The organism is Streptomyces sp. NPDC020875 (assembly GCF_040641415.1).
In the GTDB taxonomy this organism is placed as follows: Bacteria; Actinomycetota; Actinomycetes; order Streptomycetales; family Streptomycetaceae; genus Streptomyces.
Genome location: NZ_JBFADP010000024.1, coordinates 56,726 through 111,420 on the forward strand (window position 1 = coordinate 56,726; position 54,695 = coordinate 111,420).

A 54,695-nucleotide genomic window follows, 5' to 3' on the forward strand; every position below is an offset into this window, starting at 1 on the left:
CTGACCACCGGCGACCGGCTCGACGACGCCACGCTCAAGGAGCAGCTGGCGATCGCCTACCGGGACGCCACCGCCGCCGGAGAACGCGAGACGAGCCTGGTGTACGGGGTCTTCCTGCACACCCACCGGCAGTACCGGATGACGGCCGATCACCTGGCCGCCCATTTCGACCGCTGGCCCGCCGACGAGACGGCCGGGCTGATGCTGGACGCCTTCCCCTCCTGCGAGGACGCCGCCTACCGGGCGCACGGCGAGGCCCTGGTGGAGCAGCACGCCGCGCTCGCCGGACCGGACAACTGGGCCTGGACCAGCTGGCTGGCCGCGACCCGGGCCGAACAGGGCCGGGTACGGGAGGCGTACGACCTGGCCGAACACGCCCTCGGCCGGTACCCCCGCTCGGGCGTCGCCGCCCACGCCCTCGCCCACGCCGGACACGAACTGGGCACAGGCACCCGGGGCATCGACTTCATCGACCAGTGGCTCGCCGAGGACCCGCAGGCCATCCAGCTACGGCATCTGAACTGGCACGCGGCCCTGCACTCCATCGCCTGCGGCGACTTCGCGGCGGCCCGCCGACGCGCGGACGCAGCCCTGCCGCCGTCGGACGTCGGCATGCGCGCCGCCACGAACTGGCGGCTGCTGCTGGCCGGGCAGACCCCCGCGGGCCGCAGCGACCCGGCCCACGTACGGGAACTGCTCGCCGCGCCCGGCGGCACGGCGGAGATCTTCCACACCTTCAATCTGGCGCTCGCCCTGGCCGTCGAGGCCGCCACCGACGATCTGAACGCCCTGGCCCGCCGGGCCGCCGCCGACGACCGCCCCGACTACCGCGATGTCCTCGCCCCCGTCGTCCGGGCCCTCGCCCACCTCACCGCGGGCCGCCCCCGCCAGGCCGCCGAACTGCTGACCGCCCTGGGCGAACGGGCCGAACGGATCGGCGGCGTACGAGTCGAACGCGAGATCATCCAGGACACCCTCGCCCGCGCCCTGGCCGACGCGGGCGAACCCGAACGCGCCGCCGCCCTGCTCCACCACCGCACCACCACCCGACACCACCACACCTACGAGCGGCATCTGCTCGCCGCCGGTCCACCCGCCGTATGACTTGGGGCCGATGGGCCCGACGGGAAGCGCCGTGAGCCGCCGTTGACGCCCCTCGCGCTCGCGCCCCGACCGGGTGCCGTCCGAGGACGGGCCGCCGGTCGGGGCGCCGAGGGAGCGGGGTCAGCCGGCGAGGCTGAACTCGCCGCCGCCCGCGATCACGGAGACGCTGCTGAGGCTGTTCACCGGTGTGGTGAGGGCGGTGCGGTTGGTGGCCGTACCATCGCCGAGCTGGCCGTTGTTGTTGTAGCCGACGGCGCTGACCTTGCCGTCCCGGTTGAGGACCAGGGTGTGGTAACCGCCCGCCGAGACGGCCCGGATGCCGGTGGCGCCGTCGAGGACGATGGGGGCGGGGCGGTTGGTCGTGGTGCCGTCGCCGAGCTGACCCTGGGCGTTGTAGCCCCAGTTGCTCACCGTGCCGTCGGCGAGCCGGGTGACGCTGTGGTAGATCCCGGCGCTGATCTCCCGGGCGGTGGTGATGGTGTCGGTCTTCACCGCGACGAGCCGCTGGGTGGTGGTGTTGTCGCCGAGTTGACCCTCGGAGTTACGGCCCCAGGCCCAGACGGTGCCGTCGGCGAGCCGGGCCAGGCTGTGCGCGTACCCACCGGCGACACCGCGGACGTTGGCGAGTCCGGTCGCCGTGACGGGCGTGGTGCGGTTGGTGACGGTGTTGTCACCCAGCTGACCGTTGCCGTTGGAGCCCCAGGTCTTCACCGTGCCGTCCGCCAGCACGGCGATGCTGTGGTACGAACCCGCGGCGATGGCCTCGACGTTGGTGAGCCCGGCGACGGTGACCGGGGTGGTGCGGTTGGTGACGGTGTTGTCACCGAGCTGACCCGAGGTGTTGAGCCCCCAGGCCCGTACGGTGCCGTCCGCCAGCAGCGCCAGGCTGTGGTAGTAGCCGGCCGCCACCGCGACCACGCCCCGGAGCCCGGTCACCGTGGACGCCTGGTCCTGCGGCGACGCGTTGCCGATCCCCAGCTGGCCTTCCGCGTTGCGGCCCCAGCTCTCCACGGTGCCGTTGGAGAGCAGTGAGAGGCTGTGGTTGTACCCGGCGGCCAGCGCGTCGATATCGCTGCCGGTGGCGCCTGGAATGGTCACCGGCTTGTACTTGGCGCTGGTGAGGGTACCGCCGAGCTGGTAGTTGTCATTGGCACCCCAGCCCTTGAGACGCCCTTCCTGAGCGGCGGCGGTCCCCGCGGGGAGCGCCGCCCAGGACCCCAGGAGCATCAGCAGACTCAACAGGACGGCGGTAAGACGCCCACCGGACCTCTGGCCTTGACGACGTACGTACAAGGTCGTTCCTTACTGATCACGCGGCACAAGCGCATACCCGTACCGCAGTCGTTACAGTGCGCACCTTGTCTATCACTTTGCGTAACGCCTTGGGGGTCGCGCCACCGCGGCAGGGGGGCAGGGGGTGCTTCCTCGGGGATAACCGCCCACCCACGCGCGGGCGTTCACAGTCGGCACAGGAGGCGCGGGCCGTGGCGCCGTCACCATGGCGGGAAAGCGGCCTGTTGACACCGGTCCCGTGGTGGGACGGCGGGTACGGTACGAGAACCCCGCCCGGTGTGCCCGTACCGGCGCCCCGCGCGGCGCACGCCCCTCGGCACATCCGGTCCGCGCGTTTCCCGCGCGCCGCCCGTCAGGCGGGGACGGGTTCAGGACCGCCGCCGGGCCGTGCGCCTTCGGGTTCAACGTCCGCATCGGCACCGGCTGGTACGTGATCGCGGCCGGGCACTGCATCGACATCAGCCAGTACGTCTGCGACCGCCGGAGTCCCTGGCCGCCCGATCCGCCGTTCGGCCGGGCCGTACGGACGCCTTGGCGGCGCCGCTGAACATCCGCCGGTCCCCCACCGTGACGGCATGCGCCCTCACCGACTCGGGCACCGAGGTACTGCTGGTGGACGACGCCTACGCCGATGAGCCGCGCGGCCATGTCAAAGGACTGATCGCCGGATACAAGGCACCCCGCCCCTTCGCCTTCGCCGAATCCCTGCCCCTGACCGCCACCGGCAAGATCCTCAAGCGCTCCCCGCGCCGGACGCGCGGCGGGGAATGAACGAGGCGGCGGCGGGCGCGCCTTCGGCCTCCCCGGCGGGCCCGCCGCCGCACTCGGCGGAGACCGGGCGACCGCTCGCACCGTACGCGCGGGCGGTCGTCCGTCTTGACCCGGCGGCCCGCGACCGGTAGTCAATGCTGGCGGCTTTGGTATAGACCAAAGCCTCGTATCGACCGGTACGGTTCGCGCTCATTCCCCCTTCTCGGGAGGCAGCAATGCGAAGACCACTGGCGTCGTTGATCGCCGCCGTCCTCGGACTACTCACCCTGTTAAGTGCCCCGACCGCCGCCGCCACCAGCCCCTTGGCGCTGGTGACGGCGGAGTTCCGCAAGACCTCGTCCTGGGAGAGCGGCTACCAGGGCACGTACACGATCAAGAATCACAGCCGTACGGCGCTGGACGGCTGGACCGTCAACTTCTCCCTGCCCGCGGACACCACCGTCTCCACCCACTGGGACGCCCGGCTCACCCGCGACGGGGACCGGTACAGCTTCCGCGACGCCGGCTACAACGGCTCGCTCGCCCCCGGGTCCTCCACCACCTTCGGATGGGTGGCCCAGGGCAGCGGGATACCCGGGCGGTGCGTGGTCAACAAGGGCGGGCCCTGCGAAGAGGACTCGGACATCACGCCCCCGACGGTGCCCTACGGCGTCCATGTCGCCGCGGTCGAGGGCGGAACGCTCACGCTCGCCTGGACGGCGTCGGTCGACGACCGCAGCCCGGTGGTGGACTACGAGATCTTCGTCGACGGCGTCCGGCACTCCACCCTGACCGGTGTCACCTCCCACCGGATGACCGGGCTCCGGCCCAACACCACCTATATGTTCCAACTGCTCGCGAGAGACCTGGCGGGCAACCGGTCGGCCCTGAGCAACCCGGTAAGGGGCACCACCGGGGACCTGAGTCCGCCGCGGACCCTGCCCACCGCGCCGTATGTGGACATGGGCGCCTGGCCCACTCCGAGTCTGGCCACCCTGGCCTCGGACAGCGGGCTCAAGAACTTCAGCCTGGGCGCGATCACCGCACCGACCTGCAAGGCGATGTGGTTCAACACCTACGACCCACGCACCGGATGGGCCAAGGACGACATCGACGCCCTCCGGGCCGCCGGCGGGGAGGTCAAGGTCACCTTCGGCGGTGCGGGCGGCCGGGAGCTGGCCCAGAACTGCGCGTCGGTGGACGCCCTGTTCACCGAGTACGACGCGGTGGTCAGGCAGTACGGCCTGCGGTACGTCGACTTCGACATCGAGGGCCCGGCCGTCGGCGATCCCGTCTCGATCGCCCGCCGCTCGGCCGCGCTCGCCCGGCTCCAGCAGGCGCACCCCGGGCTCCGGATCTCGCTCACCCTGCCCGTCACCCCCTCGGGACTGACGCCGACGGGTCTTTCCGTGGTGGCGTCGGCCCGTGACGCGGGCGTCGCGCTGGACGTGGTCAATGTGATGACGATGGACTACTTCCTGGTCATCGACTACGGCGACGCGGCCGTCCAGGCCGCCCAGGCCACCGTCGCCCAGTTGAGGTCGCTCTATCCGAACCGGACCGACGCCCAGCTCTGGGGCATGCTCGGGGTCACCCCGATGATCGGCGAGAACGACGACCACCAGATCTACGACCAGGCCGACGCACGGCAGCTGGTGGCGTTCGCCCGGAGCAGGAACCTCGGCATGATCGCCTTCTGGGACGTCACCCGCGACCGCAACGCGTGCACCGGACACCTCTCCCTGTGCACCAACGTCCCGCAGTCGCCGTACGAGTTCTCCCGGATCGTCGGCGCCTACCAGGGCTGACGGGGGAGACGCCGGACCACGCCGTCCCCGTCAGCGGTCACCGCGGCGGCACGGCCGTCGTGCCGGACGGGTCCGCCGATACCGACCGGCGGACCCGTGTGGTGTCGGCCGTACGGCGCCGGTACGCCCGCGCCCGGTCAACGGTCCGGCCCGGCGGCCCGGGTGACCGCGTCCGGGAGGCCGTCGCGGACCGAGGCGATCAGGGCCCGGCTGGCGTCGCGCGCGGCGGCGCTGCCCTCGACGGGCGCGCGGCCCGCGCGCTGGCCCAGAACGACTCCGATGACGAGCCGGGGGGTGCCCGCGATGTTCTGGGTGGCGGCCCAGACGAGATTGCCGCCCGCCGGGGTGGAGGAACCGGTCTTCAGCCCGATGACACCGTCACGGCCCAGCAGCTTGTTGGTATTGGGGATCCGTACGCCGCCGGGCGGGGTCACGGCGGGCATGGCCACGATCGCCCGGAAGGCCGGGTCCTTCATGGCGGCGCGGGCCAGTTTCATCTGGTCGTCGGCGGTGCTGCGGGTGTCGGACTCGATACCGCTGACCCCGGTGTAGGTGGTGTCCGCCATTCCGAGTTCGGCGGCGGTCCGGTTCATCTTGTCGACGAACGCCTCCTGGCCGCCCGCGTCCCAGCGGGCCAGCAGCCGGGCCACGTTGTTGGCGGAGGACACCATCATGATCTCCAGCAGTTCCCGCTGGGTGTAGGTGTGTCCGGCCAGGACGGGCGCGGCCGATTCGACGGCGGAGAACGCCTCGTCGGCCGCCTGCTGGTCGGCGACGATGCCGGGCCCCGTACTGCCGCCCTTCAGCGGGTGCTCCTTGAGGAGTACATAGGCGGTCATGACCTTCGTGACGCTGGCGATCGGGACGGGGGTCTGCCGCCCCTTGGTGCCGAGGCTGCCGATGCCCTCGACGGCCACGCTGGCCTGGCCCTCGTCCGGCCAGGCCAGTGCCACCGCACCGGCGGCACCGGAGCGGGACGCCCCGTCGTCGGCGGCGGGCCGCGCGCACGCTCCGGTGAGCAGCGCGCCGACGACGAGGGGGACGAGGAGCAGACGGCGGCGGCCGGGGAGCGCGGCGGGACGGGCTCCGCGGCCCGGCGGAGTGTGGCGGCGAACGGTGGACATGGGGGACACCTCCGGTGATTCCGGGTGCCGGCGGGCACCTGGAATCACCTTCGGGGAGTCGTTCTTCGGTACCGGTGCGGCGCTGTTTCCACCGCCGCGTAGCTGTGTTGCCGTTGCGTTTCACCCCGCGCCGACGGCCGTGCGGTCGTACCGGCGAGCAGTCGTACCGGCGTGCGGCCCGTAGCGGTTCCGTACCGGCATGCGGTCGCGCGGTCGTACCGGGGTGCGGTCATACAAACGTGTGCGGTCGTACGGGGACCCGGCCGTGTGCGGTCGTACGGCCGTACGGGACCCGGCCGCGCGGCTCCGGGCCGCGACGGGCTACAGGTCGAGGGTGGCCACGGCGCCGCCGTCCGGGGCATTGGCGAAGGTCAGCCGGGCGCCGAGGACCCCGGCCTGCCCCTGGGCGACGGTCAGTCCGAGCCCGTGCCCGCTCCCCCGATCGCTCGTGCCGGTACGGAACCGCTGCGGGCCCTCGGCGAGCAGTACGGCGGGGAATCCGGGGCCGTGGTCCCGTACCGTGATCCGGTTCCCGGTGACGGTGACCTCGACGGGCTCGGCACCGTGCCGCCGGGCGTTGGCGACGAGGTTGACCACGATGCGCTCCACCCGGCGCGGATCGGTCTCGACCGGGACGGCGTCTCCGGCGGGGACCGTGACCACGACCCCGGGGCCCGCCTCCAGACGCCGTACGACATCGGTGACGAACTCGCCGAGCGGCACGGTGTCGAGATCGGCCCGTTCGATGCCCGCGTCGAGCCGGGAGATCTCCAGCAGATCCTCGACCAGCGCGTTCAGCGCCCGGACCCGGTCGCGGAGCAGAAGGGCCACCTCGTCGTCGTCGGGCAGCAGTCCGGCGGTGGTGACCAGGCCCATCAGCGGGGTGCGCAGTTCGTGCGCGACATCGGCGGTGAACCGCCGCTCGTTCTCCAGTCTGCGCTGGAGGGCCGCGGCCATCTCGTCGACGGCGGCCGACATCTCCGTGACCTCGTCGCGGGCGCGGCCGGGGCTGCCGATCCGGGCGTCGAGATCGCCGTCGGCGATCGCCCGGGCGGTACGGGCGCCGTGGCTCAGCCGCCGGATGATCGGTTCCGTGGCCAGCGCGGCGAGCGGGACGACGACGGCGAGGGCGACGAGGACGGCGGTGACGATGGACCGGTCCTGGAGTTGGAGGCTGCGCTCCTCCAGATACATATCGGTCCTGACGATCAGGATCTTGCCGTCGTCGACGGTGGTCGCCGCCCACATCCAGTGCCGGTTGGGCTTGTCGACCTCGTACCAGATACCGATGCTGCCGCCCGCGCGCCGCTGTTCGGCCAGATCGCGCAGCAGCGGCGCGGGGGTCTCGTCCGGGGTGCGGAGATCGACTGCCGGCCGTCGGCTCCCCGACCGCTCGTACTGCTCCGCCGAAGTCTCCAGCTCGGCGGTGACCCGCTCGCGTCCCACTCTGATCAGCCGGTCCCGGTTGTCGTCCCGGACCAGGAACGCGATCACGGCGGCGACGGAACAGCAGGCGAGGGCGGTCAGCGCGGCGATCTTCCAGCGCAGGGCGCGGGGGTTGAAGAGGCGCACGGCGTTCAGCCGCGGACGAGTTTGTAGCCGAAGCCGCGGACGGTCTCGATCCGGCCGCCGCCGATCTTCTTCCGCAGCCGCAGGACGCAGAGGTCCACGACGCGGGTGTCGCCCTCCCAGCCGTAGTCCCAGACGTCGCGCAGCAGCTTGCGGCGGTCCAGGACCACCCCGGGGGAGGCGGCGAACTCCAGCAGCAGGCGGAGTTCCGTGGGGGTCAGGGGTACGAGCTCACCGGCCCGGCGCACCTCCATGCCCCGGGTGTCGACACTGAGGTCGCCGAAGACCAGGGGCCCGTCGCCGTGCTCCGGGGACCGGGCGGGCGCGGTGGTGGTCGCGTTGGTCGCGGCGGCCGGTCCGGGCGGCCGGAAGGTGGCGCGGCGGAGCAGGGCCCGGATCCGGGCGACCATGACCGCGGTGTCGACGGGCTTGACCACATAGTCGTCGGCGCCCGCCTCCAGACCGGCGACCACGTCGAGGGCGTCGCCGCGGGCGGACATCATCAGGACCGGTACCTGGCTCTGCTCGCGGATCCGGCAGCAGAGGCCGATCCCGTCCAGCTCCGGCATCATGACGTCGAGGATCAGCAGGTCGTGACCGCCGGTCCGGAAGGCTTCGAGACCGCCGAGTCCGTCGGAGGCCACGGCGACCCGGTAGCCGTAGCGCTCCAGGGCGAGCTGGACGGAGCGCCGGATGGCGTCGTCGTCCTCGACGAGAAGTACGTTGAGGGGGTCCGGGACCCGGACTTCTGACACACCGCTCACCTGGCCGTCTTCGTTCATTCGACCCTCGTATCGTAAGTCAGTCGTGCCACCCGTCCCGGCGCCGGGACGGGTCGCGGCGGCCGGGACGAAATGTCACAGGGCCAGGGACGCGGCGACGGGCAGATGGTCGCTGCCGGTGGAGGGCAGGGTCCGGGACGACCTCGGGGTGATCCCCTTCACCTGGATGTCGTCGATCCGGACCATCGGGAACGCTGCGGGCCAGGTGAAGCCGAACCCGTTCCCGGCCTCCCCCTGGGCCGAGCGGAGCCCCGAGAAGAGGGGGGCGAGGGCCGCGTCCCGGGTGGTGCCGTTGAAGTCGCCCAACAGGACGACTCGGGGCAGGGGCTCCGCGCGGAGCGCCGAGGCCAGGGCCCGGGCGGCGTCGTTTCGGCTCCCGGTGGTGAAACCGGCGGCGGGATGGACCCGTACCGACGCGAGATGGGCGGCGTAGATGGCGACGGGGCCCTTCGGGGTGTCGGCCGTGGCCCGGATCGCCCGGGTCCACGGCATGATCGGCACCGCCGCCACGTCCTTGAGCGGATGGCGGCTCCACAGGCCGACCCCGCCGATGACCGCGTGGTGCGGGTAGGCGGCGGCCAGCGCGCGTTCGTATACCTCGACGGAGTCCGTGGGCAGTTCCTCCAGCGCCAGGACGTCCGCGTCGACGGCGGCCAGGGCGCGTGCGGTGCGCTCCGGGTCGGGGTTGCCCTCGTCCACGTTGTGGCTGACCACGGTCAGATCGCCGCCGCCCGCGCTCTTGTCGGTGAGGGTGCCGCCGAACAGCACCACCCAGACCACGGCGGGTACGAGGGCCGCGACGGCCGCGAGGCGGGAGCGGCGTACGGCGGCCAGCCCGAGCAGTACGGGTACGGCGAGACCCGTCCAGGGCAGCAGCGTCTGGAAGAGGCTGCCGAGGTTGCCGAACCCGTTGGGGATCCAGCCGTGCGACGCCATCAGCGCCGCCCAGAGCGGCCCGGCGGCGGTAAGCACCCGCCCCCGGGGCCGGGCGGTGCCGCTCGACCGCTCGGGCGCCGGATCGGTGGCGGTTTCAAGGACTGTCGGAGCGCTCGGCACGTACGGTCTCTCTCCTTCTCGCGGCACCCGGGACCGGGTACGCGGCCAGTCTCGGAGAGCTGGACTTCCGGCTGGTCTACGCCGTGCTTCAGCGGTCACGCGGCTCTGTATCAACCGGGTATCGGCGGGTCCGCGCCCGGGGCGGGGCCGGGTCCGGGCGGACGGCCCCGTCCCGGGCGGCACCGCGATGATGCCGACCGGGACGGGGCCTTTACGGGCGTCTTCGCCGGGACGGAGGACCGTCGAGCGCCGTCACGGGGTCCGCCGCTTCAGGAAGGAGGCGACACCGTAGGCGAGCAGCAATCCGGCGACCATGGCCACGGCGTAGGTCAGGGTCATCAGCGCGGGAGGCTGCTTGGCGGGGTCGTCCTGGGGGATCAGTCCGGCGAACGACCTCCAGGCGCCCCAGCAGCCGACGGCTCCCGAGCCCGCCCAGGCGGCGGCGAGCGGCACCTTCACCGGGAGCCGGGCGAACGCCGCGGCGCGGGGAGCGAAGACGAGCAGCAGCAGACCCGCGGCGGCGACGGCCGCGGTGACGGCGTTGAGGGACTCGAGCGCGTAGAAGGAACCGGTGCGTTCGTCGATCCGCTGCCGCGGCAGTCCGGTCGTGGAGCCCGCCGCCCACATCAGGTGCACCGTGACGGGTACCAGTGCCAGCAGGGCGCCCGCGACGGAGGCCGTACGCGCCGCACGGCCGCAGGTGTCGCGCGGCAGACCGCCTATACGCCCCTGCCAGACATGGCCCCAGCGGTCCCGTGCGTACCACACGAACAGAATGCCCAGGCTGAGGCCCTGGGCGATGAAGCCGCCGTAGACGATGCCGTAGACCCAGTCGTCGAGGAAGGGGGCGCTGTTCGACGCCGACTTCTCGTCCGGCCCAGTGAAGAGGCCGACCGCCAGCTGGACCGGGAAGCCCGCCATGATCGGTGTCAGCAGCCCGGTCGCCGCCCACATGGGAAACACGAGCAGCGGGGCGGGCACGCGGCGGCCCCGCGGCCGGGTGAGCACCAGGGCGAGCACGATGACGGCCGCGTCCATCAGCACGGTCACCGCGTTGACGCCCATCAGCAGGGCCCGCGTGTCCTCGTCGAGGAGCGAACTACCGCTCGGGATCCCGATACGGCTGCCCGCGATCCAGGCCACCTTGAGCACGAGATACGGGAGACAGGAAGCGATGGCGACGGCCCGCAGCACCCGCGACACCCGGCCGGGACCGGGGAGCCTGGCGGGAGCGGGAGGGGCAGCGGAGTGGGAGATCCGGGTCATGTCCCCAGACTGGCGAGTACGCGATCTCGACACATCCTGCGCTGCGCCGACGTGCCTCCGCCGCGCGGCGGAGGCGACCCTCGTCCCTCAGTGCCCCGGGATGATCTCGATCAGCCGAGGAAGCTCAGCCGCACCTGGCGGTTGGTATTGGAGACGTTGGTGTCCACCAAACTCCGTCAAAACAACCCCAGGCTATCGGGTCGCCCAATGTGTCCCCGGCCAGTGCTGTGCCCTCCCGAGCTGACCAGTTGTTGGCCTCAGGAAACCTAGACCACACCCACATGCCGTTGCGTGAGCGCCTCACCGAGCTCTGTCGCTCACACCTTCTGCGTGTCCGGCCGCGGAATGTTGATCACCATGGGGCGAACGTGAACTCCGCCCGCTTGCGAGAGGCTCGCCGCCTGGTCCAGCAGATGGACGAGGAGTGTGTCCGGCTGGAGCTTCTTCGCCTGGGTCTTACGGTTGTCACCCGTGGCATTCCACAGTTCGATCGGATACCAGCCGACGATGTAGATGCCTACATCCGTTCCTGCTTCCGGCAGATATCGGCCTGCCAACTGTTCCGCTTGAGACGTCAGAACTTCGTCGTTCCAGGAGCCCTTGACCTCAATGACCAGTTTGACTGACCCGCTCGCAGTGAGGTTGGGGTCGTCACCCGGTGAGGGCATCGCCTCGACGAGGAGGTCAGTGCGGTTGCCCGCGCCGTATGGATCGGTGGGGTGAATCAGCACCTCCCGGTTGACCGCGACACGACGGCCGGCCAGCCTCATCAGCAGCTCGTGTGCGAGGTAAGCGCAGAGAGCCGCTTCAGGCTTGGGGCGCCAAACGTCCGGGATGAATGGGTTTTCTACTGACGGCCTTCGGGGTCTCTTGCCCGGTGTACGATCCCAGAGCAACTCGCAGTGCGAGGGAAGTTCCCGGCCCACCTCCTCAAGGACCTCGTGCACCACATCCAAGAGATCTGTGCCGGTTCGAATGATGCGCAGCGCTGGATCCTGCAGGAGCCGCACCACGTCTTCCGTACGCACCTGGCTCCAACTCGCAACAGCATATTGCTTGGTCGCCTCGACGAGTGCCGCGGCAATGGACAGCCGGGAAGGGTACAGAGTCGCAAGTTGACGCAGTTGACGAATCGCCTCGGCGGTGCCTCGTCGGCTCAGCTCAGCTAGTAGGTGGTCTCTCCAACTGCGGGCCTGTTGCTCATCCGTGATCCAGCCGACCCCGCGAAGAGGCTCGTCCTCCGCAGGGTCGTACAACCCACTGAGCCACGAATACAATTCGGAAACGAGAGCTTCGTTGAGAGAAACTTGGATGCGCTCCTCCTCTCTCCTGGCACATGCTTCTGCCAACCTGCGGCCGAGTTCGGGGTCATTAGCCGCGAAAGCCTTGGCTCGTGGCCAGTGCGCCTCGGCATCCGCGGTCAACAGGGCATGGACAGCGAGGACAGCAGCTCGTGCGGCAAGCGGAGTTTCTCTCGGTCCGTCGATACTGGCATCAATGATCTCGTGCGCGACTCGGCTGTCGGTGGTGAGCAGAGCGGCCAGGGTTCTCTGCCAGGCCCACAGCGCGGCCTCACGCGCCTCATCATTGTTGGGCAAGCGTGCCAGGTGGTCTGCGTTTCCTGGGGAGCCGGCCAGGGTCCTTTCGGCAGCCTCGGACCCGAGCCCGAGACAGGTGGAAAGTTCAATGGCGAGGTCTTCCAAGCACGTACGGAGTTCAGGAGCCCAGCGCGGATCAATCGCATTGAGCTCGATGGGCTGTCGGCCTGCCGTCAGCGCCGCTCGGGCAACCTGGCCAACGCGCAGGGAAACCGACTCAGGTGCGTGACGGGCTGCCAAGCGAAGCAAGTCCACCCGCACGGGTTCCATGTAGCTCGTCGACATGCCCACGTACTCAGTGAGAATCGCGGCTGCCCACGAGCTCCAGACCCCTGCAGGAAATTCGAGCAGGGAGTTCATTCTGTGCAGCTCGGCGAGGAGGGCATAGCCCGCCCAGGAGGACTTGTTGCGACGGGCGTGCGGGAGCCAGGAATCCGCACGGTCATGCTCGGTGGTGAGGTAGCGGCGAGCAAGCTCAGCCAAATCCGACAGATCGTCACCGAGAGCAACGGCAGCTGGCCAGTTCGAGAGGGCGCCCAGTACGTTCTTTGCAAAATCCCCCGTCTGCGGGTCAAAGCGCAGACCCCACAGGAACTGCCACAGGCTGTCGTTGTCGCCCGCCCTGGCTTCAGCGAGGAGCCGCGTTTGCTGGGCCATGAACGCTGCGAATTCCGGCCAATGCACGCTGCCAGCGCTGTAGTTGTGGCGCAACGACTGAGCTAGCGGACTATCGACACGGATGGCAGCGTAGAAGGAGCGCAGATATGGCCAGGCCGGGTGCATTTCGTCATAGGCCAGTTCGAACACATGGGGGTCGTCCGTAGGGAACGTCCAGGAAGCGAGTTCGCCGTACACCTGGGTAGTCGCGCCATCGCCGTCCCCCGCCGCCTCGACAGTCTGCTCCAAGAGCCAGAGGAAGTCCTCCCGATCGACAAGCTGATGACGCGTTGCCGACTCGGGCTCCGAGGCTGCGTCGAGCCGTAGCGACGGGCGTCGTTCCCAGTCGTACACGATCTGGTAGGCCGCCGTGTGCGGGTCGAAGTTTGCTCGGACAGCCTCTCTGACAAGGGCTTGGGTCAGAAGCCTGCGTCGTGAGCGAGTCTCCTGCGTCTCGTCCCCGTGCTCATCGGGTTGCAGACAATCCGGCAGCTGGGCCTTGTGGTGGTTATGGAGGAGACTGAAAATGATCTTCGCCAAATTGCCCGCGTGCTGCGTCGCTTCCGACGTCTTCATCGCGCGGTCGATCACCCCATTGATCAGCGAGATCTCGAAGCGATCGCCCGAGAAGACATAGCCACTGTCCGGCCGGCAAACTGCGTCGGATGCCCAAGCCAGAAGACTTGGCAGATCCTCGTCCCTGCACTCACCCGGCATGGTCCTCAGGAAGTGGGCGTAGTTGCCGTACAAGTCTGGAGACGGAGGCCGAAGGGCGCCGAGCATCGTCGCTGCGTCCAAATGGTGCGGCCACAGCAGGCTCAGTAGAGTGCCCCGGAGCTCATGGTCGGGGTCCACCCGCTCGGCGTCAGGCGGGTCGGACAGCGTAGCGAGCACCTCGACGAAGACTGGCACGGCACGACCTGGGTCGCAGGCGAACGCGGCGCGCGCCGCCAAACGACGCTCCGTTTGATGCCAGGTGTCGTTCTGCACCAACTTCAGCAGGGCGTCGGCCAACCTGGGGTCGGTACCGGCTTCCTGAGCCAGTTGGATCGCGAGGCGGATTCGCGCTGTGGACTGCCAGTTGGCCGCACCTTCGGCAGGGGCAAGCTCCAAGTTGTCGGCGAGCTGGTGAGCGAGTGAGGGATGGCGCAGGTCCCAGCGGGAGAGCTGCCATCTCGTGTCTCCCAGTTCGATCTGCGCCGCAAGTTCCAGCAGCCTGCTTACCGTGAGCCGACGGACCTCGTCGGAACGCACGAGCGCGCTGTGCACCGCGATGCTCTCGGGATCGGCGCTGGCCAGCCAGTCGCCGCCAGAGGGATTCATGGCCACCAGCCAGGCCGCTGTCTCCCGCAGCGGTGCTGGGATGGTCGTTGTCTCTCCGTCTGGTGCGCAGATCAGGAAGAGATTCTCCAGCTGCGGTTGCGTGATCTTTCGATTGGTCAGGTAACGGGCTGCGAGGTAGGCCGCTACGGAGGAATGGCGGAATGCCACCCTGCCGTCATCCGGCGTTGTGAACAGGGCGGTTGCCAAACATTCTTCGACCACTTGGGGAGAGATCTCGAACAATCCAGCGTCGGTCCGCTCTGTTCCCCCCGCCAGTACATCGCCCTGCAGATCGTAGGTGCCGGCCCCAAACGAGGCGCCACGCCATACCGTCCGGTGGCCGGACAACAGCATCCACGCAGCGATGCGTCCCGCCACCGTCAAGCGCTGATGAGCCGTGGTGATCAGCGGTTTCTTAAGTCGGCGAGGGTCGGGGTCTTCAGCAAGCCGTGCTACTCCGCGAGCGAACAACTCTTCTGGGCGCCCGGGCAGCTGGCCATCAGCCTGATAGGTCAGTACCAGCAATTCCAAGGTCAGTGGTACTCCGGCAAGAACAGCGGCGCCGGCCGACTCGGCAGCCACCACCAGATCTTCTCCCGGGACGCCGGCGCTGTCAGCCAATGCCACTGCCTCCGCGCGACTCAACGGAGCCAGATCGACGCATCTGCACGCACCGAAAGCCTGGGTCAACGCAGACGTCAGCGCCGCCCGATAGTCGGCTGTGCGGCAGGCCATCAGAAACCGAACCCTGTCAATGTCCCGGCCGCTCAGTGACCTTCTCAGCGACCTGGGCAGACGTGGCAGAAGTGGACTCTCGTCGGCCTGATCCAGGACTACCGTCAGCACTCCAGCACCTCCGGCAGTGTCTCCTTCCGAAGGCAAGGAGAGAAGGTGGGACCCTAGCTCCTCCTGATAGGAGTGCTCGGTGAGATCCCCACCTGTCACCCAAAGACACGCGTCGGAGTCTCGGCTCCAAGCGTCGAGGACATGAGGCAACCCATTGGTGAGCTGCTTCAGGACGGAAGTCTTACCCGCTCCGGGTTCTCCCAGCACGACCATGGCCCCTGCCGCTGCGACAACAGCGGGAATCGCCAAGGCCCCTTGACAAAGATGCTCTGCATCCAGGACCACGTTTTCATCGTCCGCCCGGAACGCATCGGCGGCCTGCACAATCACATCTTCAGCGGCAAGCTGCTCACCCCGCACCCTGCACACCCGAGAAGCATGAAAGCCAAACACACTATCTGTCACACCCACATTCTCCCAACACCCACTGACAGACGACGGCGTCACCTCTCGCGGAGCAAGCGCGAACCAAGCTCAGGGGCAGCAAACTCACCTTGCACGCTGACCGGGACGAAACGCCGAGGGTGACCTGCTCGACCAGCGAGGAGTACAAGGCCCTCGCACCGCTCGACGGCTGCGACCGGCGCGTGTGGGGTGGGCTGCCACCACCGCCTGGACCTTGACCGAGGTACACCCGAGTCTCCGAGCTCGCTCGCCAGATCGACACCAGCAGCAGCGGCTCGATGCTAGACCTCACCGACTTCCACTTTCAGCTCGTGGATGCTCGTCGGCTCCTCGGGTGACAACTACTCCACACAGCTTTGGGCCACCTTGGCGTGACCCGCGGCCGTGAACGACGTTCTCGACGGCATCCGGTCTGTGTCGGTCGCGCTCAACTCCGGCCTGCTGCGCATCCTCCGCTCGCGCCTCGAGCTGCTCGCCGGACCGCCCAACTACGTGTGGCCAGAAGAAGCCATCGCCCGCGGCGAAGACGAACCCGTCAAGAAGGACGATCACTCGGTCGACGCCCTGCACTACGTGATCCATTCGACTGCATACGAGTGGCATCACCTCCTGACTACATACGCCTCCCGTTCATCCGCCTCGCTTCTACCTAGGTCCCAGCCCAGGACGAGCACTCCAAGGGTAATGAGGCTGCCAGTCATCACTATCTGGCGCGCGTTGAACAGGACCCCCAACCCCGCGATAGCGAATCCAAGGAGGAGCAGAGCGAGCAGAGCGCGGCTCTCCTGCATTCTCATGCGCTCACCGTGTTCTTGCTGATCCTGTAGTTTCTTCTCTTCCTCTCGGCGGACCTGACGCAGGGCCGCGGCCATCTGCTCTTGAAAGCGGTCCGCCTCGGCGCAGTCAAATTGATGTCCCAGCGGACATCTCGCGCCTGAATCAACGGCCCGTTGAAATGGCCGCCGGTGACCTCGTTGAAGGTGTCGTTGCCCCGGTTCATACGTCGACTATAGTGCGCAACTCGGGAATTGGTGGGCCGGATCGCAGCATTGGTCAACGGCCTTCTCGCCCCCCACCGCGCTTCTCGCTGATGGCCCACAAGGGTCGTCGACGAAGCGGCGTGCTGGCAGCAACAGTGGGCCAGTCGGCGGATCGCGCGTGAGCCGCAGACGTAAAGCGCTTACAACGGCTCCTTGGGGTCGAAATCGTGGATTCGGAAGGTCTGACGGCTCCACGATTTCAACCCCAGTAATGACGTTCGGCGGTCAGGCCGCTCCCACCGCACCAGCGCCACAAGGTGAAGGTTCCAGAGTGCAGAAGAAAACTTCACGCATGGCCAGCCAGTTGCAGTCATGTCCACCAGGTGCCCCGAAGAGATCCTCACCAGCACGCTCCATGTGATGCGTCATCGAAACTATGCCACGCAAACGGCAGTCGACATCACCGCAGGTCAGCGCCGACCTACGACTCTCAATCGCCTGGAGCGTTACGAATAGCCGGAGGGGTGCTGTTGGCGAGCCGCAGCAGCGAGATCTTCCAACAGCACATCGGCTCCCAGCTCCTCGACCACGGCGATGTCGTGCTCCGCCATGGCTTCGGCCAACTCGGGATCCCACGGTGCTCCGGTGATGCGCCCCGGTCGAGGACCGTCCGCGTTGCGGACGATCGCGGATCGGTAGTCTGCCTCGGTCATGCGCCAGGGGTGCGCCCCTGTCTTCTCCAGAACGTATGCGGCAATGCGGATGCCTTCGCCGTCGAAGTCACCGTGGTAACGGAGAACAGCGCCTTGGTCCGCGAGTAGACGCAAGAGCTGGATAGCTGCGCTGTTGGGCCAGCCGGACGTGCAGACAAGCGGCGGGCAGTTGGAGCCGAAGCGGCGGAGGGCGAGAGCCAAGATACTGGGGTTCTCCACTACGTGGACGAGGAGTGGGGCAGGGGTGGCTGGCAGGGTGAGCTCGCCCGGGTTCCTGACGTGGGCGAGGGTCAGGCTGGCTGCCTGGCCGGCCTCGGTGCACAGGCGGGCCACACGGGCGAGAAGGCCGTCGCCGACAGGGCGCAGGCCGGCGGCGATGACGGTGGCGGACAGCTCGTCGTCCGCGACGCCGGCGCGGGACCACAGGGCACGCCGTTCCACTGCGGACTGCGGCGGTGCAATGTCGTACAGAGTTGCCAGGGCACGCAGGACGAGGGTCGAGACGGGTGTGCCGTCGTCGAGAGCGTGCGCGTGGCCGTTCAGGACTCGGGCGGCGAAGGCTGGCAGGGGTTCGGCCTGGCCAGGTAGCTCGGCGAGTACTTTGAGCGCGTCGATGAGCAGCGCACGGGTGCGTTCCGTAGAACCACCGACCAGTCCTGCGGCTCGACAGGATGCGGCCCAGTCGGCGAGCACCGGCTGCGCCCGTACCGTGTCGTGACCAGCCAGCCAGGCCCACAGGCAGGCGCGTTCGTCCTCCTGGCGGCGGCGTTCACCGGCTCTGTCGCCGAGTGGGCCGACGAGTTCGGCGACGACTTCTCGTACGGTGCGGCCGGAGAGCTCGGTGACGGCCTCCTCCAGACGGGCCAGGGCGACGGAGGGCCGGGGGTCCGGCAGACGGTCCAGGCCGAGGAGGTCTGCGAGGGCTTCGCGCTGGATCTCGTCCAGCGGTCCGAGGCGTACACGTGTGACGGGGCGGCCGGAGGAGAGACGGTCGTGGACCGTCTGCCAAACAGGATGGAGTTCGGGGCGGCGAAGGGTCGCGTCGCGCGACGCGAGATGCTCCCGAGAAGTCGTCCCGCCGGACACGTGGTGGTCTCGCAAGGTCATCCTTCCTCCATTCCGGTGCCGTTCCAGACGAAGCGCGCGCTGGTGACGGCGTCGTCTCCGTCGGTCAGGAGTTGGTGGACGGCGATGCCGGGCAGTTCCCTGTAGTTACCCCACTCGTGGTCGGAGGTGATCATGAGGTCCAGGTCGAGTGCGGTGAGCAGCGCGAAGACCTGTCCGCGGTTGACGGTGTCGACGCCGACGAAGACCTCGTCGAGGAGGATCGGGCGGGGGGCCAGGGGCACGTCCTCGTAGTGGGCGGCGACGGCGGCGAACAGGGGCAGGTGCAGTGCGATGGCTTTCTCCCCGCCGGAGAGTGCGCCGTGCAGCCGCTTGGTAAGGGGCTGCCAGCCGCTCCCGTCCGCCCGGTCGAGGCGGACGGTGAAGGTGTGCCAGGCGGTGTAGTCGAGCACCTCGCCGAGGTGCTCCTCCCAGCTGGCGGCCGTGTCGCTGCCCTTGGCCTCCTCGATGCGGGCACGGAAGAAGGCGTGCAGGGCCTCCCGGTCGGACTCGGTGACCCGGCCGGGGTCCTTCAGGAGAAGTTGGCGGGCGGTACGGGTGCTGTCGGGGAGGTCCGGGCGGACGTCCCAGACGAGTTGGACGGCGACGTTGGAGGCAGTACGAACCCGCTCCAGGTGCCCGTTCATGTGCGCGACGAGTTCGCCGGCCCGGCGGATGCGGGCGGCGAGGTGGCGGCGGATGTCACCGGTGAGGATCTGGTCGAAGAGGCGCCGTTCGGCGATGCTGATGTCGTCGCGGCTGCGGTCGCGCTCCTGGGTGAGCGCGGCGAACAGACCGGTCGCCCCAACGCGGACGCCCTCCAGGGTGGCAGTGAAGAGCTGGACGTCGTCGTCGGGCTCCAGCTCCAGGTCGGCGCGGACGCCGAGGTGGCTGCGGGCCTCGTGGACGGCTTCGGAGAGGCGGGTAGCGGCGTCGCCGAGATGGCGCGGAGCGTGCGGGATCCGGGGCCACCGCGCCGCCATGGCGCGCGCGGCCTCCAGAGTGGCCTTGGTACCGTCCCTGGCGTCGAGTTCGGGTACGACTCCCGCGTCCTCGGCCAGACCCACCAGGCACAGGTGCCGGAACCGCCGTGCCGCGCCGTCGCGGGCCTCGACTGCCTTCTCCTGCCGGTCGGCGTCCTGGCCACTGGTGGCCCGCAGCTCTCCGATGCGGCCTTCCAGGCCCAGGAGGAGCTCGGCTGCCTGGCGGGCTTCCTTGCGGCAGCGGACCCGTTCGGCACGGGTCTCCGCAACTCGCGCGACGATCTGCCGGTAGTCCGCACCGACCGTCTCCTCCACGGCCTTCAAGCGTGCCGTCATCCCAGCCGCCTTCGCTTCGGCGGCGGCCGCGTCGGCGGACTGCTTCTCGGCGAGAAGGTGTGACCGGTCCGCCCGTGCGGCCATCTCCCTAGCCCTTTCAGCGGCCGCGATCGCGTCGATGCGGGCGTCCGTCCAGGTATCGGCGAGGTCGCGGAACCTCTCCATGTCGCGGCCGAGTTCGCGCAGCCGGTCGCGGTCCGTAGGCAGTCCGTGTTCGGCTGCCCTGCGGCTCAGCGTGCGCAGTGCGCGAGCCACGTCACCCTCGCGTGCGGCCAGATGCTCGGTCGCGTCGCGCACGGCGTCGTCCCGCGCGGCCACCTTCTCCTCGGCCTGGTCCCAGTCTCGTCGGCAGGCGTCGAGTTCCCGGTGGTCGGGCCGGGCGGCGCGATCGTCCGCCAGCCGGGCGGCACGGGCACCGAGTTCCCGCAGCCGGTCGGCGAGGGTGGCCAGGGAGTCGTCTTTCTCGGCGATCAGCTCGGTCAGTTCGGCGATCTCACGCTGCTTGGCCCGCTGTCGGGCGAGGGCTCCGATATGGGCGGGCTCCGGCTTGCTCCAGGAACCCGTGGCCAGCGCGAGGCGCCAGGCGCCGTCGGAGGAGACGGCCGCAGGGTGCCCGCCGGGCAGGGGGGTGCCGTACGCGATGCCGGCGAGGATGCGGGTCACGGTGCCGGCCGGTACGGGGATGTCCTCCTCGGGCCTCAGCACGTCCAGCAGGCTGGATCCGGGGGCGGTCGTGGCGAGGCCGACCTCGACACGGGTGTCGTGCCCAGGAAGGGTGAGCTCTTCGGATGGCGCCACCCATGCGTCCAGGAGGCCCGACGCCTCCAGTGCCGCTTCCACCGCGGCCTGTACGGGGAGCGGGACGTCCTCGTGGAAGGCGATCAGCCGCCACAGCGGCGCGCCCGCCACAGTCGTACGGACGGTGGTGCGGGTGGGTGGAGCGACGGGCTGGAGATCGGTCTCGCCGCTGAGCTTGCGCCTCCGCGCGCCGAGCAGGTCCCGTTCCTGCTCCAACCTCTGTTGTGCGGTGCGGACCCCGGCCCGCTCCGTGGTGATCTCCTGGTCCAGCGGTCGTGCGACCGTTTCGACCAGATCACGCACGTCTGCCTCGACGGCCGCCCTGACGGCCAGTTCATCGAGGTCGGGGATGCGCAGCTCCCTGCAGTCTCGGGCCCAGGCGAGCAGCCGTTCCGCCTGGGCAACGAGGGCGTTGTCTCCGTCGGTGGCGACCGCTTCGCGGTGGGCGATCGCGTCCGCAAGCCGGGTGCGGGCCTCGTCCAGCAGGCCCTCGGCGGTACCCCGGTCGCGTACCGCCCGGTCGTGGGCGTCGATCGCGTCGGTGATGTCGGCGACCTGCTCCCGTCGGGCGGTGACAGCGCCCCGGAGCAGACGACGGGCGGCGGTGCCAGGAGCATCGGACCGCCTGTTCCCCGTTCTGACCGGGGTGTTGGCCGTCCCGCTACCGAGGGACTTCGTCTCCCCTTCCGCGTCCAGAATCGTCTTCACCTCATGGTGAATGGACTCCATGCCTGTGGCCCGGGCCGAGCGGTGTGCCTCGTCCATAGTCGCGCGGGCGTGCTCGTCGCGCGAGCGGGCGTGGCTCGCGACGTCGTCGGCGTGCTTCCGGTCTTCTTCCGCCTCGGTCTCGGCGGACCGGGCAGCGGTACGCCGCTCTGCGGCCGCTGCGACCTGTTCCTCGGTTCCGCGGCGGAGCCGGTCGAGCTCTTCCCCCTTCTGGTAGGTGTCGCTTTCCCGAAGCCCTTCCATGATCTCGTCCAAGGCGTGCGCCCGTAGTTCCAGCTCCTCTCGTAGGGCCAGGGTGGATGCGCGCTCCTCGCACGCCTTCTCGTACTCCTCGGCGCTGACGCGGGCGTCCCGGGTGAGGTCGTCCATTTCGGTGGTCGCAGAGATCAGCGCTGCCGCACCGGCCCGCAGGACCCGACGGGCGTAGGCGCGCTGCCGGGATGCGACGTTCTCGGCGGCCGTCACATCGGCGTCGAGCCGGTCGAGGTGGTCCCGCTGCCGGTCCAGACGCTCGAAGCCCTCGGCCAGCTCGGTGATCTCTCCTTCGCCGAGCGGGGGCAGTGCCCGGGACAGCAAGGTGGACAGGAGGGAGGGGTCGAGCCGTTCGGACAGCTTGGGCTGGCGAAGCTGGAGCAAGGCGGAGAGCAGGGACTCGTACCGCTGCTCACCCATGCCCGCGAAGAGTTCGCGCCGCACAGTGGTGCGGTAGTCAGTGGCTGACGAATGTACCTCGCCGCGGTCGCGCAGGGCTTCGGTGAGGGCCGCCTTGGTCAGAGGCTGTCCAGTGTCGTTGACGAGGTGGACCCCGTCGGGGTGGGCGACCCGGGCGGTGGTGGTGAAGTAGTCGGCGTGCGCCGTAGTAGTGTGCATGCTCGCGTGCAGGCGGGCTCCGCAGCCGAACCAGTGCTCAGTGCCGTCGTCTCCGACGCGACGGAACTCCATCCACACGTACCCCACACGGGTCTTGCCGGACGCTCCCTGGCCGAGCAGGTTCCAGTGCATAGTGCGCTCCGAACCGCCGAACGTGGAGAGGCGGTTGGGGCGGAGGCTGGCGTCGAAGAGGAAGGGGAGCAGCAGTTCCAGGGCCTTGGACTTGCCAGTGCCGTTCTGACCGCGCAGCAGCAGGCGACCCTGGTGGAAGGTGAAGGTCTCGTCGTAGTAGCGCCAGACGTTGAGGATGCCCGCGCGATGGGTCTGCCAGCGTCCACGGCCGGTGTCCGCCTCGTGAACGGGCGACAGCTCGATGGTCTCTTCGGGCCGTCGCTGGAGAGGGAATTCCGTCACGCTCACTGCTCGTCTCCTTCTCCGGCGCTGCCAGCGGCGGTCACGGCTGGCGGATCGTTCTTCGGAGCTGGGCCGGTGGTCTCCGTCAGGCGGTAGCGGTACGCGGCCGGTCGCGCGATGACACGGTCTCGGGTTCTGCATGCCAGGCCGACGTCGAACAGGATCCGTACGGCGTCGTCGGCAAGGCGGGCCGGGCCTTCCTCCGACTGGTACGCCTTGGCCCAACCCGGGAAGCGGCGCAGCAGCTCCGCTCCGGCCTCGGCCAGCTGCTCGGGCAGCAGGCCCGCGGGCGTGGCGCAGAGCGGTGAGAGGAGGAGTAGCGCGGCGACTCGGGCTGTGGAGGTGTCGTCGGGGAAGCGGACGTCGGTGGCGATGGCGTCCGGATCGACGAGTAGAAAGCCCTCCGCCCGTTCCTCCAGGAGGAAACCGGCCTGTTCGACAGAGCGGCGCAGGATCTGGCGCCCGGTCAAAGAGGTGACGTAAGCGAGCTCGTCATCGGCGAGGTCGGCTCGGTAGAGCACGGGGTCGTCGAAGAGGCGGCGCAGCACCGAGTGACGCAGCCGCAGGTTGCGCTGGGCATCCGTGCTCGCAGCGGTCTCGGCGTGCGTGTCGTCGGCCGTCCCATCGACGGAAACGCCTCCGTAGCGGCGCTCCCTTACCAGGCCGGCAAGGAGGTCCTCGAACCGCGCGGGTACCTCCTCCGGGGGCACGGCGAGCCGGGAGGCGCCGACCGGCGCAACGGGCAGCCGCATGAGCAGTGTGTTGTCCACGCGATAGAGGACCTTCGCCTCCGCGGAGTCGACGTACGTCTCGGTCTTGCCGTCCACCGCACGCAGCACGTCGTACGACTCCAGCAGCTTCAGGACGTCGACGAACGCCATGCGCTCCGGCCGGCGGACCGGGTCGAACCCTGCCAGCGCGCGGTCGGCCGTCATGGCCTGGACGACGCGGTCGGCGAGCATGCCTATGGTCGTCATCGGCATCGACAGCAGCTCCGCAGCGGTCACGCACAGCAGGACGTATCGTCGGCGGTCGAACGGGGCCCGGCCGGAACGCGCCCGTCGAGCGGGGCGGGAGCCGTCGGGGTTGGCCCGGACCTTGGTGAGGCGGGCGTAGCCCCGGCGGGGCTCCACGACCAGATTCCAGCCGCAGGTGTAGTCGAACCAACGAGCCAGCGGGTCACGGCGGCGGCGCACCAGATCGAAACCGGTCGGATCGGCTGCCTCAGTGAGCAGTGGGCGGGCCAGCAGGAGGCGGATGGCACGGGCGACCTCCTCCCGTTCGGCGGAGGCCAGTTGGTTGGCGAGGGTGCTCATCCTGCGGCCTCCTGCCCCGTGGCTGCGCGGACTGCCGGGAAGGAGATCGCGCCGCCCACGGCTGTGACGTGGATGACGTAGTCCGGTCCTGCCATCGTCCCCTGCGCGGTACGCAGTACCGCGGTACGCCCGTCGGGGGGCGGCGACAGCGCCACCTCCACCCGGCCGTCGCCGGTCGTGGCCCGTCGTCGGCCACCCACGTCCGGTCGGGCGGCCAGCGCCCGGCCCAGCAGATCGAGGAGACGGTCGAAGGCCGCAGGGTCGAGGGTGCTGAAAGAGGAGAGCCGTACCGGGCCGTCCGTCTCCAGCGCCTGCCAGGCGCGTGCCAGCTCCGCTCGCTCCGCCCGGGCCCGCTCGGCGCGTTCCGCCCTCACCGCCGCCACGTCCCGCACCGTGGCCGTACGGGTGAAGCGTTCAGTCCGTCCGCTGGTCCTCAGCAGGGCCGACACTTTTACCGGAGGCGCCTCGGACCAGGAGTGGGACGAGGAAATCAGCTCCGGGTCCGGGTGGGCGAGGTGGGCATGGCGGGCCGGGCCGAGGCCGAAGGCGGCCGACCACAGCCGGTGCAGGTCCTCCTCGTCGGGAGCCGCAGCGAACCAGCGTGCGAGCTCCCGGAAGTCCTGTACGGCGCTGGAGGGGCGGCGCCGGGACTCGTTGATCCTCTCCAGCACCTGCAGGAGGGAGACGATGGCGCGCCGGGCGATGTCGTGCAGCTGCTCGATCCGGGGGCGCGCCCCGCCGTCCGGCAGGAACCAGGCCCTCAGCCCCGCCCAGCGCGCCCGCCGACTTTCCAGCCAGCTGGCTGCCGGGTCCTCTCCCGTGGTCGGGGGCAGCTCGGCACCCCGCAGGGCCCGCTCACGCAGCACCGCGATGCCCCGCTCCTCCACGCGGGCCACAGCGGCGGCCACCGTCTCGCCGCGCCGGTCGAGATTGACCAGGAACTCTTGGAGATACGCGACGGTGGCGGCCTTCACCTCACGGAATACGTCCAAATCCACTCCTTCGGAGCGAAGGAGCCTCTGCAACTGGCCGTTGAAGGCCTTGGTGTTCTCCACCAGGCCCTCCAGATGGCCCTCCAGCTCCCGCAGGGTGCTGAAGATCCGCCGGTCGGCCGCGGAGGGTTCGCCGGACAGCACGGTCAGCTCGTCGAGCCGGTCGGCGATCGCCTCCAGCACCGCGGTCTGCAGCGCTCCTGTGGAGGCCAGCACCTCCAGGGCATGTCGCACCCCGGCGAGCGCGGCCTCCCCCCGGCGGGTCAGCGAGTAGTGCAGGTTGCGCCGCTCGTACTCCTCGGCCGTGCGGTAGTTCTGGGCGTGGTTGTGAACCACGTCGAGGAGTTCCCACTTCACCAGCCGTTTCAGCGTCTCGTGCAGTTCCTCGTCCTCAAGGTCCGAGACCCAGCCCACCGTACGCAGCCGCTCCCGTACTCCGTCGAGGCCAAGCGCGGTCTCCAGGTGCTCACCAGCCACTCCGAAAGCCTCGAGCACGGCCCCGTTCAAGTCGGCCGTCTCCCCCGTGGTGAACCGGAACATCTCCGGCGGAACCCTGCGCATGTTGATACGTCCCCTCCGCCGCCACCCCTGCGGCACTTCGATCTCCACGGTAGGGGGCGACCCCGGGCCCCGGCCTCGGCTTGCTGTCATCGCTGTGATAGCTGTCATGACAAGGCCCGCTCCGTGCTCACCTGCCGCTCGCCCTATTGATCATCTTTATCAGTGTCCGCCGGCCGCGGAAGGCAGAATTGCGGTGAAGGGAAGGAGGGCACTGACCGGGCAGAAGTGTGACGCGGGAGAGCGGCCACGGGTTGAAAGATCGAGCCCCTGGACCCACCCGAGCCCGCTCCCAACATCCCCATGCCGCTCCGTCCCATCGAAGCGACTCACTGACCGAGGAAGCTCAGCCGCACTTGACGGTTGGTATTGGAGACGTTGGTGTCCACCAGGCAGACCGACTGCCAGGTGCCGAGTGCCAGCCGTCCGCCGATGACCGGGAGGGTGGCGTGGGGCGGTACGAGCGCCGGGAGGACGTGGTCGCGGCCGTGGCCCGGGGTGCCGTGGCGGTGGTGCCAGCGGTCGTCGGCGGGGAGCAGGGTGCGGAGCACGGCGAGGAGGTCGTCGTCGCTGCCGGAGCCCGTTTCGATGATCGCGATACCCGCGGTGGCGTGGGGGACGAAGACGTTGAGGAGGCCGTCGCGGCCGGACGCGGCCTCGTCGAGGAAGCGTTCGCAGGCCCGGGTGAGGTCGGTGACCGTCTCGTGGGAGCCGGTGGTCAGGTCGAGTGTGGTGGTGGTGAAGGGCGTCGGCATGGATCCATCTTGGCCGACTTCCGGCGGTGGGGCGGGGTAGGGCGGGAAGAAGGGCACGGGCGTCACGGTTGGTAGAAACATGAACGACTCAGGGGTGCGGGATGTGGACGTGGTGGTCGTCGGTGCCGGGCAGGCCGGGCTGTCGGCCGCCTACCATCTGCGGCGGATCGGGCTGGTGCCGGACCGTGACTTCGTGGTGCTCGACCACTCCCCCGGACCCGGTGGGGCCTGGCAGTTCCGGTGGCCGAGTCTGACGTACGGGCGGGTGCACGGGATGCACGCACTGCCCGGGATGGAGCTGACCGGGGTCGATCCGGCCCGGCCGTCGGCCGAGGTGATCGGGGGGTATTTCGCGGAGTACGAGGAGCGGTTCGGGCTCCGGGTCCGGCGGCCGGTCGATGTGGCGGCCGTACGGGAGGGCGAGGGCGGGCGGCTCTCGGTGGAGACCTCGGCCGGGCGGTGGTCGGCGCGGGCGCTGATCAGTGCGACCGGGACCTGGGACCGGCCGTTCTGGCCCCGGTATCCGGGGCAGGAGACCTTTCGGGGGCGCCAGCTGCATACTGCCGGATACCGGGGGCCGGAGGAGTTCGCCGGGCAGCGAGTAGTCGTGGTCGGGGGCGGCGCGTCGGGGACGCAGCATCTGATGGAGCTGGCGGAGCACGCGGCGGAGACGACCTGGGTGACCCGGAGCGCGCCGGTCTTCCGGGAGGGGCAGTTCGACGAGAACGTCGGCCGGGAGGTGGTGGCCCGGGTGGACGAGCGGGTCCGGGAGGGCCTGCCGCCGCGGAGTGTGGTGTCGGTGACCGGGCTGCCGCTGACCGATGCCGTCCGCGCGGCCAGGGCGGACGGGGTACTGGACCGGCTGCCGATGTTCGACCGGATCACCCCGACCGGGGTGGAGTGGGACGACGGCCGGGTGGTCCCGGCGGATGTGATCCTCTGGGCGACCGGCTTCCGGGCGGCGCTGGAGCATCTCGCCCCGCTGAAGCTGCGGGAGCCGGGCGGCGGGGTGCGGATGGACGGCACCCGGGTGGTACGGGACGAGCGGATCCATCTCAGCGGGTACGGCCCCTCCGCCTCGACGATCGGCGCCAACCGCGCGGGGCGGGCCGCCGTACGGGAGATCCGGGAGCTGCTGGAGCGCAGGCCGGCCCTCGTCTGACGGCGGGCGGTCAGACCGGGGCGGAGACCGTCGGGTCGGCGTCCCGGCGGATCAGCTCCGCGTAACGGCCGTCCCTCGCCAGCAGCTCGTCATGGGTGCCTCGCTCGGATATCCGGCCGCCGTCGAGTACGACGATCTCGTCGGCGTTCCGGACGGTGGAGAGCCGGTGCGCGATGGTGATGGTGGTACGCCCGGCCGAGAGCGCGTCGATCGCCCGCTGGACGGCTTCCTCGGTACGGGTGTCGAGGGCGCTGGTCGCCTCGTCGAGGATGAGGACGGGGGGATCGCGCAGGATGGTGCGGGCGATGGCCAGGCGCTGCTTCTCACCGCCGGAGAAACGGTGGCCCCGCTCGCCGACGAGGGTGTCGTAGCCGTCGGGGAGGGCGGCTATGTGGTCGTGGATCTGGGCGGCCCGGGCCGCGGCCTCGATCTCGGCGTCGGTGGCACCCGGTTTGGCGAAGCGCAGATTCTCGGCGACGGAGGCGTGGAAGAGATACGCCTCCTGGGAGACCACGCCCACGGCCCGGGCAAGGGTGTCGAAGCCGAGGGCGCGGACATCGGTGCCGTCGAGGGTGACCCGGCCGCCGGTGACGTCGTAGAGCCGGGGGACGAGATAGCCGAGGGTGGACTTTCCCGAGCCGGTCGGGCCCACGACGGCCAGGCTGCCGCCCGCCGGGACGGCGATGTCGACACCGGAGAGGGTGGGGGCGTCCTGCCTGGGGTCGTAGCCGAAGTCCACCGCCTCGAAGCGGACGTCCCCGCGGATCTTCGCCGGACGGACCGGCTCGTCGGGCTCGGTGATGTCCACGGGCAGGTCGAGGTATTCGAAGATGCGCTGGAAGAGGGCGAGTGACGTCTGCATGTCCACGCCGGTGGAGAGCAGGCTCACGGCCGGGCGGAAGAGGCCCTGCTGGAGGGAGACGAAGGCGACGAGGGTGCCGATGGAGATGGCGGCTCCCCCGGCCAGGGCGAGCCCCGCGGTCCAGTAGATGACGGCGGGCATGGCGGCCATCACGATGCCGATGATCGACATCCGCCACCGCCCGGCCATGCTGGAGCGGACCTCCAGATCGACCAGCCGCTCCGACTCCTCGGCGAAGGTGCGGGTCAGCGAGTCCGACCGGCCCATCGTGCGGCCGAGGAGGATGCCGCCGACCGAGAGGGACTCCGTCACCGTGGCGGCCATCGCCGCCAGCTGTTTCTGCCGCTGGGCCGTGATCCGCTTCCGTTCGCGGCCGACCCGTCGGCTGATCCAGACGAAGACGGGCAGCAGAAGCAGCGAGACCACGGTGAGCCGCCAGTCGAGGGCGAGCATGGCGACGACGGTGGCGACCACGGCCGTGAGGTTGGAGACCAGCGACGTGGCCGTGGAGGTGACGGTGGCCTGCATTCCGCCGATGTCGTTCGCGATCCGGGACTGCACCTCGCCCGTCCGGGTCCGGGTGAAGAACGCCAGCGGCATGCGCTGGAGCCGGGCGTAGACCGCGGTCCGCAGATCGTGCATCACCCGCTGGCCGACCGTGGTCGAGATCAGGGTCTGGAGCACGCCGAGGACGCTGGTGACGACGGCGGCGGCGATCATGCCCAGGGCGAGCAGGCCGAGCAGGCCGGTGCGGCCCTGCGGAATCGCGGTGTCGATGACCGCCTTCAGCAGGAACGGGGAGGCGACCGAGACGAGGGAGGCGGCCGCCACCAGCAGCCCGACGAGGGCCAGCCGGCTCCGGTAGGGCCGGAAGAGCCGGAGGATCCGCCGCACCTCGGCGGGCGGCTGCTCCGGCCCGGGGGCCGGGGGTGTCCAGGTGATCCGTTCGGGGTGCATGGTCTCCTTCCGCGGCCGGACCGGGCGGCTGTTTCCAGGGACTGCCCCCGACCCGTCCTGCCCACGTCCGGCACGACGACATCGAGAGCATAGCTCATAGTTACCTATGTACACAATGAAGTAAGTCCTGATAGTGTTCCCGTATGACCACACCCGAGCCCGACGGCCTGCTGGCCGAGCAGCTGCTCCGGCTCACCCGGCGGATCCACCGCAGCCAGCAGCGCCGACTGGAGTCGGCCGGGGTCGTGATCACGCCCGCCCAGTCGCGCCTGCTGCGCGCCCTGGTACACGACGAGCGCCCGCCGCGGATGGCGGATCTGGCCGCCCGGCTCGAAGTGGTGCCCCGCGCGGTGACCAGCCTGGTCGACGGTCTGGAGGCGGCGGGCCGGGTCCGCCGGGCGCCCGACCCCGACAACCGCCGGGTCATACGGATCGAGCTGACCGACACCGGCCGCGCCACGCTCAAAGCGCTGCGCGAGGCACGCCGCGCCGCCGCCGAGGACATCCTCGCGCCGCTCTCCCCGGCGCAGCGCACCGAGTTCGGCGCCCTGCTCTCGGTCCTGGCCGACGGTCCGGGCCGGAGCTGCTGACCCGCCGGGGCCGCTTCGGCCGCGCCCGCCCGGACGTCATCGCGGTGTCGGCCGCCGAGCGGACCGGGATCGTACGAGATCGGCCGCCGCGCACCATTGCGCCCCCGCGTTGACCGGAGCATGCTCACCGCAGGTCGTGTCGGACCAGTGCGGCATACGAGTCCCTTCCCTCTCGGGAACCCGGGTTCGGAGGGCCGCGTCCGGCTCGGCGACTCGGCACGGTGGCAACACACGGGACACAGAGGCCCTCTTGCGTATCAGCCGCCTCACCCGAGATCGTGCTGACGGAGATTCAGTACCAGGCCGTGCCGGGTGGCGAGCCCGGAGATCCCCCCTGGACACGGCCCAGCAGCGCACCATCAGCTCCTCTGATCTGGAGGCTCGATGAACGACGCAGCCACACCCGACCACGGCGCATCGGCCGCCCCCGGCGACGACGCCGTCCCTCCCCCGCCGGACTCCACCGACTCCCCCAGCCGCCGCTCCGTCCTGCGGACCTCCGCGGGGGTCGCCGGGGCCGGGGTGGCCCTCGGCGGATTCAGCGGGCTCGGTGTATCGGCCGCGTCCGCGGCACCCCCGGACGGCTCGGCGGCGGTGGCCGCCGCCGAGGCGCTGAAGGTACCGCCGCGCCAGGGCAGGACCATGGCGGGGGTGCCCTTCGAGCGCCGGAGCACGGTCCGGCTCGGAATCATCGGCCTCGGCAACCGGGGCGCCGCGATGCTCGGCCTCTTCCTCGCCCTGCCCGGGGTCCGCGTCGTCGCCCTCTGCGACCCGGTCCGGACGAAGACCGAGCGGGCCGCAGCCAAGGTCGTCGCGGCCGGACAGCCCTCCCCCACCCTCTACACCAACGGCGACGACGACTACCTCCAGCTCTGCGAGCGGGGCGATCTCGATCTCGTCTATGTCGCCACGCCCTGGGAGACCCACTTCGCCATGGCGAAGGCGGCCCTGCGCGGCGGCAAGCACGTCGGGGTGGAGTGTCCGGTCGCGATGCGGCTGGAGGAGCTGTGGGCCCTGGTCGACCTCTCCGAACGCACCCGGCGCCACTGTATGCAGCTGGAGAACTGCTGCTACGGCAGGAACGAGATGCGGGTCCTGAGAATGGCCCACGCCGGGAAGTTCGGCGAACTGCTGCACGGCGCGGGCGCCTACAACCACGATCTGCGCGATCTGATGTTCGACTCCGACTACTACGAGGGGCCCTGGCGGCGGCTCTGGCACACCCGGCTCCGCGGCGATCTCTATCCCAACCACGCCTTCGGGCCGATCGCCAACTACATGGACGTCAACCGTGGTGACCGCGCGGTCTCCATCGCCAGCTTCGGCACCCCCGCCCTGGGCCTCGCCGAGTACCGGAAGGCGCATATGCCACCGGGCGACCCCAGCTTCAAGGAGAGTTATGTCTCCGCCGACCGCACCATCAGCATGGTGCGGACGGCCAAGGGCCGGATCATCCGGCTGGAGCACGATGTGTCGACCCCGCATCCGTACAGCAGGATCAACAGCCTCGGCGGCACCAAGGGCGTCTTCGAGGACTATCCGGCCCGGATCTATCTGGAGCCCGACCACTCCAACCACGCCTGGGGCGACTTCTCCCGGTACGCGGAGTGGGACCACTGGCTCTGGAAGGAGCACGCCAATCCGCCGGGCGGCCACGGCGGGATGGACTACATCATGCTCTTCCGTCTGATCCAGACCATGCGGCTCGGTCTGGTCCCCGATTTCGATGTGTACGACGCGGCGGTCTGGACCGCTCCGGTACCGCTGAGTCATCTGTCGATCAAGGCCCAGGGCGCCCCGCTGCAGATCCCGGACTTCACCCGTGGCGAGTGGCGCCGAAGCCGTCCAGGTGTGGATTCGGCCAAACCTGGAGAGTGAGGCGGAGACTCCGCTTCGAACCCGAACGCGGCCGATGCCGTACGGGGAGCGGGCGCCGGGTACGGCTCCGCTCCCCCCGGCACGCGCGGGCGTTCGAAACGCCCGAAAACCGATTGCGCGAACCGGGCGATCGGAGCGAACCTTGCACGGTTTGCACCACCCTCGACTGTGCTGGGGCACCATGCAGATCCAGAATCTTCCCTTCAGGGATCCCGGTAAACCCGATGTGCGATCGGGTACGCGATTTTTGGCCTGGCTCTTTCGCCATCAGCTCGGCGGCCAGGCAAAGGCTCTGGGCTGGGGCCTGCTGAACCAGCTCTCCATAGCCGGACTGGCCGTGGCCACCGGTATCGCCGTCCAGGCGGTGGTGGACCGGGACGGCACCCGGCTCGCCTGGGCGGGCGGGCTGCTGGCCGTCCTCGGTGCCGGGATCGCGGTGGGCGAGACCATGCTGCACCGGGCGACCGTCACCAACTGGATCACCGCCGCCGCCCGGGTCCAGCAACTGCTCTCCCGGAAGACCGCCGAACTGGGTTCGGTACTGACCCGCCGGGTCGCCGCGGGCGAGATCGTCGCGGTCTCCGCGGGCGATGTGGAGAAGATCGGCTGGATCGTCGAGGCGTTCTCCCGCTTCCTGGCGGCGGCCACGACGGTCCTGCTGGTCAGCGGGGCGCTGGTGATCTACCAGCCCGCCCTCGGCGTGGTGGTCGCGATCGGCTTCCCGATCATCGGTCTGGCCGTGCTGCCGCTGCTGTCGCCCGCGTCGAAGCGGGCCGACGTCCAGCGGGAGAAGGCCGGATACGCCACCGAGCTGGCCGCTGACACCGTCGCCGGACTGCGGGTCCTGCGCGGTATCGGCGGCGAGGAGCAGTTCCTCGACCGCTACCGCGAGGCGTCCCAGGAGGTGCGCCGGGCCGCCGTCCGGGCCGCCCGCACCTGGTCCCTGATCTCCGCGATCCAGGTCCTGCTGCCGGGCGCGCTGATGCTGATCGTGGTGGTCTACGGCGCCCACCTGGCGCTGGACGGGCAGATCGCGGTCGGTGAGCTGGTCACCGTCTACAGCGCCGTACTGCTGGCGCAGCACCCGCTGCGGAACGTGGAGGAGATCGCCCTCGCGTACTCCTACTCGAAGCCGTCCGCGAAGCGAGCGGCCCGGGTGCTCGCGCTCCGCAGGACGAGTACGACCACCGACCGCGACCACGGACGCCCCACCGGTGACCTCTACGACCCGGTGACCGGTGTCCTGGCGCCCGAAGGGCTGCTGACCGCCGTCGTCTGCGGCGACCCCGACACCGCCGGGAACCTGGCCGAGCGGCTGGGCGGCCATCCGGCCGCCGATGTGGTGCCCCCGGCCGGTCCCGGGGAAACCGGGGCCGCGGCCGGGACCGCCGCCCCGGTGGACTCCGTACTGCTGGGCGAGGTCCCGCTGGACGAGCTGCCGCTGGAGGAGGCCAGAACCGCCGTCCTCGTCCAGGACAAGGAGCCCGTACTGCTCTCCGGCACCCTGCGCGAGCTGCTGGACGTGCCCTCGTCGGGGCGGGTCTCGGCGGCCGACGCGCTGGACGCGGCGCAGTGTGCCGACGTCCTGACCGCCCTGGGCCGCGCGTCGGGCGACTCCGACGGCTCCGGCGACCCCATGGAGACCCCGATCACCGAGCGCGGCCGGTCGCTCTCCGGCGGCCAGCGCCAGCGTCTCGCCCTGGCCAGGTCGCTGGTGACCGACCCCGAGGTACTGGTACTCGACGAGCCGACGTCGGCCGTGGACTCCCACACCGAGGCCCGGATCGCGGCGGGTCTGCGACGGCTGCGCGACGACCGTACGACGGTGGTCTTCGCATCGTCGCCGCTGCTGCTCGATCTGGCGGACCGGGTGGTGCTGGTGGACGGCGAGAGCGTGGCCGCCGTCGGCACCCACCGGGAGCTGCTGCGCTCCGAGCCCCGCTACCGCGCGGTCGTCACCCGTGAGGCCGACCCCGGCCGGGAGAGGGAGGCCGGCGTCCCGGCCTGACCACCCGGGAGGCCCCCGCGCCCCGGCCCGACCGACCGGGGCGCGACGACGGAGACCGTGTGACGGACCGGTGGGCGGGACGAACCCGCCCACCGGACGCACCCTTTTTCAGACTTCAGGAGGAATGACCATGTTCCGGGTGAAGGCGCCGGATTTCGATCCGGCGGCACCCGAGTCGGCGACGACGCTGCCGGTTGGCGGCGCCGCGACCGTACGGGGTTATGCGCGGGAGCTGATACGGCGGCATCGCCGTGCGTTCACCGTGCTCATATCCGTCCAGGCGCTGGTAGTGATCGCCTCCATGGTGGGGCCGTATCTGCTGGGTTCCCTGGTCGACCGGCTCAACGAGGGGGCCGACGAGCTGCGGCTGGGGCCCGTCGTCGCACTGTTCGTGGTGGCGCTGCTGCTCCAGACGTTCCTCGCCCGGCTGGTGGCACTGCGGGGGGTGATGCTCGGCGAGGAGATGCTGGCCGATCTGCGCGAGGACTTCCTCGTCCGGTCGGTGCGGCTGCCTCCGGGGGTACTGGAGCGGGCGGGTACGGGTGATCTGCTGGCCCGGATCACCACCGATATCGACCGGCTCGCCAACGCCATGCGGGAAGCCGTGCCCCAGCTCGCCATCGGGGTGGTGTGGGCGGCGCTGCTGCTGACCGGGCTGACGATCACGGCGCCGCCGCTGGCGCTCGCCGTGGTGGTGGCGGCTCCGCTGCTGATCGTGGTCTGCCGCTGGTACTTCCGCCGGGCGCCGTCCGCCTACCGCTCGGAGGCGGCGGGGCTGGCGGGGGTGGCCGCGACGCTCGCCGAGACCGTCGACGCGGGCCGGACCGTCGAGGCCCACCGGCTGGGCCGGCGCAGGATCGAGCTGTCGGACCGGCGGATCAAGGAATGGACGTCCTGGGAGAACTACACCCTCTATCTGCGTTCGATCCTCTTCCCGGCGATCAACGCCACCCACACCACCGTGCTCGGTGTGGTGCTGCTGGTCGGCGGGGTGTTCGTGCTCCAGGGGTGGCTCGACGTGGGCCAGCTGACCACGGGCGCGCTGCTGGCCCAGATGCTGGTGGAGCCGGTCGGCACGATTCTGCGCTGGTACGACGAGCTGCAGATCGCCCAGGTGTCGCTGGCCCGGCTGGTGGGTGTGCGGGAGATCGAGCCGGACGCGGGGGACGCCGAGCTGCGGCCCGAGGGGCGCGAGATGCGCGCCGACGGGGTGCGCTTCGGCTATGTCGACGGCGTCGACGTACTGCATGACGTGACCCTGACCGTGAAGCCGGGGAGCCGGGTGGCGCTCGTCGGCCCCTCGGGCGCCGGGAAGTCGACGCTGGGGCGGCTGCTGGCCGGGATCTACGGGCCCCGGTCGGGCCGGGTCTCCCTCGGTGAGGCCGAGCTGTCCCGGATGCCGGCCGAACGGGTGCGCGAGCATGTGGCCCTGGTCAACCAGGAACACCATGTGTTCGTCGGGACGCTGCGGGACAATCTGCGGCTCGCCCGGGCCGGGGCGGCGGATCCCGAGCTGTGGGACGCGCTCGCGTCGGTGGACGCGGACGGCTGGGCGCGGGCGCTGCCCGAGGCCCTGGACACGGAGGTCGGCTCCGGCGGCCTGGCACTGACTCCGGCGCAGGCGCAGCAGATCGCGCTGGCCCGGCTGGTCCTGGCCGATCCCCATACCCTGGTCCTGGACGAGGCCACGTCCCTGCTGGACCCGAGGGCGGCCCGGGAGCTGGAGCGGTCCCTGTCGCGGGTGCTGGAGGGCCGTACGGTCGTGGCGATCGCGCACCGGCTGCACACCGCGCACGACGCAGATGTGATCGCCGTCGTGGAGGAGGGCCGGATCACCGAGCTGGGGCAGCACGACGAGTTGGTGGCGGCCGGGGGGCCGTACTCGGCGCTCTGGCGGTCCTGGCACGGCTGACGGGCCCGACGGCCCCGACGGGCTCGACGGGTCGAGTGGGCTCGGAGGGCGGGGAGCCGCGGAACCGGCTTCCCGCCCCGCGCGGGGCCCGTCGGAGATCAGGCGCCGACCAGTTCCGCCTTGTTCATCGCGGCTATGTGGCGCTCCTGCGGGCCCGTCTGGCCGCCGCCGTCGAGGAACTGGGCGGCGGCGCCGATCAGGAATCCGCCGATGAGTACGGGCGCGACGTCCGCGGCCGCCGTACGCGGCGCGGATTCGGGGACGATCATCTTGGCCAGCTGGCCCGCCGCGCCGATCAGCAGGGCGGCGGAGGCGACGAGGGCCAGCAGGGCCTTGGTCGGACGACGACGGCGCATGGGCGCTCCCGGGGTGCGCGGGCCACGGCGACGGCAGTGCGCCGCGGCGTACGACTGGGCCGCCACACCGGCGGCTGAGAGGACGTGCTGAGGGGACGTTAGGCCCGGACCGCCCCACGGCGCCACCCCCTGTGGACAACCGTGCCGGACCGGTGACGAACCCGGCCGGAAGCCCGCGCCCCGGTCGCCGTGACCACCGGCGCCGCCGTTAGCATGTAATGCATGCAGCTTGAAGAAGACCCTTACGAAATCCGGGTCGGCGTACCCACGGCGGAGGTCTTCCGCCGACTGCGGACCGATGCCGGGCTCTCCGACAAGAGCCCCGAGGCGGTCGCCCTCGCCCTCCCCAACACCTGGTTCGGCGTGGTCCTGCGCCACGCGGGCGAGCCGATCGGCATGGGCCGGATCATCGGGGACGGCGGTACCGCGTTCCAGCTCGTCGACATCTGTGTGCACCCCGCCCACCAGGGACGTGGTCTCGGCAAGCGCATCATGGCGGCGCTCACCGGGGAGCTGGACCGCCGGGCGCCCGAGACCGCGTACGTATCCCTGATCGCGGACGGCCCCGCACGCCATCTCTACGAGAAGTTCGGCTTCGCGGACACGGCCGGACATGACTCCATCGGCATGTACCGGACGACGGGCCGGGGCTGAGCCGGCCGCCAGCGGGCCGGGCCCGGCTCAGAACACATTGAGCGCCGAGGCCCCGCCCACTCCCCCGAGCAGCATGAAGACCGGCATCAGCACCTTCAGCTCCACCCAGCTTCCGGCCCGGAAGCGCAGCGCCTTCGGCGGGCCGATGGGGTACCAGCGCTTGTTGCCGATCGGGATGGGCCACAGGACCGGACAGCCCGAGACGGTCAGGGAGTCGCCGATGTCGTGGACCAGGGCGCCCAGCACGATCGGCAGCCCGAGCCAGAGATATTCCTGTCCCGGAGCCGTGAACAGCCAGTCGGAGCCGTTGCCCGGCTTGTCGAGCACTCCGGCCAGGATCCAGGCGCTGGTGGCGCCCAGCAGCCAGACCAGGACGTCGCTCGACATCCGCGCGGCCCGCCACAGCAGCCCCTCGACCGCGAGCACCAGATGGACGAAGAGGATCCCGAGGACCGCCCACCGGCCGCCCGTGACGGCGAGGGCGGAGGCGCCGCCGCCGATCATTACGGCCCAGACCCAGGTATGGGTGAGGGTGCGGTGGCCGCCCGTACGCCGCTTGTCACCGGGCTTCCGGGTCGCCTGGTAGACGGCGTAGGAGAGTTTGTCGACGATCTCGCAGAGCGCCTTGGAGACCGGCCCGAAGGCCCGGGAGATGGTCGCCGCCTTGTGGTCGAGATCGGGCGCGAGCGCGGCGCCCGCGCAGATCAGCGCGCCGACGACGAGTACCGGCCAGGGCATGGGGTGCCCGGCGGCGGCCGTCGCCGCGCCCACCCCCAGCCAGGCCGCCGCCCCGGAGAGTGAGTGCGCCGGTCCCATCATGATCGTGTCCCCGCCCCGTGGTGGCCCGGCGGTCCCGGAACGTTTCCGCCCGGACCCGGCGGGCCGCTGTCGCCGATGTGACCGGCGTTGTCGTTGATTCGCTGTCGTTGCTGTTGCCGTCCCCGCCGGTTCATACGGGGGACGGGCCCGGCCGTCACCGCCGAACCGGCCCGCCCCGCAAGGCCGGTCGGCGCCGGGGCAACCCCGGCCGACAGAGCAGCGTACCGTCCGTGATCTTCGCCGCGCCGCCCGGATCCCCGGTCCGAGGTGAATCCGGCGGCCCGCGCCAGGCAAGATGGGGGGCGTGACGCTTATCGATCAGCTGCCGCCGGACGCCGACCCCGATGCCCTCTTCGAGGCTTTCTCCTCCTGGGCGGAGGGCCGGGGCATCTCGCTCTACCCGGCGCAGGAGGAGGCGCTGATCGAAGTCGTCTCGGGGGCGAACGTCATCCTCTCCACGCCCACCGGCTCCGGGAAGTCGCTGGTGGCGGCGGGCGCCCACTTCACGGCCCTGGCCCGGGACGAGGTGACGTTCTACACCGCCCCGATCAAGGCGCTGGTCTCGGAGAAGTTCTTCGACCTCTGCAAGATCTTCGGCACCGAGAACGTCGGCATGCTGACCGGGGACGCGTCGGTCAACGCGGACGCCCCGGTGATCTGCTGTACGGCCGAGATCCTGGCCTCGATCGCGCTGCGGGACGGCCGGGACGCCGATATCGGCCAGGTCGTGATGGACGAGTTCCACTTCTACGCGGAGCCGGACCGCGGCTGGGCGTGGCAGATCCCGCTGCTGGAGCTGCCGCAGGCGCAGTTCGTGCTGATGTCGGCGACCCTCGGGGACGTCTCGCGGTTCGAGCGGGATCTGACCCGGCGGACCGGCCGTCCCACCGCGGTGGTCCGCTCCGCGACCCGTCCGGTCCCCCTGTCGTACGAGTACCGCCGTACGCCGATCACGGAGACCCTGACCGAGCTGCTGGAGACCCGGCAGGCACCGGTCTACATCGTGCACTTCACGCAGGCCGCGGCGGTGGAGCGGGCGCAGTCCCTGATGAGTATCAATATGTGCTCGCGGGAGGAGAAGGAGCGGATCGCCGAACTGATCGGCAACTTCCGTTTCACCACCAAGTTCGGACGCAATCTGTCGCGTTACGTCCGGCACGGGATCGGGGTGCATCACGCGGGCATGCTGCCCAAGTACCGCCGACTGGTGGAGAAGCTGGCCCAGGCGGGGCTGCTGAAGGTGATCTGCGGTACGGACACCCTCGGTGTCGGGGTGAACGTCCCGATCCGTACGGTGCTGTTCACGGCGCTCACCAAGTACGACGGCACCCGCGTCCGCACCCTGCGGGCCCGGGAGTTCCACCAGATCGCGGGCCGGGCGGGACGGGCCGGTTTCGATACGGCGGGGCTGGTCGCCGCCCAGGCACCCGAGCACGTGATCGAGAACGACAAGGCGCTGGCCAAGGCCGGCGACGATCCGAAGAAGCGCCGCAAGGTGGTCCGCAAGAAGGCCCCCGAGGGCTTTGTCGCCTGGTCGGACTCGACCTTCGAGAAGCTGATCGAGTCCGAGCCCGAGCCGCTGACCAGCCGGTTCAATGTGACGCATACGATGCTGCTGTCGGTGATCGCCCGCCCGGGGAACGCCTTCGACGCCATGCGGCGGCTGCTGGAGGACAATCACGAGCCGCGCCGCAACCAGCTGCGGCACATCCGCCGGGCCATCGCGATCTACCGGTCGCTGCTGGACGGCGGGGTGGTGGAGCGGCTGGACGAGCCGGACGCCCAGGGCCGGATCGTCCGGCTGACCGTCGACCTCCAGCACGACTTCGCGCTCAACCAGCCGCTGTCGACCTTCGCGCTTGCCGCGTTCGAGCTGCTGGACCCGGAGTCGCCGTCGTACGCGCTGGACATGGTCTCCGTGGTGGAGTCGACGCTCGACGACCCCCGGCAGATCCTCGCGGCCCAGCAGAACAAGGCCCGCGGCGAGGCGGTCGCGCTGATGAAGGCCGACGGAGTCGAGTACGAGGAGCGGATGGAGCGGCTCCAGGAGGTGACGTACCCGAAGCCGCTGGAGGAGCTGCTGTGGCACGCGTACGACGTCTACCGCAAGAGCCACCCGTGGGTGGGTGACCATCCGGTCTCCCCGAAGTCCGTGATCCGCGACATGTACGAGCGGGCGCTCTCGTTCACCGAGTTCACCTCGTTCTACGAGCTGGCCAGGACCGAGGGCATCGTGCTCCGCTATCTGGCCGGTGCCTACAAGGCTCTGGAGCACACCATCCCGGACGATCTGAAGTCCGAGGACCTCCAGGATCTGATCGCCTGGCTGGGCGAGATGGTCCGCCAGGTGGACTCGTCCCTGCTGGACGAGTGGGAGCAGCTGGCCAATCCCGATGTGGAGACCGCCGAGGAGGCCCAGGAGAAGGCCGACCAGGTCCGGCCGGTCACCGCCAACGCCCGGGCCTTCCGGGTACTCGTACGGAACGCGATGTTCCGGCGGGTGGAACTGGCCGCCCTCGACAAGGTCGGGGAGCTGGGCGAGCTGGACGCCGACTCCGGCTGGGACGCCGATGCCTGGGGCGAGGCGATGGACGCGTACTGGGACGAGTACGAGGAGCTGGGCACCGGACCCGACGCCCGCGGTCCCCGGCTGCTGCTGATCGAGGAGGACGAGCCGCACGGGCTGTGGCGGGTCCGGCAGATCTTCGCCGACCCGAACGGCGACCACGACTGGGGCATCAGTGCCGAGGTCGATCTCGCGGCCTCCGACGAAGAGGGCCGTGCGGTGGTACGGGTGACATCGGTGGGGCAGCTGTGACCGGGCGGACGGCGCTCCGCCGTTTCCCACGGCCCGGTCGGCGGACCTGGCCGGACGAGCCACGATCAGGAGAAGCGCGATGACGAATCCGGCCGAACGCCTGGTCGATCTGCTCGATCTGGAGCGGATCGAGGTCAATATCTTCCGCGGGGCGAGCCCCGACGAGTCGCTGCAGCGGGTCTTCGGCGGCCAGGTCGCCGGACAGGCGCTGGTCGCGGCGGGCCGCACCACGGACGGGGAGCGCCCGGTGCACTCCCTGCACGCCTACTTCCTGCGGCCCGGCCGCCCCGGGGTGCCGATCGTCTACCAGGTGGAGCGGGTCAGGGACGGCCGGTCCTTCACCACCCGCCGGGTCACGGCGGTCCAGGAGGGGCGGACGATCTTCAATCTGACGGCCTCCTTCCACTCGCCCGAGCCCGGCGGGATCGAGCACCAGCTGCCGCCCCGGCTGGACTTCCCGGCGCCCGAGACGCTGCCCAAGGTCGCGGACGAGATCCGGGAGCATCTGGGCGCGCTGCCGGAGGCGCTGGAGCGGATGGCCCGCCGCCAGCCGTTCGACATCCGCTACACCGAGCGGCTGCGGTGGAGCCCGGCGGAGATCAAGGAGAAGGAGTCCGATCCGCGCAGCGCCGTCTGGATGCGGGCGGTCGGCCCGCTGGGCGACGATCCGCTGATCCACACCTGCGCGCTGACCTACGCCAGCGATATGACCCTGCTGGACGCGGTACGCATCCCGATCGAACCCCTGTGGGGGCCGCGCAACTTCGATCTGGCGTCGCTGGACCACGCGATGTGGTTCCACCGGCCGTTCCGGGCCGACGAGTGGTTCCTCTACGACCAGGAGTCGCCGATCGCCACCGGCGGTCGCGGGCTGGCCCGGGGCCGGATCTACAACCGGGACGGCGAACTGCTGGTCTCCGTCGTCCAGGAGGGCTTGTTCCGGCCACTCGGCGGCTGACGCCGTGACCGACCCGCGCGCGGCAGACCGGTCACCCTCCGTCCCCGGAGCGCCTCCCACGGCCTCCCGGGGTGAATGACCGTTCACAAGAAGACCCCGTGAGACCTCACGGGAGCACCATGAGACGAGGAGTCGAGAGATGACGACGCTGTACGACATCCCGCTGCGGACCCTGGCGGACGAGCCGACGTCGCTGGGCGCGTACCGGGGTTCGGTGGTACTGGTGGTGAACGTCGCGTCGAAGTGCGGACTGACGCCCCAGTACTCCGGACTTGAGCGGATCCAGAAGGAGTACGGGGAGCGCGGCTTCACGGTCGTGGGCGTGCCGTGCAACCAGTTCGGCGGTCAGGAGCCGGGCAGCGCCGACGAGATCGCGACATTCTGCTCCGCGACCTACGGTGTCAGCTTCCCGATGCTGGCGAAGACCGAGGTCAACGGGGCCGGGCGGGATCCGCTGTACACGGAGCTGACCCGGACCGCCGACGCGGCGGGCGAGGCCGGGGACGTGCAGTGGAACTTCGAGAAGTTCCTGATCGGCCCGGACGGCACGGTCGCGGCCCGGTTCCGGCCCCGGACCGAGCCGGACGCCCCCGAGGTCGTCGCGGCGATCGAGCGGCTGCTGACGGCCTGACCCCAGCCGCACGGGCGGGTGGTACGGGCCGGGCATCCGGAGCCGGGCGTTCGGGTCCGGGCCGCACCGACCCGCCGCGGGAGCCGGTCGGTCCGGCGGACCGGGACACCGGAGAGGGCGCGGCCGGTCACCGGTCGCCGGATCTCGCCCGCCCCCGCGAAGATCGTGTGGATCGCGGCGTCCCGGCGGCGCGTCCGCCCGACCCGGTGCGAAGCGCCGTCCCGCCGACGTCCGCGACGGCCGTCGGACCAGCGGCCGGGTCGCTTCGATCTGGATCCCTGTCCGGGTCGTACGAACCCGCCCCCGTTCCCGGCCCGCCCGCGGGCCCCGGCAAACCGTTCGTACCGCCGCTCCCCGCCCCGCCGGGCGAGCGGTGGGCGGGGATCCGTTCGACGTCGTCGGGGTCCCGCACCCGCCGACCGCTACTACTCACGGTAACTACCGCCCGCTACCGGGGAGTAGAGCCCGTCGGCGTCCCGGCGGCCGGTCCGAACGGACCCGAGGGTGTTACTTTGCGCATGCGTCAGGCATATCGCAGGGGCGGGAGAACGATCTGATGGAGACCACGCGGCACGCCACCGACCAGGACCGGTCGGCGGCCGAACAGCGCCGCAGGGAGTTGCTGGAGGCGGCCGACCGGGTCGTGCTCCGCGACGGCCCCGGTGCGTCCATGAACGCGATCGCCGCGGAGGCGGGCATCACCAAGCCCATCCTGTACCGGCACTTCGGCGACAAGGGCGGTCTCTACCGGGCGCTGGCGCAGCGGCACACCGACGCGCTGCTGGAGGCGCTCCGGGCGGCGCTGGACGCCCCCGCGGACCGCCGGGAGCGGGTGGCGGCGACGCTGGACACCTATCTCGCCGCCATCGAGGCGCGACCGCAGGTCTACCGGTTTCTGATGCATCCGGCCGAGCCCGTCACCACCCCGGCGGGGAACGGGGCCGCGAGCGCCCCGGCGGCGGAGACCGGTTTCGATGTCGGACGGCACTCCGCGCCCCTGCTGCGGCGCCTCGGCGAGGAGCTGGCGCAGGTCATCGGCGAGCGGGTCGACCTCGGACCCGACGGCACCCGGCTGGCCCGGGTCTGGGGCCACGGCATCGTCGGAATGATGCACGCGGCGGGCGACTGGTGGCTCGGCGACCGGCCCTGCTCCCGCGCCGAGCTGGTCGACGATCTCACCGATCTGCTCTGGGGGCGGCTCGCCACGGTCGGCGACCGCGACGGCGGCCCCGGTTTCTGAGCCGTAGCGGGCCGTCCGGCGGCCCCGCCACCGTTCCGGCGGACCCTCGGTGGCACTCCCCCGCCGGACCGGACCCGCGCGAACCGGTCGTACGGGCCCGGAGCCCCGGCGCGCTTTCCCCGGGTCCCGTGGCGTTCCGCGGCCGTACGGAACGCAGCCCTCCGCCGCCTCGCGGAAGGCCCCCGTACGAAACGGCCCGTCCCCGTGGCGGCGGCCCCGCCCGCGTCAGGGTCCGGCGAGCGGTCGCCCCGCGGCCGCGCCGTCGTCCCGGCTCCCGATCCGGTCGGCCCAGGGCGCCCGCGCGACCGCGCGCAGCAGCCGGGTCCGGCGCAGCCCGGTGAGCCGGTCCGCGTAGACCACACCGTCCAGATGGTCGGTCTCGTGCTGGAGGCAGCGGGCGAAGAACCCGGTGCCCTCCACCCGTACCGGCTCGCCGTCCGCGGTGAAGCCCTCGACCACGGCCCGGTCGTACCGCGGGGTCCCGGCCTCCAGACCGGGCAGCGACAGACAGCCCTCGGGGCCGCGCAGTTCCAGGCCGTCCGCCTCGACCAGCCGGGGATTGACCAGATGGCCGAGATGCCGGACGTCCTCGTCGTCGGGGCAGTCGTAGACGAACACCCGCAGCCCGACCCCGACCTGATTGGCCGCCAACCCCACGCCGCGGGCCGCGTACATGGTCGCGAACATGTCCTCGACCAGCCGGCGCAGCCCGGGGCCGAAGTCGGTGACGGGCTCACAGGGGGCGTGCAGCACGGGATCGCGGAAAAGGCTCACGGGCCGTACGCGTCCGGAACTGCCGGGGATCGGCCGGTTTCGCATGGGCGCAAGGGTACGTTCCCGGGGCTGTCGGCCGCGTCGCGCGGTGCCGAGGTACGGCGGCCCGGCCGGACCTGGATAGGCTGGGGTCGACCGATGCAAGGAGGATCAAGGACCATGGCAGGCACCTCGGAGCCACTGACGCCTCGCGCCAAGCTCGCCGTGACGGCCGGCAAGGCGGCGGCGGCGGTGTCACGTGCGGCCGGACGCGGTAGCGGCTCGGTCATCGGCGGGAAGGTCGCGCTGAAACTCGACCCCGATCTGCTGGGGCGGCTGGCGCAGCACCTGGACGTCGTCCTGGTGTCGGCCACGAACGGCAAGACGACGACCACCCGGCTGATCGCGGAGGCGCTGCGCGCCGCCGGGCCGGTGGTCTCCAACGCGCTGGGCGCCAATATGCCGGCCGGGATCACCTCCGCGCTGGCGGGCGGTTCCAGCGCCAAGTTCGGTGTGATCGAGGTCGACGAGAAGTATCTGGCGGGGGTGGCGCGCGATGTGACGCCGAAGGCGATCGCGCTGCTGAATCTCTCCCGTGACCAGCTCGACCGGGCCGCCGAGACCCGGATGCTGGCGGAGAAGTGGCGGGAGGGCCTCGCGGGCACCAAGGCCGTCGTGATCGCCAACGCGGACGATCCGCTGGTGGTGTGGGCGGCCTCCTCCTCCCCTCATGTGGTGTGGGTGGCGGCCGGACAGGCGTGGAAGGACGACGCCTGGTCCTGCCCGTCCTGCGGCGGTGTGATGCAGCGCCCGGGCGACGACTGGTACTGCGGCGAGTGCGGCTTCCGCCGCCCCGCGCCGAGCTGGGTGCTGAGCGGGGACCACGTCCTCGACCCGCACGGTTCGGCCTGGCCGATCCATCTCCAGCTCCCGGGCCGCGCCAACAAGGCCAACGCGACCAGTTCGGCCGCCGTCGCCGCCTGCTTCGGCGTGCCGCCACAGGTGGCGCTGGAGCGGATGTACCAGGTGCAGGCGGTGGCCGGGCGCTATGACGTGGTCACCTTCAACCAGCGCGAGCTGCGGCTGCTGCTGGCGAAGAACCCGGCGGGCTGGCTGGAGACGTTCTCGCTGATCGACCCGCCGCCGACCCCGGTGATCCTGTCGGTGAACGCGCGCGGCGCCGACGGTACCGACACCTCCTGGCTCTGGGACGTGGACTACACCCGGCTCGCCGGGCATCCGATCGTGGTCATCGGCGACCGGCGGCTCGACCTGGCGGTCCGGCTGGAGGTCGCGGGCCTGGACTTCCGGGTCTGCGAGACCGTGGACGAGGCGGTGGCGATGGCGCCGCCCGGACGGATCGAGCTGATCGCGAACTACACCGCCTTCCAGGACGTCCGCCGCCGCGTGGGCAACTGACCCGACCGGACCGACGAGAACGAGAGAGACTGATCCAGCATGGCCGACAACAGCCTCCGTCTGGTCTGGGTCTACCCGGACCTGCTGTCCACCTACGGCGACCAGGGCAACGCGCTGGTCGTGGAGCGGCGGGCCCGGCAGCGCGGCCTCGACGTCCAGCGGGTCGACGTCCGCAGCGACCAGCCCGTCCCCACCTCGGGCGACATCTACCTGATCGGCGGCGGTGAGGACCGGCCGCAGCGGCTGGCCGCCGAGCGGCTGCGGCGCGACACCGGACTGAGCCGGGCCGCCGAGAACGGCGCGATCATCTTCTCGGTCTGCGCCGGGTACCAGATCCTCGGCCACGAGTTCATCAACGACCTGGGGCAGCGGGAGCCGGGCCTCGGTCTGATCGATGTGGTCTCCACCCGGGGCGAGGGCGAGCGCTGCGTCGGCGACGTCCTCGCCGACATCGACCCCCGGCTGGGGCTGCCTCAGCTCACCGGCTTCGAGAACCACCAGGGCATCACCCACCTCGGCCCCACCGCCCGGCCGTTCGCCCGGACCGTCCTGGGCCGCGGCAACGGCACCGGCGACGGCACCGAGGGCGCGTACAACGAGACCGTGTTCGGGACGTATATGCACGGTCCGGTGATGGCGCGCAATCCGCAGATCGCGGATCTGCTGCTGAAGCTGGCGCTCGATGTGAACGCGCTGCCCCCGGTCGACGACCGGTGGTACGAGGCGCTGCGGAACGAGCGGATCACGACGGCGACCCAGCCCGCCTGAGCCCCGCCGACCGAAGTCCCCGAGCCGTCCGGCCGGGGACTTCGGCGTACCCGGGGTCGGTACGGTCCGTCGGCCGCGGGCCGTACGGCGGGATCCGGCCGCAGCCGGGCGGGGCGCGGCCCGGACCAGACCGCGGCCGGGCGCGGTCCCGGCGGCGGGGTCCGGGCGTCCCATCAGGCGGACGCCCCATTCGGCCGGTGGCCCGGGGCGCCGGTAGGGTGAGGCTCGATCCAGCCGGACGACGTGGTCCGGGAGTCGGCCCACGTTGCAAAGGTAATTCGGGCAATGCGCATTGGTGTGCTCACTTCCGGAGGCGACTGCCCCGGTCTGAACGCCGTCATCCGGTCCGTCGTGCACCGCGCGGTCGTCGACCACGGCGACGAGGTGATCGGTTTCCACGACGGCTGGAAGGGTCTGCTGGAGTGTGACTACCGCAAGCTGGACCTGGACGCCGTCGGCGGCATCCTGGCCCGCGGCGGTACGATCCTCGGCTCGTCCCGGGTCCGGCCCGAGCAGCTGCGCGACGGCGTCGAGCGGGCCAAGGGCCACTGCGCCGACCTGGGTCTCGACGCGGTCATCCCGATCGGCGGCGAGGGCACCCTCAAGGCCGCGCATCTGCTCTCCGAGGGCGGTCTGCCGATCGTCGGCGTACCGAAGACCATCGACAACGACATCGCCGCCACCGATGTGACCTTCGGCTTCGATACGGCGGTCGGGGTGGCGACGGAGGCCCTGGACCGGCTGAAGACCACCGCCGAGTCGCATCAGCGGGTACTGATCGTCGAGGTCATGGGCCGTCACACCGGGTGGATCGCGCTGCATTCCGGGATGGCGGCCGGGGCGCACGCCGTGGTCGTCCCCGAGCGGCCCTTCGACATCGAGGAGCTGACCAAGCGGGTCGGCGCCCGGTTCGAGGCGGGCAAGCGGTTCGCGATCGTGGTGGTCGCGGAGGGCGCCAAGCCGCGTGAGGGCACCATGCGCTGGGACGAGGGCGGCAAGGACGTCTACGGCCACGAGCGGTTCGCCGGGGTCGCCCGTCAGCTCTCCAACGAGCTGGAGGACCGGCTCGGCAAGGAGGCGCGGCCGGTGATCCTCGGCCATGTGCAGCGGGGCGGTACGCCGACCGCGTACGACCGGGTCCTGGCGACCCGGTTCGGCTGGCACGCGGTGGAGGCCGCGCACCGGGGCGAGTTCGGCATGATGACGGCGCTGCGCGGAACGGACATCACCCTGGTACCGCTGGCGCGGGCCGTGGAGACCCTGAAGACGGTTCCGGACGAGCGGTACGCCGAGGCGGAGTGCGTGCTGTAGCCGGCGCCGCGACATCCGTCGCGCGGAACCGCCCCCGGTCGCGATCGCGGCCGGGGGCGGTTCTAGTCTGGTGCGGCAAGGCACGCACAGCGGAATCAGGAGCCGGCGGATGGATCACAGCGAGCACGGCACATCGATGGATCTGCCGCCGTTCACGCTGGAACGCGGACTGGAGCTCTCCCCCGACCCGTTCTTCCTCACCGGCGGTCTGGTGGCGCTGGCGCTCTACGGCTGGGGGGTGACCCGGCTGGTCCGGCGGGGCGACGCCTGGCCCGTGGGCCGTACCGTCTTCTTCGTCACCGGTGTGCTCACGGTGCTGCTGGCGATGTGCACCAAGCTCAACGACTACGGCATGGTCATCTTTAGCGTGCACATGGTGCAGCACATGATCATCAGCATGGTCTCGCCGATCCTGCTGCTGCTCGGCGCGCCGGTGACGCTGGCGCTGCGGGCGCTGCCGGTGGCGGGCCGGGGCCGGACGGGCCCGCGCGAGCTGCTGCTCGCCCTGCTGCACAGCCGCTATATGCGGATCATCACCCATCCGGTCTTCACGATCCCGCTCTTCATCGCGAGTCTGTACGGGCTCTACTTCACGCCCCTCTTCGACTTCCTGATGGGCTCGCAGACGGGCCATATCGTGATGATGATCCACTTCCTGGCGGTGGGTCTGGTCTTCTTCTGGCCGATCATGGGCGTGGATCCCGGTCCGCACCGGCCGGGCTATGTGATGCGGATGCTGGAGCTGTTCGCGGGCATGCCGTTCCACGCCTTCTTCGGTATCGCCCTGATGATGGCCAGCTCGCCGATGGTGAAGACGTACGACAGCCCTCCGGCGTCGCTGGGGATCGACGCGCTCTCCGACCAGCACGCGGCCGGTGGTATCGCCTGGGCGTTCAGTGAGATCCCCTCGGTACTGGTACTGATCGCGCTCGTCTTCCAGTGGTACCGGTCGGACCAGCGGCAGGCGCGGCGGAAGGACCGGGCGGCGGACCGGGACGGGGACAAGGAGCTGGCGGCGTACAACGCCTATCTGGCCCGGCTGCACGGCCGGGGCGCCGGTACCCCGGCGGCACCGGCCGGAGCGGAGACCGGACCGGAGACCGGGGCCACCGCGGCGGCGGACAGCGCTCCGGCGGCGGATGCCGGGACCGGTTCCGGGGCGGGCGGGGAGGCCATTGCGGCGGGTGCCGGGACGGCAGAAGGTACGGCGGCGAGCGCCCCGGAAAGCGCCACCGAAACGCGCCGGGAGCAGGGCGCGGGCGCCGGGCGGTAGCGCCGACCCCCCTTCCGGGGCGACCATGGCGGTGGCCACGGTCGTCGTCCGAGGAGGGCGCGTATGCCCGGTTCCACGCGTGCGATGGGTGCCATCACGATCGGCACCCTGGTGGTGGTCACCGCCTATACGGTGGCGCTCGGCAGCAACGGCTGGCTCTGGTTCGGCTGGGTGGTGCTGGGGCTGCTCACCGTGGGGATGATCGCCTCGCGGAACTGACCGGCGGCCCGCTCCGGCCGGGGGCGGGCCTCGCCCACCGGCGGCAGGGTGGCGTCCCGGCCGCTCTCACCCGGGACCCGGCCGCGGCTGGTCACGGTACGGGTGAACCAGATGACCTTGCCGTCACCGGTACCGCAGGTGCCCCAGCTGTCACTGAGCTGGGCGACGGTGGCGAGCCCGCCCCGGGCGGGGCAGGAACTGGTCATCCTCGGCATCCGGGGGTCGCGGTCCGCGACGGAGGCATTGATCCGGCGGCCGGTCCAGCGCAGCTCGACCAGACAGGTCGGATCGCCCGGCACATGACGGACGACATTCGCTATCAACGCGTCCACGGCCCGGCAGACCGGATCGATCTGGGCTTCGAGATCCCAGTGCCGCAGATGGGCCGCGAGAATGCGCCGGATCCGCGGCATCCGCTCCTCCGTCGCCAGCACTTCCATGCTGTACCGGCATTCGGTCTGACCGTGCATGACGATGGCTCCTCACCGCGACAGTCCGGATCCGCCCGGCTACGGCCGCCGACCGCGGCGACCTGCCGCGACAACCCGCCGGAAGATCACGGAGAGTCGCCGACTGACGCATTCGGGTCACTGCCCAGGGTGAACCCGGGGCCCACGGGCCGCAACAGCACACGGCGTACCGGCCGTCCCGGCGAAGACCCGGACGGGGCGCGCCGGAGCGGTGACCGGGCGGTCGACGGACACATAAAATGACCGCGTTCGAGAATTCCCGCAGGACCAGGGGCGCATCCCCCACCACCGGCCCGCTGCTGAAGGAGCACCCCCGACGTGTTCTACCACGTGCTCAAATACGTTCTTCTGGGGCCGCTGCTGCGGTTGCTGTTCCGGCCCAGGATCGAGGGTCTCGAACACATCCCCGAGGAGGGCGCGGCGATCGTCGCCGGAAACCATCTGTCGTTCTCCGACCATTTCCTGATGCCCGCCATCCTCAAACGGCGTATCACCTTTCTCGCGAAGGCGGAGTATTTCACCGGCCCCGGTCTCAAGGGGCGGCTGACGGCCGCGTTCTTCCACAGCGTCGGGCAGATCCCGGTGGACCGCTCGGGCAAGGAGGCGGGGCAGGCCGCGATTCGCGAAGGGCTCGGCGTCCTGAGCAAGGGCGAATTGCTGGGGATCTACCCGGAGGGCACCCGTTCGCACGACGGACGGCTCTACAAGGGCAAGGTCGGGGTGGCCGTGATGGCGCTCAGGGCCGGGGTGCCGGTGATTCCCTGTGCCATGGTCGGCACCTTCGAGATCCAGCCGCCCGGCCAGAAGCTGCCGAAGGTCAAGCGGGTCACGGTCCGCTTCGGCAAGCCCCTGGACTTCTCCCGCTATGCCGGTCTCGAGGACGAGAAGGCCATTCTCCGGGCCGTCACCGACGAGATCATGTACGCCGTTCTGCAACTCTCCGGACAGGAGTACGTCGACCGCTACGCGGCCGAGGTGAAGGCCGAGGCGGAGCAGGCGAAGAAGGCGAGCCGCGCGGTGGGGCGCTGAGCGAGTCCGGCGGACGCGACACGGCGACACGCACGAAAGCACGAGAAGGGGCGGCCGGATCTCTCCGGCCGCCCCTTCGTCGGCTCCGGGCCCTGATCCGCCGGATTCCGGCGGATCACGGGACCGCTACGCCATCGGCGTCCGCTACGGCTTCGGCGCCGCGTGCGGGTCGCAGATCACATTGCGGCTGTCCAGGGTGCCGTGCAGCAGATAGGCGTCCACCCGCTGGTTGACACACGGGTTGGTGATCCCGGTGACACCGTGCGAACCGGCGTTCTTCTCGAGGATCAGCCGGGAGCCCTTGAGCCGCTTCTGCAGCTCGTAGGCGCCCGCGACCGGGGTGGCCGCGTCACGCTCGGCCTGGACGATCAGCACGCCGGGCAGCCCCTTGCCGGGCCGGACGTCCACGGCCTGGTGCTGCTTGGACTGCCAGGTCGAGCAGGGCAGGTTCATCCAGGCGTTGGCCCAGGTCATGAACGGGTAGTCCCGGTGGAGCCGGGTGTTGTCCCGGTCCCAGGTACGCCAGTCGGTGGGCCACTTGGCGTCCGCGCACTCGACGGCCGTGTAGACCGCGTTGCCGTTCTCGGCGCGGGCGTTGCCGACCGTGTCCGTGAGATCCGGGGCGGCGGCGTCGATCAGCGGCTGGGCGTCACCGGCGACGTACTTGCTCCAGATCCGGGCGACCGGCGCCCAGGAGGAGTCGTAGTACGGGGCGCTCTGGAAGAAGGAGATCAGCTCGGCCGGTCCGACGACCCCGCCGAGCGGGGCCCGCTTCGCGGCGGCGCGCAGCTTCTGCCACTGGGCCTCGACCGCGGCCGGGGTGGCGCCGATGCCGTAGGTGGCGTGGTTGGCCGCCACCCACTCCTTCCAGTCGTTCCAGCGCATCTCGAAGGCGACGTCCTGGTCCAGGTTGGCCTGGTACCAGATCTTCTCGCGCGACGGGTTGACGACGCTGTCGACGACCATCCGGCGGATGTGGCCGGGGAAGAGTTCGGCGTACACGGCGCCGAGGTACGTGCCGTAGGAGACACCGAGGAAGTTGAGCTTCCGCTCACCGAGGGCGGCCCGAATGACATCCAGGTCGCGCGCGGTGTTGGCGGTGGTCATATGCGGCAGCATCCAGCCGCTGCGCTCGGCGCAGCCCTCGGCGTACTCGTACGCCAGCTTCCGCTGGGCGCGCTTGTCGGCCTCGGAGTCGGGCACCGGGTCGGCCTTGGGCGCCTTGACGAACTCCTGGGGGTCGACACAGGAGATCGGGGTGGAGCGGCCGACACCGCGCGGGTCGAAGCCCACGAAGTCGTACGCCTTGGAGGTGTTCACCCACAGCGGGTTCTTGCTGGTGACCCGGACCGGGAAGCGCAGTCCGGAGCCGCCGGGGCCGCCGGGGTTGTAGACCAGGGCGCCCTGGCGTTCGGCCGGGGTGCCGGTGTGGCCGATCCGGTCGACGGTGAGGGTGATCTGCCGTCCGTGCGGACGCTTGTAGTCGAGCGGGACGGTGACCGTGCCGCACTGGATGGGCTTGGGCAGCCCCCAGTCCGTGGGACAGTCCGCCCAGTCGATGCCTTCGCCGGCGGCCCGTTCGGCGGCGATCCGGGCGCCGCGCGCCTCGGCCGCGCCACCCTGCGCGGAGTCGGACCGTGCGGAATCGGACCGTGCGGTGTCGGCGCGGCCGGAGTCGGACCGGCCCGGGTCGGCGCTCGCGACCGGCGTGGATATCGCCCCCGCGACGAGGATCCCCGCCATCAGAGTGCCGGCCGAGCCGAGCACTGCCGTGCGTCTCACGGAGAACTCCCCCTTTCCGTTGTCGAGTTCTCCGGAGGATCCTTTCGTCCGGGAGCCGTCCCGAACAGATCGCACAGGCGTTTCTTTACCGAACCAATAACCGGTGCGTCATGTACCGCTGAGCGGTACGGGGTGCGGGGCGGGCGATACGGGCGGTACGGAAGGCCGCGCGGGGCGGTGTTACGGCGTCCCCGACGCGCCGTCCCCTTCGACGGGCGGCTGCCGCATCGACATCAGGGCGCTCAGCCCGTTCTCCAGCATTTCGACGCTGACACCGCCGAACAGCGCCTGCTGGGTGATGAATCCCTGGGCGGCGGCGATGAGCGTACGGGCGACATGGTCGGCCGGGGGCCCCTCGGGCATCAGTCCCCGGGCCCGGTAGACGTCGACGAGCACGGTCCAGGACTCGCGGAGACCCGCGTACCGCTCGTGCAGTACGGCCGCTATCCGGTCGTTGCGGAGGGTCTCGGTCCATACCTGGACGACGAGCCGGGCGAGCGCCTGCTCGTCCTCCCCCGGCAGATGCTCCCGGAGCACCCGGCGCATCACCCGGCCGAGCAGGATGTCCGGGGTGGGCGGCGGATCCGTCTCGGCCGCGTCCTCGAACGCGGCCCTGATCCCGGTGAAGACCTCGTCGGCGATGGCCTCGATCAGCTCGTCCTTGCTGCCGAAGTAGCGGTAGACGGCACCGGCCGAGAGGCCCACCTCGATCAGGACGTCCTGCATGGACGTGGCGTGGAAGCCGTTACGGGCGAAGCAGCGGCCCGCTCCGTCGAGGATCTGCCGACGCCGGGCGTCGAGGTGCTGCTGGGAGACGCGTGCCATGCGGCCAACTTAAAACGAACGTTCCTTCTTGACAAGCGCGCGTCGACCGTCTCACAGTGACACTCAAGAAAAACGAACGATCCTTCTTTTTACGTTCCGGTGCGCACCGCGCGGCCCGCCAACCGGCCCGCCGGGCGGTTGCGCCCGGTGAGACGAGGTCTCTGTGTCTCCGACAGCCGCCACGCCTTCTCCGTCCTCGCCGTCCACTCCGGCCTCCCCCGCCCCGCCGTCGCCTCCGGCCCCTCCCGGTCACGGCATCCCGTGGACCCGGCGCTCGGCCGCCGTACTGCTCCTGGTCCCGGTCGTCGTGGCCGCCACCCTGTGGGCCTTCGCCTGGCCCGGGGCCCGTACCGCTCCGCGTGAACTGCCCGTGGCCGTGGCGGGACCGGCCGCCGCGGCCGAGCAGGTGTCCCGGGGCCTCGAACGGCGGGACGGCGCCTTCGACATCAGCCGTTACGAGGACGAGGCGGCGGCCCGGACCGCGATCGGGAACCGTGACGTGTACGGCGCGGTGGTCGCCGGGCCGGACGGCATACGGCTGCTCACCGCGTCGGCGGCGAGCCCCGCCGTGGCCGCGCTGCTCCGGGAGGCCGTCGCCGCGGGCGCGGAGCGGCCCGTCGAGACGGTCGACGTCGTGCCGACGCCCGCCGCGGATCCTCGGGGCGGCGTCCTGGCGGCGAGCGTGCTGCCCCTGTCGATGGCCGGGATCGTCCTGGCCGTACTGGTAACCCTCCTGGGGCTGCGCGGGGTCCGGGCCGCGGTGACGCTCGTGGCGGCGGCGGCCGGGGGCGGCGTGGTGACCGCCCTCGTCACCCACTCCTGGCTGGGGATACTCACCGGCTCGTGGTGGGGCGAGGCGGGGGCGGCGGGTCTGACCGTACTGGCCGTCGCGGCGGCCTCGGCGGGCCCGGCCGCGCTCGTCGGGCGGGCGGGGCTGGCGGCGGGCAGCGTACTGACGGTACTCATCGGCAACCCGTTCTCGGGCGCGGCGAGCGCGCCCGAACTGCTTCCCGAACCGATGGGAGCGCTCGGCGCGCTGCTGCCGCCGGGCGCGGGGGCGCAGCTGATCCGCTCCCAGGCGTACTTCGACGGCGCGGCGTCCACGGGACCGCTGCTGGTGCTCACGGTATGGGTCGCGCTGGGCCTGACGGCCGTACTCCTCGGGGCACGACGGGGCCGCCTGCCGCTGGGGCCGCGCTCGTTCGGGTTGCCCGCGCAGCTCTGAGGACCGGTGCCTGTCGGCGGCTGAAACAATGGGGGGGATCCCCAGCGCCCTGACTCTCCCGAGCCCCGCCCGGCGACCTGAGGTCGTCGGCGGCCTGCGGACCGCCTGTGGCCGTTCGCGCAGTTCCCCCGCGCCCCTCAATGCTCTCCCGAGCACCGCCCTCGGGAAGGGGACCCGGCGCCGAAGCCGGGCTCGCTTCGCAAGATGAGGGGCAGGTGGAGGTGTTCAGGGGCGCGGGGAACTGCGCGAGCAGCCACGACGGCGGTGCGGACCGCGGACAAGCTCAGGCCGCTGGGCGAGACCCGGGTTCGGGGCGCGGCGCCGCGGGCTAGTCGCGGTGTTCGGCCGTGAGGCCGAAGCGGGTGCGGGGCGGGTGTCCGGGCGGTGACGCCGGGCCGAGGGACGAGACCGAGGAGATCACCTGCTCGTCCGTCTCCGCCGCGTCCCGCTCCTCCAGCCGCGCGAGGTCGTCGGCGGAGACCAGGGCCACGAGCGGCTTGCCGTGCCGGGTGACGACGACGCGCTCGCCGCCGTACACCACACGGTTGATCAGTTCGGCCAGCTCAGCACGGGCTTGCGTCACCGGAATCTCGTAGGCCATGCCTCTCAGCTTAATCGGCGGTGTCGGGTGCCACCCGGCGCCGGGTGGC

General features: G+C 70.8%; 41 protein-coding genes (1 of these 41 cut by a window edge). 19 read left to right on the top strand and 22 right to left on the bottom strand.

Translation table 11 applies throughout. The features are described 5' to 3' along the window. A protein-coding gene (locus tag AB0G74_RS16105) for a hypothetical protein (RefSeq protein WP_361146044.1) crosses the window boundary here: on the top strand, positions 1–1,104 show its 3' portion. 99 nt of this gene lie to the left of the window's left edge; 1,104 of the gene's 1,203 nt are visible here — the last part of the coding sequence; the start codon falls outside the window, past its left edge; the stop codon is at positions 1,102–1,104. Between the two features lie 120 nt (positions 1,105–1,224). Here AB0G74_RS16105 and AB0G74_RS16110 read toward each other — a convergent pair whose 3' ends face one another. After that, positions 1,225–2,343 carry a chromosome condensation regulator RCC1 gene (locus AB0G74_RS16110; RefSeq protein ID WP_361146047.1) on the bottom strand — a complete coding sequence of 373 codons (1,119 nt, stop codon included), beginning with the start codon at positions 2,341–2,343 and terminating at the stop codon, positions 1,225–1,227. 585 nt (positions 2,344–2,928) lie between these two features. On the opposite strand from AB0G74_RS16110, the gene AB0G74_RS16115 reads away from it, so the two are divergent. After that, positions 2,929–3,168, top strand: a complete 240-nt coding sequence (locus AB0G74_RS16115; RefSeq protein WP_361146050.1) for a hypothetical protein — start codon at positions 2,929–2,931, stop codon at positions 3,166–3,168. Positions 3,169–3,383: 215 nt separating this feature from the next. Continuing rightward, positions 3,384–4,955: a cellulose binding domain-containing protein gene (locus AB0G74_RS16120; protein WP_361146054.1), complete on the top strand. Its 1,572-nt coding sequence runs from the start codon at positions 3,384–3,386 to the stop codon at positions 4,953–4,955. 137 nt (positions 4,956–5,092) lie between these two features. Here the strand turns inward: AB0G74_RS16120 and AB0G74_RS16125 are convergent, their stop codons facing one another. The 13 genes from AB0G74_RS16125 to AB0G74_RS16185 all read right to left on the bottom strand — a co-directional run bounded on the left by AB0G74_RS16125 (position 5,093) and on the right by AB0G74_RS16185 (position 26,126). Further along, complete coding sequence (locus AB0G74_RS16125; RefSeq protein WP_361146058.1) at positions 5,093–6,079, bottom strand: D-alanyl-D-alanine carboxypeptidase; 987 nt, start codon at positions 6,077–6,079, stop codon at positions 5,093–5,095. A 321-nt stretch (positions 6,080–6,400) separates the two neighbouring features. Continuing rightward, positions 6,401–7,651 carry a HAMP domain-containing sensor histidine kinase gene (locus AB0G74_RS16130; RefSeq protein WP_361146061.1) on the bottom strand — a complete coding sequence of 417 codons (1,251 nt, stop codon included), beginning with the start codon at positions 7,649–7,651 and terminating at the stop codon, positions 6,401–6,403. A 5-nt stretch (positions 7,652–7,656) separates the two neighbouring features. After that, positions 7,657–8,430 carry a two-component system response regulator CseB gene (cseB, locus tag AB0G74_RS16135; RefSeq protein ID WP_361146064.1) on the bottom strand — a complete coding sequence of 258 codons (774 nt, stop codon included), beginning with the start codon at positions 8,428–8,430 and terminating at the stop codon, positions 7,657–7,659. 75 nt (positions 8,431–8,505) lie between these two features. Then, positions 8,506–9,486 carry an endonuclease/exonuclease/phosphatase family protein gene (locus tag AB0G74_RS16140; RefSeq protein WP_361146067.1) on the bottom strand — a complete coding sequence of 327 codons (981 nt, stop codon included), beginning with the start codon at positions 9,484–9,486 and terminating at the stop codon, positions 8,506–8,508. Positions 9,487–9,738: 252 nt separating this feature from the next. Continuing rightward, the gene (locus tag AB0G74_RS16145; protein WP_361146070.1) at positions 9,739–10,752 is read right to left on the bottom strand and encodes a hypothetical protein; all 1,014 of its coding nucleotides are present in this window, start codon (positions 10,750–10,752) and stop codon (positions 9,739–9,741) included. Positions 10,753–11,069: 317 nt separating this feature from the next. Then, on the bottom strand, positions 11,070–15,581 hold the full coding sequence (locus AB0G74_RS16150; protein ID WP_361146073.1) for a hypothetical protein: 4,512 nt from the start codon (positions 15,579–15,581) through the stop codon (positions 11,070–11,072). Positions 15,582–16,183: 602 nt separating this feature from the next. Continuing rightward, a complete protein-coding gene (locus AB0G74_RS16155) occupies positions 16,184–16,378 on the bottom strand; it encodes a hypothetical protein (RefSeq protein WP_361146077.1) in 195 nt (64 codons plus the stop codon). Beyond that, on the bottom strand, positions 16,375–16,581 hold the full coding sequence (locus AB0G74_RS16160; RefSeq protein ID WP_361146080.1) for a hypothetical protein: 207 nt from the start codon (positions 16,579–16,581) through the stop codon (positions 16,375–16,377). The genes AB0G74_RS16155 and AB0G74_RS16160 overlap by 4 nt, the downstream gene beginning before the upstream one ends. A gap of 486 nt (positions 16,582–17,067) precedes the next feature. Next, positions 17,068–18,381, bottom strand: coding sequence for a TIGR02679 family protein (locus AB0G74_RS16165; protein WP_361146082.1), 1,314 nt, complete (start codon positions 18,379–18,381; stop codon positions 17,068–17,070). Beyond that, on the bottom strand, positions 18,378–22,511 hold the full coding sequence (locus AB0G74_RS16170) for a TIGR02680 family protein (RefSeq protein WP_361146085.1): 4,134 nt from the start codon (positions 22,509–22,511) through the stop codon (positions 18,378–18,380). The genes AB0G74_RS16165 and AB0G74_RS16170 overlap by 4 nt, the downstream gene beginning before the upstream one ends. Next, positions 22,508–23,821, bottom strand: a complete 1,314-nt coding sequence (locus AB0G74_RS16175; RefSeq protein ID WP_361146088.1) for a TIGR02678 family protein — start codon at positions 23,819–23,821, stop codon at positions 22,508–22,510. The genes AB0G74_RS16170 and AB0G74_RS16175 overlap by 4 nt, the downstream gene beginning before the upstream one ends. After that, positions 23,818–25,374, bottom strand: coding sequence for a TIGR02677 family protein (locus AB0G74_RS16180; RefSeq protein WP_361146092.1), 1,557 nt, complete (start codon positions 25,372–25,374; stop codon positions 23,818–23,820). Before AB0G74_RS16180 ends, AB0G74_RS16175 begins: the two co-directional genes overlap by 4 nt. 326 nt (positions 25,375–25,700) lie before the next feature. Next, complete coding sequence (locus AB0G74_RS16185) at positions 25,701–26,126, bottom strand: secondary thiamine-phosphate synthase enzyme YjbQ (protein ID WP_361146095.1); 426 nt, start codon at positions 26,124–26,126, stop codon at positions 25,701–25,703. A gap of 79 nt (positions 26,127–26,205) precedes the next feature. Between AB0G74_RS16185 and AB0G74_RS16190 the strand changes: the two genes are divergently transcribed. After that, entirely contained in the window at positions 26,206–27,288 is a 1,083-nt protein-coding gene (locus AB0G74_RS16190) for an NAD(P)-binding domain-containing protein (RefSeq protein ID WP_361146098.1), read from the top strand. Between the two features lie 10 nt (positions 27,289–27,298). On the opposite strand, the gene AB0G74_RS16195 is transcribed toward AB0G74_RS16190, so the two are convergent. Beyond that, positions 27,299–29,107, bottom strand: a complete 1,809-nt coding sequence (locus AB0G74_RS16195) for an ABC transporter ATP-binding protein (protein ID WP_361146101.1) — start codon at positions 29,105–29,107, stop codon at positions 27,299–27,301. A 143-nt stretch (positions 29,108–29,250) separates the two neighbouring features. On the opposite strand from AB0G74_RS16195, the gene AB0G74_RS16200 reads away from it, so the two are divergent. The 4 genes from AB0G74_RS16200 to AB0G74_RS16215 all read left to right on the top strand — a co-directional run bounded on the left by AB0G74_RS16200 (position 29,251) and on the right by AB0G74_RS16215 (position 35,495). After that, on the top strand, positions 29,251–29,697 hold the full coding sequence (locus AB0G74_RS16200) for a MarR family transcriptional regulator (protein WP_361146104.1): 447 nt from the start codon (positions 29,251–29,253) through the stop codon (positions 29,695–29,697). Between the two features lie 384 nt (positions 29,698–30,081). After that, positions 30,082–31,575, top strand: a complete 1,494-nt coding sequence (locus AB0G74_RS16205; RefSeq protein ID WP_361146107.1) for a Gfo/Idh/MocA family oxidoreductase — start codon at positions 30,082–30,084, stop codon at positions 31,573–31,575. A gap of 181 nt (positions 31,576–31,756) precedes the next feature. After that, the gene (locus AB0G74_RS16210) at positions 31,757–33,583 is read left to right on the top strand and encodes an ABC transporter ATP-binding protein (RefSeq protein ID WP_361146110.1); all 1,827 of its coding nucleotides are present in this window, start codon (positions 31,757–31,759) and stop codon (positions 33,581–33,583) included. A gap of 130 nt (positions 33,584–33,713) precedes the next feature. Beyond that, complete coding sequence (locus tag AB0G74_RS16215) at positions 33,714–35,495, top strand: ABC transporter ATP-binding protein (RefSeq protein ID WP_361146144.1); 1,782 nt, start codon at positions 33,714–33,716, stop codon at positions 35,493–35,495. Positions 35,496–35,593: 98 nt separating this feature from the next. Here AB0G74_RS16215 and AB0G74_RS16220 read toward each other — a convergent pair whose 3' ends face one another. Further along, positions 35,594–35,851 (bottom strand): hypothetical protein, encoded by a 258-nt coding sequence (locus tag AB0G74_RS16220; RefSeq protein WP_361146113.1) that lies wholly within the window; start codon positions 35,849–35,851, stop codon positions 35,594–35,596. 222 nt (positions 35,852–36,073) lie between these two features. On the opposite strand from AB0G74_RS16220, the gene AB0G74_RS16225 reads away from it, so the two are divergent. Further along, positions 36,074–36,505, top strand: coding sequence for a GNAT family N-acetyltransferase (locus AB0G74_RS16225; RefSeq protein WP_361146116.1), 432 nt, complete (start codon positions 36,074–36,076; stop codon positions 36,503–36,505). Positions 36,506–36,532: 27 nt separating this feature from the next. Here the strand turns inward: AB0G74_RS16225 and AB0G74_RS16230 are convergent, their stop codons facing one another. Continuing rightward, complete coding sequence (locus tag AB0G74_RS16230; protein WP_358823260.1) at positions 36,533–37,324, bottom strand: metal-dependent hydrolase; 792 nt, start codon at positions 37,322–37,324, stop codon at positions 36,533–36,535. Positions 37,325–37,628: 304 nt separating this feature from the next. Between AB0G74_RS16230 and AB0G74_RS16235 the strand changes: the two genes are divergently transcribed. The 4 genes from AB0G74_RS16235 to AB0G74_RS16250 all read left to right on the top strand — a co-directional run bounded on the left by AB0G74_RS16235 (position 37,629) and on the right by AB0G74_RS16250 (position 42,971). Continuing rightward, a complete protein-coding gene (locus AB0G74_RS16235) occupies positions 37,629–40,142 on the top strand; it encodes a DUF3516 domain-containing protein (protein ID WP_361146120.1) in 2,514 nt (837 codons plus the stop codon). A gap of 79 nt (positions 40,143–40,221) precedes the next feature. After that, positions 40,222–41,100: an acyl-CoA thioesterase II gene (locus AB0G74_RS16240; RefSeq protein WP_358823258.1), complete on the top strand. Its 879-nt coding sequence runs from the start codon at positions 40,222–40,224 to the stop codon at positions 41,098–41,100. A gap of 139 nt (positions 41,101–41,239) precedes the next feature. Next, the gene (locus AB0G74_RS16245; RefSeq protein WP_361146123.1) at positions 41,240–41,731 is read left to right on the top strand and encodes a glutathione peroxidase; all 492 of its coding nucleotides are present in this window, start codon (positions 41,240–41,242) and stop codon (positions 41,729–41,731) included. Between the two features lie 556 nt (positions 41,732–42,287). Further along, entirely contained in the window at positions 42,288–42,971 is a 684-nt protein-coding gene (locus AB0G74_RS16250) for a TetR family transcriptional regulator (protein WP_361146126.1), read from the top strand. A gap of 225 nt (positions 42,972–43,196) precedes the next feature. Here AB0G74_RS16250 and def read toward each other — a convergent pair whose 3' ends face one another. Further along, positions 43,197–43,790 (bottom strand): peptide deformylase, encoded by a 594-nt coding sequence (gene def / locus AB0G74_RS16255; RefSeq protein ID WP_361146129.1) that lies wholly within the window; start codon positions 43,788–43,790, stop codon positions 43,197–43,199. Positions 43,791–43,904: 114 nt separating this feature from the next. Here def and AB0G74_RS16260 point away from each other — a divergent pair, with 114 nt between their 5' ends. From AB0G74_RS16260 to AB0G74_RS16275, 4 genes are all read left to right on the top strand, one after another. Further along, positions 43,905–45,143, top strand: coding sequence for a MurT ligase domain-containing protein (locus AB0G74_RS16260; RefSeq protein ID WP_358823254.1), 1,239 nt, complete (start codon positions 43,905–43,907; stop codon positions 45,141–45,143). A 39-nt stretch (positions 45,144–45,182) separates the two neighbouring features. Next, positions 45,183–45,911, top strand: coding sequence for a glutamine amidotransferase (locus tag AB0G74_RS16265; RefSeq protein WP_358823253.1), 729 nt, complete (start codon positions 45,183–45,185; stop codon positions 45,909–45,911). Positions 45,912–46,196: 285 nt separating this feature from the next. After that, positions 46,197–47,222: a 6-phosphofructokinase gene (locus tag AB0G74_RS16270; RefSeq protein ID WP_358823252.1), complete on the top strand. Its 1,026-nt coding sequence runs from the start codon at positions 46,197–46,199 to the stop codon at positions 47,220–47,222. Positions 47,223–47,331: 109 nt separating this feature from the next. Then, the gene (locus AB0G74_RS16275; RefSeq protein ID WP_361146133.1) at positions 47,332–48,495 is read left to right on the top strand and encodes a cytochrome c oxidase assembly protein; all 1,164 of its coding nucleotides are present in this window, start codon (positions 47,332–47,334) and stop codon (positions 48,493–48,495) included. 125 nt (positions 48,496–48,620) lie between these two features. On the opposite strand, the gene AB0G74_RS16280 is transcribed toward AB0G74_RS16275, so the two are convergent. After that, positions 48,621–49,184 carry an ATP-binding protein gene (locus AB0G74_RS16280; RefSeq protein ID WP_361146135.1) on the bottom strand — a complete coding sequence of 188 codons (564 nt, stop codon included), beginning with the start codon at positions 49,182–49,184 and terminating at the stop codon, positions 48,621–48,623. Between the two features lie 318 nt (positions 49,185–49,502). Here AB0G74_RS16280 and AB0G74_RS16285 point away from each other — a divergent pair, with 318 nt between their 5' ends. Further along, entirely contained in the window at positions 49,503–50,213 is a 711-nt protein-coding gene (locus AB0G74_RS16285) for a lysophospholipid acyltransferase family protein (RefSeq protein WP_358823250.1), read from the top strand. 144 nt (positions 50,214–50,357) lie between these two features. On the opposite strand, the gene AB0G74_RS16290 is transcribed toward AB0G74_RS16285, so the two are convergent. Next, the gene (locus AB0G74_RS16290) at positions 50,358–51,956 is read right to left on the bottom strand and encodes an alpha/beta hydrolase (protein WP_361146147.1); all 1,599 of its coding nucleotides are present in this window, start codon (positions 51,954–51,956) and stop codon (positions 50,358–50,360) included. A gap of 219 nt (positions 51,957–52,175) precedes the next feature. Then, positions 52,176–52,820 carry a TetR/AcrR family transcriptional regulator gene (locus tag AB0G74_RS16295; RefSeq protein WP_361146138.1) on the bottom strand — a complete coding sequence of 215 codons (645 nt, stop codon included), beginning with the start codon at positions 52,818–52,820 and terminating at the stop codon, positions 52,176–52,178. Between the two features lie 256 nt (positions 52,821–53,076). Between AB0G74_RS16295 and AB0G74_RS16300 the strand changes: the two genes are divergently transcribed. Next, positions 53,077–54,045: an ABC transporter permease gene (locus AB0G74_RS16300; protein ID WP_361146150.1), complete on the top strand. Its 969-nt coding sequence runs from the start codon at positions 53,077–53,079 to the stop codon at positions 54,043–54,045. Positions 54,046–54,373: 328 nt separating this feature from the next. Here the strand turns inward: AB0G74_RS16300 and AB0G74_RS16305 are convergent, their stop codons facing one another. After that, the gene (locus tag AB0G74_RS16305; RefSeq protein ID WP_361146141.1) at positions 54,374–54,646 is read right to left on the bottom strand and encodes a type II toxin-antitoxin system Phd/YefM family antitoxin; all 273 of its coding nucleotides are present in this window, start codon (positions 54,644–54,646) and stop codon (positions 54,374–54,376) included. Positions 54,647–54,695: the final 49 nt, after the last annotated feature.

Bases quoted from the DNA above. Each gene is read 5' to 3' on its own strand.
- cseB (WP_361146064.1), bottom strand. From the start codon at position 8,430: ATGAACGAAGACGGCCAGGTGAGCGGTGTGTCAGAAGTCCGGGTCCCG.
- AB0G74_RS16280 (WP_361146135.1), bottom strand. From the start codon at position 49,184: ATGCACGGTCAGACCGAATGCCGGTACAGCATGGAAGTGCTGGCGACG.
- AB0G74_RS16220 (WP_361146113.1), bottom strand. From the start codon at position 35,851: ATGCGCCGTCGTCGTCCGACCAAGGCCCTGCTGGCCCTCGTCGCCTCC.
- AB0G74_RS16260 (WP_358823254.1), top strand. From the start codon at position 43,905: ATGGCAGGCACCTCGGAGCCACTGACGCCTCGCGCCAAGCTCGCCGTG.
- AB0G74_RS16190 (WP_361146098.1), top strand. From the start codon at position 26,206: ATGAACGACTCAGGGGTGCGGGATGTGGACGTGGTGGTCGTCGGTGCC.
- AB0G74_RS16230 (WP_358823260.1), bottom strand. From the start codon at position 37,324: ATGATGGGACCGGCGCACTCACTCTCCGGGGCGGCGGCCTGGCTGGGG.
- AB0G74_RS16210 (WP_361146110.1), top strand. From the start codon at position 31,757: ATGCAGATCCAGAATCTTCCCTTCAGGGATCCCGGTAAACCCGATGTG.
- AB0G74_RS16185 (WP_361146095.1), bottom strand. From the start codon at position 26,126: ATGCCGACGCCCTTCACCACCACCACACTCGACCTGACCACCGGCTCC.
- AB0G74_RS16290 (WP_361146147.1), bottom strand. From the start codon at position 51,956: ATGGCGGGGATCCTCGTCGCGGGGGCGATATCCACGCCGGTCGCGAGC.
- AB0G74_RS16160 (WP_361146080.1), bottom strand. From the start codon at position 16,581: ATGAACCGGGGCAACGACACCTTCAACGAGGTCACCGGCGGCCATTTC.
- AB0G74_RS16225 (WP_361146116.1), top strand. From the start codon at position 36,074: ATGCAGCTTGAAGAAGACCCTTACGAAATCCGGGTCGGCGTACCCACG.
- AB0G74_RS16215 (WP_361146144.1), top strand. From the start codon at position 33,714: ATGTTCCGGGTGAAGGCGCCGGATTTCGATCCGGCGGCACCCGAGTCG.
- AB0G74_RS16125 (WP_361146058.1), bottom strand. From the start codon at position 6,079: ATGTCCACCGTTCGCCGCCACACTCCGCCGGGCCGCGGAGCCCGTCCC.
- AB0G74_RS16155 (WP_361146077.1), bottom strand. From the start codon at position 16,378: ATGAGAATGCAGGAGAGCCGCGCTCTGCTCGCTCTGCTCCTCCTTGGA.
- AB0G74_RS16165 (WP_361146082.1), bottom strand. From the start codon at position 18,381: ATGACCTTGCGAGACCACCACGTGTCCGGCGGGACGACTTCTCGGGAG.
- AB0G74_RS16270 (WP_358823252.1), top strand. From the start codon at position 46,197: ATGCGCATTGGTGTGCTCACTTCCGGAGGCGACTGCCCCGGTCTGAAC.
- AB0G74_RS16275 (WP_361146133.1), top strand. From the start codon at position 47,332: ATGGATCACAGCGAGCACGGCACATCGATGGATCTGCCGCCGTTCACG.
- AB0G74_RS16265 (WP_358823253.1), top strand. From the start codon at position 45,183: ATGGCCGACAACAGCCTCCGTCTGGTCTGGGTCTACCCGGACCTGCTG.
- AB0G74_RS16180 (WP_361146092.1), bottom strand. From the start codon at position 25,374: ATGCGCAGGGTTCCGCCGGAGATGTTCCGGTTCACCACGGGGGAGACG.
- AB0G74_RS16205 (WP_361146107.1), top strand. From the start codon at position 30,082: ATGAACGACGCAGCCACACCCGACCACGGCGCATCGGCCGCCCCCGGC.
- def (WP_361146129.1), bottom strand. From the start codon at position 43,790: ATGCGAAACCGGCCGATCCCCGGCAGTTCCGGACGCGTACGGCCCGTG.
- AB0G74_RS16295 (WP_361146138.1), bottom strand. From the start codon at position 52,820: ATGGCACGCGTCTCCCAGCAGCACCTCGACGCCCGGCGTCGGCAGATC.
- AB0G74_RS16200 (WP_361146104.1), top strand. From the start codon at position 29,251: ATGACCACACCCGAGCCCGACGGCCTGCTGGCCGAGCAGCTGCTCCGG.
- AB0G74_RS16240 (WP_358823258.1), top strand. From the start codon at position 40,222: ATGACGAATCCGGCCGAACGCCTGGTCGATCTGCTCGATCTGGAGCGG.
- AB0G74_RS16145 (WP_361146070.1), bottom strand. From the start codon at position 10,752: ATGACCCGGATCTCCCACTCCGCTGCCCCTCCCGCTCCCGCCAGGCTC.
- AB0G74_RS16195 (WP_361146101.1), bottom strand. From the start codon at position 29,107: ATGCACCCCGAACGGATCACCTGGACACCCCCGGCCCCCGGGCCGGAG.
- AB0G74_RS16175 (WP_361146088.1), bottom strand. From the start codon at position 23,821: ATGAGCACCCTCGCCAACCAACTGGCCTCCGCCGAACGGGAGGAGGTC.
- AB0G74_RS16305 (WP_361146141.1), bottom strand. From the start codon at position 54,646: ATGGCCTACGAGATTCCGGTGACGCAAGCCCGTGCTGAGCTGGCCGAA.
- AB0G74_RS16250 (WP_361146126.1), top strand. From the start codon at position 42,288: ATGGAGACCACGCGGCACGCCACCGACCAGGACCGGTCGGCGGCCGAA.
- AB0G74_RS16120 (WP_361146054.1), top strand. From the start codon at position 3,384: ATGCGAAGACCACTGGCGTCGTTGATCGCCGCCGTCCTCGGACTACTC.
- AB0G74_RS16245 (WP_361146123.1), top strand. From the start codon at position 41,240: ATGACGACGCTGTACGACATCCCGCTGCGGACCCTGGCGGACGAGCCG.